Source organism: Megasphaera lornae (assembly GCF_000214495.1).
In the GTDB taxonomy this organism is placed as follows: Bacteria; Bacillota; Negativicutes; order Veillonellales; family Megasphaeraceae; genus Megasphaera; species Megasphaera lornae.
Window position 1 is genome coordinate 1 of the sequence record NZ_AFIJ01000045.1, and the last position, 57,671, is coordinate 57,671.

The following is a 57,671-nucleotide window of genomic DNA, read 5'->3' on the forward strand; positions in this document are numbered from 1 at the left end:
ATGTGATTTCCTCCATTACAAAAACCCAAAAGGCAATAAAACTCCAGTGATAAATTACTTTTATCACTGGGATTTTTTATGCATAACCATAGGTATACAAAGCATACAGATATTCTCCGGATACTTTAGAATCACATGATAAAGGTATTCTTAAACTGGGTACAAAAAACTAAGCCCTCCTAAAAAAGGACATCCAATTATTTGTTCCCACTATCAAATTGACAGTTTATTTAAGAATACCTTGCCGCATATTTATTAACTCCTTTTAAATAGATACTTAAATAATAGCACGTAAGAGCATATTTGTAAAGGAATCTCCAATTTTTTATCAAAGAGAGTTCTAAGAAACACAAACATTTGTGACACGAACCAGTGTCAATACAACTTGTGGGACAATTGGCTTGTACATAAAACAGTTTAACGCCTGGATTTGTCAAGGGCTTTAGAGCGAAGCGTCCCTTGACAAAGGAAGAAGGCGTTGAACTACAATACATTAAGCCGATTGTAACAAGTGCTGCTGTACTATTTGATTTGGTGATTTAAAATTTAATACACACCTAGCTACATTATTTCCTCTACTAATATATCTTTTATGAGCTTTCACTAAGCTATCTAAACTCTTAAAGACTCGATTATAAAATTTTCTTCCATCTTCTCTATGACTACGTTCTACTTTCCCATTTTGCCATGGTGAGTATGGTCTAGTTTTTATATATTTAATGCCTTTTTCTTCTAATTTTTGTTCGAAAATCGTTTTTTTTACTTGTCACTTCTGGATCATTGGTAAATTCACGTCCATTATCTGTTTGAACGGTTTTAATACTAAATCCAAACTCTTCTTCTACATTCTCTAAAAAGGCTGCTGTATGTGTAACGCTTTTCTCATCTACAATTTTACATACTCGTTTTCTACTAAATTCATCAATAGCAGTTATTTGATAATATTTAATCCCCTTACTGTCCCATCCTATACAGTACTGTGGAACATATTTAATGTCGATTTGTACTTTTTCTCCTGGATAAGTAGTTGGTATTGGAGTCCATTTACTTTTAGGATAAGTTCTTTTTTCTTTTTTCTCAGTTAATTGAAGTTTTTTTATCATTTTTTTCATCGCTCCGTATGAACGTTTGTATCCTCTTCTTTGACATTGCACATATATCTCTGCTAATCCGTCTCTGCTATAACGTTTATAGATTTTACGTATAAGTTCTAGTTCATGAGTTTTATGTTCATTAGGATGATGTAACGGTCTGCGACTTTTTGGAAGTAATGATTGTGCAGTGCCATCATATCGACTTCTCCATCGAGCAATTTGTTGTCTAGTTGTATGGTATTTTCTTGCTGCCTTAGCATTATTATCATTTTTTATCGCATATTCTACTGCACGCTGTCTTAATTTGATTTCTTCTGTTATAATAGATTTCATAAGAGAACCTCTTTCCTGATTTTTAAGCAACTTCAGTATAACATTGGTTCTCTTTTTTTTTATTCTTTTTTGTCACAAATGTATGATACCCTAACACATATATAATGCAGATTCAATTGACCCTTCAATGTTAATTTTTGATAAATCTTCTCCACAATTTTTTTCTATATTTTGAAAAGATTCCTCTTCAAACTTGTTATAAAAACCCAAAAGTTCTTTTGCCAATGGATCAACTAAACTGATAAATAAATCTTCTTTGTCATTAAAATGCCTGTAAAAAGCACCCGTTGTAACTCCAGCATCTTTACAAATTTTTCTTAAATTAGCTCGTTCATATCCATCCTTCAAAAAATTCGCTTTACCACTATCCATGATTTTTTTATGTGTAAGCTCATATCCATTCAAATCTGCCATTACTCTGCCTACTTTCTCTTTACTGATCAATTTCCCGCCTCATCTTGATAACTTAGTTATCATTTTAATATTGTCGATCATGTATGTCAAGTATTTTCTGGAACTCTAATAAAAAAAATGGTACAATAAATACAAATAGTTTTATACACGCTTAATGCTTGCTACTCTAATTATTCTTTTGTAGCTTTTGTAGCTTTTGTAGCAAGCACAGTAAGTGTACGGACACTTACGGAAAATTGACGAAGCAGCCCTTGGGGATCTGCTTCTTTTTTTATCAATTTTTAGATTGTTAGGGAGAACCCTAAGACCCCGAAATACATTCAAAGGAGGAACTAACTATGGCAAATAGATTAAGAAACGAAAGACTTGAAATTAAACTAACTGAAGAAGAAAAGGCTCTTTTTGAAGAGAAAAAAAGACTTGCGAAGTGTAGAAACATGAGCCATTTCATCCGCAAATGCGTTTTGGAAAAGGAAATTTATCAAGTGGATTTAGAGCCTTTCAGAGATTTACAAGGCTTACTTTCTAATGCAACAAACAACATCAATCAGATTGCAAAGCGAGTAAATTCGACAGGTGTAATCTACAAAGAGGACATAGGTGATATAAAAAAAGAGATTGAACATTTCTCAAAAGAGCTGTGGCAAATTCATTCACTACTTCTGAAAAGAACATCTGAAACGGAAGGTGAATAATAATGGCTATTACAAAAATACACCCAATAAAATCGACTCTTAATCTTGCTATCGACTACATTGTAAATGGAGATAAAACAGACGAGCAGCTTTTAGTAAGCACTCATAAATGCCACGAATCAACTGCTCACACTCAGTTTTTAAGGACACGAAATGACGCAGGAACAAAAGGAACCGTTCTTGCAAGACATCTCATTCAATCCTTTTTACCGGGAGAAACAAACCCTGAATTGGCTCACCAGATTGGTATGGAGCTGTGTAAAAAGATACTCAAAGAGGAGTACGAATTTGTCTTATCTACTCACGTAGATAAGGGGCATATCCACAATCACATCATCTTCAATAATGTAAATATGGTAACAGGTAGGTGCTACCAGTCTAACAAGAAAAGTTACCACCAAATCCGTTATCAGAGTGATAAACTCTGCAAAGAAAATAACCTATCCGTTATTGACGAGTTTTACGAAAGCTATAAGAAAAAATACAAGACTAACGGTAAATCTTGGTATGAAAATGAACAGGCAAAACATGGCACTTCTTGGAAAAGCAGGCTTCAATTTGACATTGACAGAATGATAAAACAGTCAAAGGACTGGGACGAATTTTTAAAGAAGATGGCTGATCTTGGCTATGAAATCAAATACGGTAAGCACATTGCTTTTAAGCCAAAAGATAAGGCGAGATTTACAAGGACTAAAACAATCGGAGAAGATTATACCGAAGAAAGATTAAAAGACCGCATTGCAGAAAGAGAGTTTATCAAGACTCCTGCCGTCAAAAAACGCATCAGCAATGTTATTGACATGAACACCAATGCAAAGGTAAAGGAAAGCAAAGGCTACGAATATTGGGCAACCAAACATAACCTTCATACAATGGCTGAGTCTGTTATTTATATCAGAGAACATGGCATTAAATCCGTTAAACAGCTTGACGAGTATATTCAAAAAGCAGCTGATGAAAGGCAAAATATACAAGAGAAAATCAAGTCTATTGATAAGGAAATGCAGAAGCTTTCCACCACTATGGAGCAAGTTCATACCGTTAAAAAATACAGAGCGTGCTACAAGGAATATACTGCTAATCCGTCTGACAAGGCATTTTTTGAAGAGTACAAAGCTCAGATTACCCTATATGAAAATGCTCTCTCAGAGCTTAAAAAATCCTATTCCAAACTCCCAAATTCAAAGGATATTTTAGCTGAACTTGATAAATTACAAGAAAAAAAGAACACCCTTATGCAAGAGTATTCTTCCTCAAAATCCACTATGGACGAGCTTTATAAGATACGAAAAAATTACGGAATCTACATGGGTAAGGAGATGGAGAGATAATCTTTATCTCCTTTTTTCGCAAATAAAAAAAGAGTCGGTGCAGTCCCAAGACCACACCGACCATAAATTTATCTCTCAGCTTCTTTTGATGTTTCTTTCTTTTCTTTAGGCTTTTCCTTATCTTCAGCCTGATATTTTTTGATAGCTCCAAGCACAGACTCTTTCTTTTCATCTCGACCTTTCATCTGTTCTTTTGCCTTTAAAAGCTTTGAAGAAAGTATCCTGATGTTAGTATGTTCCTTGCCGTTATCGTCAACGGAAGTTCTGATCTGTCCAAAGAGTTTTACAAAATCTCCCTGCTTAAAGTCTTTTGGAATATCACCCTTTTCTCCGTATGCGGAGCAATTATGATATACCTTATTGCCCTCATCATCTTTAGATGCCACAGAGAAGTTTACTACTTGAAAGGCTTCGCCGTTCTTATTTTCCCTTTCAACTACATCGATCTTTCCTACAATATTTCCAACGATATTGACAAGATTATCTTTCTCCTCTTGAACATAAGGAAGATTTTTAATCTGCCCCTGTTCTCTTAAATCTTCAATCATGTAATCAAATTCCTCATGCAGTAAATTAACGGTGTCATTGTCCATATAAGCCTCATAGAGCTTATCCAAAGCACTTTCATCGTTGATACCTTTTTCCATGCTGATAACCGCCTTAACAAAGTCCTTGTGATTATCACTTACCATATCTTCTATCTGATTTCTCATTGTTTTGTAATCCATGTTTTATCTCCTTTCATGGTAAAAGGGAGGTTTCCCTCCCTTATCGTACATATTCCGGTTCTTTTGCAGTTTGTTTTTCTTCTGTTTTACTTTCTTCCTGATAGGCTCTTATCTGTCCTAAGATAGATGGTTTATCACCCGTTTTCTGTGTGGCTTCCTCTTTGGTATGCAAATTATCTTCAACATCATAGGTTGACTCAAAATAATCGCTGTCCTTAAAGTCATTGTCGTATCTGTCAGCAATTCCATCATTATCAAGGTCTTTAGAAAGTGGATCATAGAAGTTACCTTCATCATCAATGTCCAGTCCCAGAGCTGCCTTTAAGTCCTCGGAATCCACATAGACTAAATCTTCAAAAGAGGATAGCTCTATTTCATTTTTCATATTCCTTAGAGCTTCATTTTCTCCTTTGTTTTCATAATCAAAACTCTCCGTTTTAATCGGTATATCTTCAATATACTGTGTCCATGTCTTATCCTCTAAGTTAAGCTCATATTGGATGCTGTGTCTTTCGTCAGGTGTATTGGTATAGGCGATGCCGATGTGCTTTAGATCAGGATATAGAGTATCAAACTCATCATAACTATGATTTTCTTCATACTCTCTGTTGCAGAAGTCAATGATGGCTCGTTTTACATCTTCTACAAGGGGATTATCATTTCTCTTTTCTTCCACTTCTCCCATATCAAGGAGCTTATTCAGTTCTGCCAAGCGAAGCACATTATCCTTTAGTTCATCAGCTTTTTCAAAAGGCTTTTGTAATTCCTCTTTGGCATTTTCAAGCTGTTCTTTTGTGCCGAGGAGCTTTTCTTCAAGCCTCTTTAATTTCTCAGGCATTTTCTCAAGAGCATTATCAAACCTTGTAATATTACCGTCCGCACTCGTTCCAAGCTCTCCTGAATGCTTTGCAGCACCGTTTAAGCTGAAGTTATGCTCATTGGTGAAGAAGTTGTAGCTTACCTCTAAGTCCATGTTTCTATACTTACCGATAACCTTGCTTTCATTGATTTTCACTTTAGAAATAGCTTCAAGCAACTTTTCTCCGGCTAACTTTTTATCTAATATCTTCTCACCACCGATAGTAATAGAAGTAAACTTTTCCTCTCCTTCAGCTTTTGCTTCTACATCTTTAATATCTTTCTTTACAGCCTCAATGAGTTTTTCTGTCCTTGCAATTTCTTCCGGATAGTTTTTAGCAACCTTATCCTCTAATCTGTAACGGTTGGACTTATAGTTTGCTTCAAGCATTTTAAGTTTTGTAACCTCATTATCCAAATCCATCTTTTCCTTAATCTTCGGATCACCTGTAGCAAGGGCTTTAATCTCTGCATAGTTTAAGCTGCTTTCGTCCACATCTTCCGCCACTCTGACAGGTGTTTTACTTGTCATAATCTGAGAAATGAACTTCTGTTTATTCTCGATGGTCTGCCAAAGGTACGCATCAAAGGTATTCTCCGTTACATATCTGTATATGCTGACTTCTTTGTTTTCATTTCCCTGTCTTACAATTCTGCCCGCACGCTGCTCAAGGTCGGCAGGACGCCATGGGACATCTAAATCATGAAGTGCAATCAGCTTGTTTTGCACATTCGTTCCGGCTCCCATTTTCTGTGTAGAACCCATCAAAATACGAATTTCGCCTTTTCTTACCTTTGCAAAGAGTTCATCCTTTTGCTTATCGGAATTTGCTTCATGGATAAAGGCTATTTCTTCTTTCGGTATTCCCATTGCCACAAGTTTTTCTCTAATATCATCGTAAATATTAAACGCTCCATCTCCTTTTGGAGTTGACATATCGGAGAAAAGAAGCTGTGTGGACTTATTTTCTTTTGTCTTATCCCAAATGGAAAAGACATTTTTCACGCACACATTGACCTTGCTGTCAGGATTATCCGGAAGCAGTGGATTGATTAAACGCTGATCTAAGGCGAGTTTCTTGCCGTCATTAGTAATCTTCAGCATATTATCTTCGTCAGGCTCTACTACCCTGTTTCTCACATCATCAGCTCTTTCCGATAAGCTCTTTAGGATTACCTTTTGCTCCTCACTTGGCAAAGTTTTAATAACTTCATAGTGTGCTTCAGGTGTTGGAAGATTTAGCATATCTGCTGTCTGAATATCCGCAACTTCTTTAAACATAGACATTAGTTCAGGAAGGTTATAGAACTTGGAAAATCTTGTCTTTACTCTATACCCTGTTCCCTCCGGAGACAATTCAAAAGCTGACTGCGTTTCACCAAAAGTAGAAGCCCAGCTATCAAAATGCTCCAAATTATTCTTTTTAAGGCTTTCATACTGAAGATAACGCTGCATAGTATAAAGCTCTGTCATCGAGTTACTGACAGGCGTTCCTGTGGCAAAGACAATTCCTTTTCCACCTGTCATTTCATCCATGTATCTGCACTTCATAAACATATCGGAGGACTTAAAGGCTTCAGACTGTCCAATACCTGCTACATTCCTCATTTTTGTGTAAAGGTATAGATTTTTGTAATTATGTGCCTCGTCAATAAAGAGCTTATCTACACCTAATTCTTCAAAGGTAATGACATCATCCTTCTTAAAATCATCGTTTAACTTTTCAAGCCTTGTTTCAAGTTTCTTCTTTGTCTTTTCAAGCTGTTTTACCGTAAAGTTTTGGTTTCTGTCATGCTTATATTCTTCTACATAGTTTATAATTTCATCAATCTGATCCTGAATATGCTTTTCCTGATATTCCTTACTCATCGGAATTTTTTCAAACTGCGTATGCCCGATTACAACGGCATCATACTCTCCTGTGGCAATTCTTCCGATAAATCTTTTTCTATTTTTCGGCTCAAAATCTTTCTTATCTGCAACCATAATGTTAGCTGACGGATATAGCTGCATAAACTCACGACCGATTTGACCTGTTAAGTGATTGGGGACAACAAACAAGGACTTACTGCACATTCCAAGCCTTTTACTTTCCATCGCAGACGCCACCATTTCAAAGGTCTTACCACTACCTACCACATGGGCAAGCAAGGTATTTCCTCCATAAAGGCTTCTTGCTATGGCATTTCTTTGATGAGATCTTAAATCAATTTCTGTGGTCATTCCCTCAAGGGAGAGCTTGCTGCCGTCATATTCTCTGTTACGGATAGAGTTAAAACGCTCGTTATATATCTTTACAAGACGGTTTCTTCTTTCCTGATCGTTAAATATCCAGTTCTTAAATTCTTCTTTTAGAAGCTCCTGTTTCTGCCCTGCAAGAAGCGTTTCCTTTTTATTTAATACAGAAGTTTTCGAGCCGTCCGGATTTACAATCTGATCAAATACCTTTGTTTCTTTTAAATTTAGAGCATCTTCAATCAGCTTATAGGCATTTACCCTTGAGGTGCCGTAAGTCATCTCTGCAAGGTCATTTCCTCTATCCCTGCTCTTTCCTTCTACATTCCATTCGCTTGTCAGATTTGAAAATTTAACCTTAATATCCCATTTGGCATATCCCGGAGTTTTAAGCGTTTCAAAGATGAATTTTTCAATATCCTTAATCGGTATCCAAGTAGCTCCGAGTCTTACATTGATTTCACTTGCTTCAAGCTCTTTTGGAAGAACTTTTATTAGCTCTGCCTTTTGGTATTCCAAACGGTTCATCTCATAGCTTATCAGCTCTTTTTCTTTGCCATCTTCCGCATAGCCAAGATGAGGCAACTCTCTTTCCGTTTGTCTTAGCTTTGCAAGATAGCTGTCTACAATAGCAATCTTATCTCTGATATTTCCGCTTAGGTACTCATTCTTTGTTACATAGCCGTACTTATATGAATTACTGCCGTTTGCACAGGCAAAAGGTAAATCTCCATCTTCAAGGTTAAAAGACAATGGTCTATAAAAGTTTTGTTCTTCTCTGATGTTTAGATAGATTTCCCCTCTAAGTTCTTCTATCAAAGTCGGTCTGTCTTTTCCTGTAAGGCTTCCCATATACTCAAAATCCACATATCCTTTTTCTGATACCGATAAAACAAGAGCTTCAAGGGAAGTGTCTACATGGTCGATAACCTTCGCCTTTGTGATTGTTCGCTTGGAGAAAATATCTCCCTTTGCTTTGAAGTTTTCTTCTTCATCAAGGATTTCAATGGAAGAAACAAGCGGGAAGTTGCTATCCTCTTTTAAGGCTCTGGTATTAGAAAGGTTGTTGACATATCCATGCTTCTTAGAAAAGCTGTCATAAATTTCATTTAGTTTTTCCTGAGCTTTCTTTACTTCATCATCTGAAAAATCTTCTTTCTGTTTGTAAATAACGTCCTTTAAGGCAGCATTTAACTCAAGATAGTCCTTAATCTTTTCCTTGTTTTTATCCGTTACTTCTTTCTTTACAAACAGGGAGTTTTCTCTGTAATAAACTTCATCATCAATAATGGTGTAGGAGAAATTCTTGACATCGTCCGTTGCGGGTATTGTGCTGATTTCATCATCAAGTAGCTCTATTTCTTCATAATTAGCATTTTTTAGCGATTTCTTCGCTTGCTTTTGTCAGTAGCTCCTTTAAGTCTGTGTTTTCTTTTGGCAGGCAAGCTATTGTATTCCCAAATCTTCCGGATATTTCTTCCATAGAACCAAGCACCTGTTCAGGATGATCAACAAAGTATTTGTTATATAAAAGCCCGTTTTCATCTTCAGCAAGGTGAATCCAATCCTCATCCCTTTCTCTGATACTGTCCCTTTTCTTTAGGAAGATAATATCTGAGGTTACTTCTGTTCCTGCTACGCCCTTAAAGGTATCGTTCGGAAGTCTTATCGCTCCTAAAAACTCTGCTCTTGCTGCAAGGTAGCGTCTTACACTTTCGTCCTTTTTATCCATCGTTCCGCTTGATGTAATAAAGGCAATAATACCTCCGTTTCTTACTTTATCAATGGACTTGGCAAAGAAATAATCATGGATAAGGAAGTTATTTTTGTTATACTCCCTGTCATTTACCTTATATTCTCCAAAGGGTACATTGCCGATAATCGCATCAAAGAAGTTATTTGAAAAGGAAGTTTCTTCAAGCCCCTTAATCTGTATATCACTTTCAGGGTATAAGAGTTTTCCAATTCGACCGCTTACTGAGTCAAGCTCTACACCATAAAACTTAGACTTGTTCATTTCATCAGGGATATTGCCTATAAAGTTCCCTATTCCCATACTTGGCTCTAAAATGTTTCCCTGTTTAAATCCCATATCCAAAAGTGTCTTATACACTCCGTCAATCACTGTTTTCGGTGTGTAAAAGCTCGTTAAAGTAGATTCTCTTGCAGCTTCATATTCTGCCTGCGATAAGTTCTCTTTTAGAAAGCTCCTTACTTCTTTCCACTGTCCGCCTTTTTCTTCATCGAATACATCAGCAAGTCCTCCCCAGCCAACATACCTTGCTAAAACTTTCTGAGCGGTAATATCTAAATCTCTCTCACCTCTTTCAATTCGATTTAACATCGAGATTGCTTCAAGGTTATTGTTTAATCTCTCACTTGGAGATAACTTGTCAGGTAGCGTTTCTTCTTTAATTTTGAAGTTATGAGCTTCTGCTTTCTTTATTTCTACTTCTTCAGTAGTCTGCTCTGGATGTTTATATGTTTGATTTTGAAATACCCTCTCAAGGTCGCCTTCCAGACGATAAGGAATCACATCGGAGCCTGTTATCATACCGCCAAGATATTCTGTACTGTCCTTAACCGTTACCGTCTTTAGGTTATTTCCCATATCATCAAAGCGTGTGATGGTATAGTCTTTATCCTTGTATTTGACTTCATCTCCGACAATAAAGTTCGGTCTTTCAAGGCTTATCTGCTTCATAAGATCCTCATTATCTGTAAAGGCTACAATCGGAATTTGATGATTGCCTTGCCTTACAGGATCAAGCCACAAGTCATTTTTTCCTGTGATTTCATTTTTAGAAATTTCTCTGACTTTGTATTCTTCATGATGAAAGTAGACGGTATCACCTGCTTTAACTGCAAAATCCTCTAAAGGGATTTCCTCTTTTTTATTCAGTTCTACTTCTTCTCTTTCTTTGAGGTAATCAAATAAGGTAGCTTGAACTGTGTCAGCCCTTCTAACTTCTTCTGTTTCTTCAGGTGCTTCAAGTTCTTCTTCTACAAAGCTAAGTTCTCCATTAAAGACAGACTGAAGCTCCTGCTCATCCATCTGCTTTTTAAGTTCTGTATCTTTCAGCTCTCTAAAGGTCTTTGGAAAATCTTCTAAAATAAGCCTTTGGGCATTTAATTCCTTTAGTTCTTCAAGATTAAAATATCCCCATTCAGGTTCAATCCCAAGTACCAGTCCAAAGGCATCGCCACTTTCCCTGTCATATTCCGTCATATACCAAGTCCAATTAGAACGGAAAGGAATGATATATGCAGCATGAACCTCTTTATCCGCTAATGCTACATCCTCCTGTGCGTAAAGCTCCGGCACTCTTTCAAGCATTTCATCGGTCATTAAGTTTTCAGGAGCATCTTTGGAATAATATTGTGGTTCTTCAATCTTTGACTTGTTTTCTGTTTCCTTTTCTTCAAGATAAAGATTTTTAGAAAACAGCTCGTCGATATGCTTTGCAACACTTGTCCAAGTAAGAAACACATCATTACAATCATTTTTCTGTAATTTAAGTCCCTTAGCATCGTGCCATTCATCACTTCCCATTGCTCCGGAAACAGCATGGGAATGTCCTCCAATTCCATATTCGTCTTTTAAGAAATTCGCTTTTTCCTGAAGCGTATGATTTTCTTTAAAAAACTTGGTGATTCGTTCTTTTCCTCTATCAACGCCACTTCCTCTTGAAAGACTTTCAAGGACTTCATCTTCTGTAATAAAGGACTTTACCTTCGGAAGTTCTGTCAAATTGGTGCTATATTCCTTTCGTGGCAGCTCAAGTTCCTGTAATTTCTGATAAAGGCTATCTACCTTGTGATAGTGAAACCTTAGTACATTCCTATTTTCTTTATATCCTGCTATAAATCTGTCATATTCTCTGATTGTTTCTTTCAGATACTCAGGATTTTTTAATGCTTCAGATAATCTTTTTGTTTCTTCCGAAAAGCCCCCACCTCTTTCAAAAAGTTCAAAATATCCTTGCTCTTTTCCTTCTTCACTTAAATCATGAGATAGATACCATAGAGATTCTGAAATCCGATCTCTTTCATAATCAAGAGCTTCAAAAAGCTCTACATTTGTAGCAAATTCCCCACTATTAAGAAGTTCATTTATCCTCTTTGCAGCATCATTCCAGTTTAAGACCTGCGTATCATCTTCTCTTGCAGAAGTTCCATAGGCTAAATGAATGCCTTTATCCGAATACCAGGAAGATACTTCTCTTTCATCAATGTAAAACCCGTTTCCGCCTTTAAAGGTATCTTTGAGGTATTCTCCCAATTCTTCTACTGTTTTTTCTTTGGAAAACTCAGCAATAACAGGAAGTCTGCCGCCATCGTGATTTCCTCCGTTAATAAGGACGGTATCTATATCATTCTCAGTTAGCGGAATCGTAAGGCGTGTCTGTCCATAGGAGTTTTCTGGTAAAGAAAAAGAAGCCTTTTCAGCTTCTCTTATCTCTACATCAATATTTTCTCTTAACCTTCTACTATTTCCTTGATCGTCATCTCTTTCAAAGCTGAAATCATTGCTTTGTACTGTGGATTGCTCTCTCCCTCTATCTTCCAAGCTGCCATCAGCTTCGGCTTCTCTCTTCTCATAAACTCTATCGCCTGTTTCTGAATGTCCATCAGGTGTCCTGTCAACTTCTTCTCCTTGTATAGATCTACTAACATCTCGAAGTTGCTCTGCTCCTCGCTCTGTGAAAGAAACTCCAGCCTCATCACTGCGTAGGTCGGATTTGGATACTTCCTTATGAAGTCCGTCTCTTCCTCCAAGCTGTTTAGCGTATTCTCCCTGATTTTCTCTATTATCTCGTCTGTACTCTCCATTTCGGAGAACTCGCCCGTTTTCATTTCTTCCCTGATCATCTCGTCGAAGTACATATTCTTCTACCTCCTCCAATTCTTCTTTAATCTTATTATATCCCGCTTCTTTTCCTCTTAAAACTTCTTTTTGCAGCTCAAGTTCTTTGCTTTTTTGAATGGTCGCATCAATAATCTTTCCGCTAATATCCGATACGCTTTCACCAAGACTCATTAGAGATATGCTGTCAAGTCTTTGAAAATTCTCTCTTAAAAGCTCATAATCTATCGAATAATCTAACTTAAATCTTGATGCTACCGCATAGCTTACCGAGTCCCTTACAAACTTTGTAAAGGATATTCTATCCTCATCCGCTATTCTAAGTTCATTCATTAAGGTATCTATTTTTTCATCACCGTAGAGTCTGCTTAAAGAAAAGATGTTTTCAAGTGTGCTTTTACTTTCCTCATAGCCCTCGCTTTTTATCATTTCCTTTAACACATCTTGATGATTTTCTTTGTCAAACTTCCAAAGATTTACTTCGTTGACATCTCTGTTTCTTGAAACTGTCTGACCTATATCAAAAATATAGTCCACTTTCTTGAATGTGCCATAGTCCTCTAAAATGGGGATACCTTTCTGTCCTCGCATTACTGTTCTATTAAAACGTTCCCTCCAGTAGTCAAACTTGGCACAAGCTATTGCTTCAGGATTTTTATCATAGATACTTAATTGACTTCTAAAGTCATATCTTTGATTGTTTCCGACAACCTTTAAGAGCTTCAGATACTCTGCTTCACTATGAAGCACATCTTGTTTTATAAGCTCCAAAATGTTATGAAAATCATTTATTCGCATTTTTACCTCCTTCGTTTTTCCAAACAAAAAAGGCGGTTAGATTTTACTCTAATCACCTTTTACGCATTATATTATTAAATTTTATTCGTTTGTTTCTTCCGCAATATCTACATATTCTTTTAATTTTCGTTGCAACAAATTCTTATCTATCAGTTTTAATGTATACTCCGATACCATTGTAGGCGAAAGACTTCTACTTAATGCAAATTCTACTACCTCATCATCTTTTGAAGCACAAAGGATTACTCCTACGCTTGGATTTTCAGTTTGTTTCTTTACTTCTCTATCCAGTGCTTCTAAATACAGGTTCATTTTTCCGATATATTCCGGCTTAAACTCTCCAATTTTTAATTCAAATGCAACTAAACAAGATAGTCCCCTATGATAGAACAACAAATCTACATAGTAATCATGATTGCCAACCTGTACCCTATACTCATTACCTATAAAGGAAAAATCTTTCCCAATCTCTAAAATAAAGTTCTTCAGATTCTGGAGAATTGACTTCTGAAATTCTCTTTCATTTCCAATCTTGGGAGCATCAAGAAATTCTAAAACATAACTGTCCATAAACAAATTATGCGTCTCTTGTTTTGCCCTTTGTATAGCAGGCAAATCGTTACTATTTGAAAGCATATAACGTTCATAATAGCCACTGTCCATCTGCCTTACCAACTCTCGGTGAGTTAGATTCTCCTTAATTGCTAAGTTAATGTAGAATTCTCTTTCTTCTTTACTTTTAGATCCTGACATTATTTTCAAATGATTAGACCAGCTCAATTGTGTCAACAACGTTGACACTTTTTCATCATCCTTATATAGCTCATAGAATTGCCTCATTCTATAAAGCCCCCTACGGGTAAATCCTTTTAAATCAGGATAATTTTCAGAGAAAAAATCGGCAACATTTTCCACAAAATTTGACCCATAACCTGCTTCTTTACTTTTCTCACTTATATACTTTCCCACTTCCTGATACATCAAAATCAATTCTTCATTGACTTTTCTATAAGCACGATCCTTTGCACTTTCGACAATCTTAACAATATCATCAAACTGATGATTATCTTTTCCAATATCTGTATTCTGCAATACCATCTTATCCTTATTCATTGTTTCACCTACCTCTAAAAACGTGCTGTTATTTTTTAATGTTTTCTTCAATAAAAGCCTTAGAATTTTGAATTTGCACTTTATCTTTATTAACTACAAAAGTAACATAATCTCCATTTTCTAAATTTAAAAGTTCCCTTATCCTTTTCGGAATAGTAACCTGTCCTTTTGCCATAACTTTTGCAGTATCCATAAATATATCTTCCATATTTACTTCCTTTCGCCCTACTTTTCCTACAAAATTATAGCACTTTTGGAGTATTTTTTCCACTCTGAATTAGTTATCTCTTACTTACTATATGTCAGAACAACCTCTTTTATTTCATTTTCAATTGCTTCTAAAAATTCTTCCTTTGAAGATTTCCCTTTGGCAATATCCGCTAATTCCATTTCCCACTTTGCAGTTGTTTCCGCTGACTTAAAGGTATCGGATACTATTGTTACAAGGCTGATCCCCTTATGCGTGGCAATCAAATTTTTCTTATCTCTTTCGACAAAACCCTTATAGATTAAGTTTTCAATAATTCCTGCCCTTGTTGCAGGTGTTCCAAGTCCCTTTCTTTCCACTTCTACACCTTTTTCTAAGGCTTCATTTCCTGCAATCTCCATAGACTTTAGAAGCGTATCTTCAGTGAAGTGTTTCGGTGGTTGAGTAAATTTTTCTTTAATCTCTTTATTTTCAATACTTAAAACATCACCGATACTTACATCAGGAAGCTCTATGAACTCATTCTTCTTGGACTTGTATTCTTTAAGGTATTTGCTAAAGCCCTCGTCTCTAATTACCCTTCCTGAACTTGTAAATTCAAATCCGTCAAATTCAGCTACAATCTTTGTTGTGTTTTCGACTAATGGATAGCCTACACTTGCGTGAAGCTTATTAGAAATAAGCCTATATACCTTCGCTTCACTATCAGGGATACTCGATAAATCTTCACTTAACGAGCTTACTGTCGGAATAATAGCGTGATGATCCGTAACATTTTTTGAGTTAAATACCGTCTTGATACGCTCTGTATCAAAATCATTTTTTCCTAAAATGTTATTGACCGTACTTACAATCATATCTTCCGTTAAGCATCTGCTGTCTGTTCTTGGATAGGTAATTAGTTTCTTTTCATACAGGCTTTGAGCATAATCAAGCGTCTGCTTTGCTGAATATCCAAAATATTTATTACACTCTCTTTGAAGTGTTGTTAGATCAAAGGGTAAATCCGGCTTTGTAATCTTTTCTTTTTGAATGACATCAGTTATTTCAATATTATCGCCTATTAAATTAATAAGCTGCTCTGCGGTTATTTCATCACCAATTTTGTCTGTCGATAATGTAAAGCCGTTCATAGAAAGCTCTACGGTGTAGTATTTTTCTTTCTTAAAATTATTTATTTCTTCATCTCTTTTTACAATCATGTAAAGCGTTGGGGTTTGCACTCTCCCGACACTGTAATTTTGCTTATACAGGCAAGAATATAGCCTACTGATATTCATTCCGACAAGCCAGTCTGCAATAGCTCTTGCCTGTGCCGATTCAAAGAGCTTATCGTAATCTTTGCCATTCTTTAGATTGGAAAATCCCTCTTTGATAGCACTATCTTCCATTGACGAAATCCAAAGACGCTGCATTTTCTTTTTGCATTTAGCTTCGTTATATACCAGTCGAAAAATACTTTCTCCTTCTCTTCCCGCATCGCACGCATTGATAACTGTATCAATCTCCTTATCATTCATCAGTTTTTTAAGGATATTAAACTGCTTTTTTGTAGCCTTTGCCACTTCAAATTTGTACTGCTTCGGAATAATCGGCAAATCCGATATATTCCACTTAGCGTATTTTTCATCATAAGCGTCCGGATTTGCCATCTGAATTAGATGGCCTACGCACCAAGATACCTTATATCCATTTCCCTCATAGTATCCATCTTTCTTTTTTGTAGCTCCTATTACCTTTGCAATTGATATAGCTACACTCGGTTTTTCTGCTATCACAAGTATATGTTCCATGTATATTTTTCCTCCTGCTTTCATTGTAAAAGGGCGAAAGATTTTACTCTCCCGCCCTGCGTTTGCACCCATAACAATATATTTTAAGATGCATTTATTCTTCATCATAAGCTTCTGTTTCTTCTGCTTCTCCTATTTCTTGCTCACTTTCTGCTTCCGAAAAGAAATCATCATCTTCTTCCTCTAATGATTCAAGCTCCTTATCCTCTTTCTTTTTTACGACCTTAAAGTAATAACCTGCTCCTAATGCTCCGCCTATAACAAGAAGCAGAATAATATATGTTCCTAAATTACTCTTTTCTTCTTTTTTCTCAGGCTTTACTTCTTCCTTAGTTGGCTCCTCTTTGCTAATCTCCTGCTTCGGAGCTTCTTTCTTTTCAACCATATTTAGAAGATCATCTTCAGATACTTCCGTTAAAAGCATTACATTTTCTTGTGTCTCATCGTGGTTGATGATGAGATGGAAGGTCTTACCGTTTTCGTTTGAAAGGTAATAAACTGTCTTGCATCAGCAGAATACAGATCTGTTTCTTTGTTATCACCGCTATCCCCGTGATGAATTGGATAGTCCTTATTCGCATTGTCCTTATTTTCCGTAACGGTTCCTCTTGCCTTTGACGGAGCAGAAGCTACTCCCTTATTGGTATTTACAGTCTTACTTGTCCCGTCCATAGATGAATCCTGATTGTTATTGGCAGGAGCTTTCGGTGTCAGCTTATTAGGATAGCGAATATCTTTCTCTTTCGTTTCAGAATTACTTGTATCTTTTACAGTATTTTCTGAACTCGCCTGTGTAGTTGTGCTTTTTCCTGTATTGTTTACAGGTGTTTGATTTGAAATGCCTGAGTTTTTCTTAATTCCGGAAATAGGACTGTTCAGTGCAGGCGGATTAGATATTACGGGAGCCTTGTTTGCTTCATTTGCCTTTTCCTCAAGCTCTTTAATCTTTTTATTCAGCTTATCCATTTCCTTCTTCATTTCTTCTGATAAGTCCCTATTTTCCTTATCTTTTTTCATTTTTTCTTTCAAGCTTTCAATCTGGGCTTCAAGTTCTTTGATTTTTTCTTTCTGATTATCGCTTAATTTGTCTTTATCCTTCATTTCGCTATTTAACTTATCAAGTTTTTCCTGAAGCTCCTTAGCATCTTTTTCCATTTTGAAAATATCATTTTTAGAAAGCTCTGTCTGCGTTGATTTATCTTCCGTCTTTGGAGTTTTCGTCTGCGAGCTTTCATCCTGTTTCGGCTTTTCTTCTTCTGTCTGAGTCTCTTTATCTTTAGCCTCAGTCTTTGCTACCTTTCGGATAATTTCATCATTTCCATCGCCTTTTACTTCATAAAATAGAAACTCATCAATAAATTTCATATTATCAGGGAGCATCGGCAGATCACCGCTGTCAAGAAGCTGTCCTTTCTCAGCCTTTATCTTTTCTTCCTTATAAACTTTTTCATCTTCAAAGATATACTTTACATTTACTTCCACTTGTGTTTGGACAGCTTTATCGCTTGTAGGTGCTTCCGTTAAGCTTTGCTCATGAGCATAAACAACTGTCCAAAGACCCAAAAGGCAGCTTATACTTACAACGACTGCAAGTGCTGCTGTCCAAAACTTCTTATTCTTTTTCCAACTGGTTTTCATTTGACTTCTCCTTTTTCATTTCTACTCTTTGTCTGTTTACCTTTGCCATCAAATCACTGATTGTAATGTTGTTCTTTCTGCAAATGGCAATGATTTCTTCGTTTTCAAGTTCTTCTTCACGAATAAATAAAGGCTCCAATTCTTCATCAATCAAAGCCTTTTTATCCTTCAACTTCTTTATTTTGTTTTTCACTACCGTTAATTCTCGTTTCACATTGTTACCTCCTATTTCTTTACGTTTGGTGGGAATCCAAATCCTACGGGATGATGCTTGCAGAAAGACGCAATCCAATTGTCTAAAGTGGTTACTCTTATTCGTCCAATATTATCCATAACTTTACCATCTCCAATATAAATTCCTACATGACCATAGGTAAGTCCTGCTGTGCTTCCACTACTACTGCTTTCCACCGCTACAAGCATTCCCACCTTGAGTTTTGACCTGTCTGATGTAAAAGTATAGTTTCTGTACATATCGCAGGCATTTCCGCCAATATATCCAAGACCTGCATTTTGATAGACCTGTGAAACCCACATGGCACACCAGCCTGCACCCGGAGATGGCGTGATGTATGCAGCATTAACAATCTTCTTTTGAACTTCACTTGATGCTTCATACTCAACTCCACCACCTACGCCACCATTTGCACTGATAAGGTCAGAATTTCCAAAGGCTTCTCCCATATTTCCTTGTGCAAGGAATAAGGCTTCATAGTGCTTTAAGTTATCGGGATAATCAGCAAAGACCTTTCGGATAATGCTGTCCATCTCTTTTTTATGCAGCGTTACAATGAGCTTTTTATACTCATAAGGTTCTTCATGACTTTCGGTATATTCGTTGCCATCTTCATCGGTATAGGTGTCTGTAACTGTCCTGTATCTGATTTCAACTTCTTCCCTATATTCAAGGTCATACATGGACTCAAACAATTCTTTTAATATGGATTCTACTTCCGATACACTCTTTACCTCTCCACATCTTGATGTAATATAGGATAAAAGCTCATGGACATTATGACCAATATACTCTGTATTATTTAAGATGTACTCGTCATAGCCGGGATAGTTATTTTTGACATGATCAACCTCATTTTGAAGCTCACTCTCCATAGCAGAAAAGCTCTGATTGATTTCATTTAGGACATTTGGCTTTGACAAATAGCTTGTTGTAAGAATAGAACTTGTGGAGTTCATAAAGCCTGTCATTCCCGTTCCTGCAAAGTTGATAAAGAAAGTTCCCAAAATAATAAGACCTATGAAAATAATCATAAGTCCCTTTGCTTTTCTTAATATAAATCTCTTTGAGCCTTTCAACGAGCCAATGAGGTTTTCTTTAATCCGATCTCTGAGCCTTGACTTATTCTCACGACGAATGGCTGCCTTTACCTGATTTTTCTTTTGAAATCTTTTATAGGCATTTGCTCTTTTATATTCATTCGTCTTTTTCAGGTTCTCTTTGGCATCACGAAATTCAAGCTTCGATTTTCGCTTCCTGATTTTATAATCCTTATTTGTAAGATCGTATCCTTTCTTCGCCTTTTTCTTATCAGAATATTTCTTTATGCCATGAATGAGTTTCGAGCTTGCGTCCGCTGTCTTTTCTCCTGCCTCTACCCCTTTATTTTCATCACTTCCATGAGAAAGATAATCCCTTACGGTTTCACTTCCTTTGGCAAGTCCTGAAAGGGCAGATACCTTTACCATATCTTTCTTTAGCTTTTTCCTCTGCTCTTTAGAAAGGCTACTATAAACTTTTTCGCTTGCAGCATCTTTTCCAGTCTTTTTACCTTCAGATTTATTTCCCTTTGACACATCTTCTTTTTTTCTTGTATAAAGGCTTTCGGTGTAGTTTTTCCTCTTATACTTTCTCTTTTTAGCCTCATGAGTTATAGAGGAACTTCCAAAAAACTCATCTTTTTTATGGAGATTATCATCCACATCATAGGTCGATTCAAAGTAGTCGCTGTCCCTAAAGTCATTATCGTATCTGTCTATAATCCCGTCATTATCAAGGTCTTTTCCTAAAGGATCATAGATTTTTCCATCCTTTACCTCCGTAATATAATCCGATCTTCCTGTTTCACTTACAGCAGCTATACTATCCTTATCAGAAGCTCTATATCTTGCATTTCTCTTGGATGTTCCATAAGCCTTTTCATTATCAGAACTTACCTTGTTTATTTTCTTATGAACCTTGTCCTGAAATCTGTCTTTGTCATGGACGATTTTTCCTCTGTAATCATCGTTGTGCTTTAGCTTACTTTCTTCAGATGTAGTGAATGTTTCACTATGGATCATTTCTCTTTCAAGACTTGCCTTATGCCTTTCCCTAAAATCCTTTTTCAGCTTTTTCCCCATAGGCTACCTCACTTCTTCAGGCTTGGTAGTCATCTTCTGATAGAGAATTGTATCTTTCGGGAACTTATCAAGGAAAGGAACAATGGTATTTCCAAAGAACAGTAATCCCTCGCCCTCATTTGAGTTGGTAACATATCTAAGCTGAGGAAGTGAGATTTTAAGTTTTCTTGCTAAAATTTCTCTGTCTCCTGACGCTTGATTTAGCATTAAGACAAAGTCGGTATTATCAAAGATATTTTCAATTTCCTTACTCATAAGTAGGTCTTTGACATTTTGCGTAATACCCGTAGGGATACCTCCCCACTTACGAAATCTTTTCCAAATCTCTACCGAATACGATGCTGTCTGTTCATCTTTTAGCAGCAAGTGGAACTCGTCGATATAGTACCTTGTAGCCTTGCTTCCTCTATTTTGAGATACTTTATTCCACACCTGATCCTGTATAACAAGCATTCCTATTTTCTTTAGCTGACTTCCAAGCTCTTTAATATCAAAGCACAGGAGTTTCTTATTTAAGTCCACATTTGACCTGTGATTAAAAACATTAAGGGAACCTGATACATAGATTTCCATCTCCGTTGCCAGCTTTTTACCGACCTTTTCTTCCTGTCCTTTTAACATATCGTATAGGTCTTGCAGTATTGGCATATTGTCAGGAGTTGGATTATCAAAATACTTTTCGTAAATCTTAGGTAAGCACCTGTCTATAACGGACTTTTCTTCTGCCGTAAGACCACTGCCGCCTACTACAAGCTCCAGCATACTCATAATGAAGTTTGCTTTGTCTTTCAGTGGCGCATCCCCATCGCCATAGTTCATATTTATATCAAGGGGATTCAGGTAATCTTTGGACTTACTGCTGACTTTAATGACTTCTCCATTAAATTGTCTTACAAGGTTTCCATACTCTCCTTCTGGATCGCAGATAATCACATCATCGTCCGTTACTAAAATTGCATTTGCCATTTCTCTTTTAGCACTAAAGGATTTACCACTTCCAGGAGTTCCGAGGATTAGACCGTTTGGATTTTTGAGTTTTTTCCTATCTGCCATAATCAGGTTATGGCTTAAGGCATTTAGTCCGTAATAAAGACTGTTACTTGAATTGATAAAAAGCTCCTCTGTGGTAAAGGGCATAAAAACTGCCGTAGATGATGAGGTTAGTCCTCTATCTATCTCAATCTTGTTTACGCCAAGAGGTAGCACGCTGATAAGTCCTTGTTCTTGCGTATGGTCAAGTCTTTTCAGCTTGCAGTTATGCTTATTTGCAATGGAACTTATCTGAGAGATTGTGTTATCAAGCTTTTGCACCGTTTTTGCAAAGTTCATAAAGACGATACTTACCACAAACATTCGTTCATCTCTTGTCTGCAAATCTTTTAAGAGACTCTTTACATCTTCTCCATAGGTGATTAAGTCCGATGGAAGAATGTCCATATCATAACCGCTTCTTACCGCTTTCTTATTTTCCTCAATTTTCATCTTGTCAATATCGGTATTTTTTCTCTTTACCATTTTAATAGCTTCCGATTGGTCGATTGCCTTAATATGAAAGGAAATATTGATGTTATCATCAATATCCAAAAACTCGGCAAGCATACGGTCTGAAAGCTCGCTGGCAAGAATTTGAAAATGGCTGACTGCCCCGATAAATTTTCCAAACTTAAAGTACCTTGAAGGCGTGAAGTTAAATTCATCAGGTACAATGTATGTTTTAGTGCTTTCCCTTTTCCTCAAATTTTTGTATGAAAACTCAAAGGTCTTATTGGGATTTAATATATCGTGAAGAATCTTGAGTCTTTCTTCCCCACTTAAACTTTCCGCACGAACTCCCATACTCTTTAGATTAGATAATATATCTATCTCCAGTCTTTCAAGTTTTGATGTTGCCTGCTCTAAATTATCCGCTTCTACTGTAAAGGTTACATACTTTGATTTTTTCAGTCCATTATTTCCCTTTACAATCTGACTTTTAAGCATCTCTCTAAACTCAAGACGTATATCGTCAAAACCGTCCTTTTTATCTGGTATCTGAATTGCCGACTTCATTTCTTCGTTTCGTCCAAGTTGATTGATATATGAAAACTCAATACTGATACTTGGATCAAAGGAGTTTAGAAAATTTGCAAACTGATTAAAAATAAGATCCCTATCTTCATCTAAAGCAAGTTGGTAGTTAATATCCTGAAAGGCTATGCTTTTACTAAAGTGCTTTTCGTCAAGCTGACATATACCACTTTTTAAGAGTCTATGATAGGGAATGGTATCTTCGACAGTATATCTTTTTGGTTCTTTTCTAAAAATAAGGTCAAGTAGCCCGCCTTTATCTTTTTTAGATTTTCCCTTATTTTGCTTTAAGTCCTGTCTTTGACTTCTTAACATCTTTTTGTTTTGTTCTAACTTTACCTGCTGAATCTTTCTTTTGTCTTTCAAGGTAAACCTCCTTTCTCACTCTTTTTTGTGGTTGATAAAACTTATGAAGGTAAATATATTTAAAATATTTCTCAAATGTCAGTCCGTCCTTTTCAAAAAGAGTGATGAAAAATATAGGGAGTGTGGACACAATGAGAAATATGACGGCTATATCATTTGGAACAACCTTTCGCATAAATAAATAGACTGGTAGTCCTACCAGTCCTGCGAGTGTGAAACCTATCATCTGCCTTTTGGTTAAGTTAAAAGCTACCTTTGTTTTTACCTTCTTTAGGACTTTTGGGATTGGTACATACGCCATAACTTACCTCCCATCTTCTTTTTCTTTTGAAAGCTCCGCCATGTGTTCATATACAGAGCCGATTTCTTCCTGAATGCTTTCTATCTGTTTATCTGTATTTTTGTTATATCTTTCCTGCAAAATACAAAAGTCATTATGGCAGCGACCGATGTCTTTTGTTCTTTCTTCCAAGTCATTAATCTTGCTAAAAAGTTTGATTCTATCAATCACCGCTATAACACCTGCTCCGATTACTACTGATGTAAATACTGTTTTTCTTTTGATCATCCTATCCTTCCTTTCTGTTAGTGTGCATTTAATACGCTTTTGGCCAGAGTTCCGCTCTTTAGCATCATTAACCCCAGCAAAACCGCATATCCAAGTATCGTCATGGTACTTGTGTGTATATCTGTTATCTGTATTGTCTTAACTAATACTGCGTATATTCCAAGACAAACCATTAAAAAGAGTCCTTGTAGCCCAAGTGCAAATAGTCCTTTGATATAGTTTGTTCCAATTTGTCCCCACTCTTTGTTTCCCATTGTGGCAAATGGAATGGCTGAAACCGATGAGTAAACATAAATCTCAAACATTCTTCCGTAAACCACAAGCATGATTACAATGGAAATTACCTCTATGGCAACCTTTATGAGTGAGGTTTCAAAGAGAATCATGACAAGCTCTCCAAGCCCCTTTTCTTTTAAGGTATCCATCATTGCCACTATCTGATCTCCGGAAACGGTGGCAGAGGTATTTATCACCCCTGCCGCCTTATTTACCATATGTTGTGCCACATCAAAGACTGCCATTGAAAACTCAAAAGCATGAGATACTAACCATACAGCAATCCACATCTTGATGATGTACTTAAAAAATTCAAAGGTATCTGTATCGTGCATATTGTTCTTTTGCATTACCATATTGATAAGCTCAATACAAAGGACTGCTGTGATGATTAGTCCCGCTATGGGAATAATGACGGAATCGTTAATGCTTTTGATAAAGGCAAATACATCTCCGTTCCACCCCATGGGAGTTTTTCCTACATCTGTTGCAACTGCACCAACTTTATCGTTGATGTCAAGAAACATGGACTCTAAGTTTGCTTGGATACCGCCCAGTAGAAGTTCCTTAAAAAATTCTTCTATCTTGTCGAATATTCCAAACATCTAAGCTCTCCTTTTCTTCTTACTTGAGTACATTGGCAAGTAGCGGAATCAGCTTAAGTCCGATAAGGACAATACCGCCTCCTGCCATAAGCTGCTTAATACCTTGAGATTTTGCACCCGGATTGTCATTCCCATAACCTTCCATCAGGTTGATAACACCCCATGCTCCAAGTCCTGCACCTACTGCCATAACTAAAATCTTTAATACATTTACCGCCTGTGTAAAAAATTCCATGATTTATTCCTCCTCGTTTTCTTCTTTCTTTTCAATTTTGTTGTATGACTTCACAACAAAGTTTTTGTAAGTCTTTCCATCTTTTTCACGCTTCTTAAAGTATCCAAAGATATGGATCAAATCACCTTTTTCAAAGGCTTTTGCTGTTTCTGACTTTTCACCATAGGCTGCACAGTTGATATATTCCTTGCCTTTCCCATACTTTTTTACAAGCGTAAAGTTTGCAACTTCAACAGCTTCTCCCTCTTTGTCAAAACTCGAAAAAGTTGGTTCTGCCAATAAGTTGGCATTGATGTTAATCATTTCTTGCTTCATTAAAAATTTCTCCTTTTCTTTTCAATAAAAAAAGCGACTGGAGTTTTTTCTTTTCCAATCGCTGATACTCTTGCTATTTAGTTTTCCTTAGTGGGACTTCTTATCCTTACCATCTTTCCTCCTGATTTTGAGTAATAAAAAAGCAGCAAATCTATGTTCTTTAGACTTACTGCACTCTTGTAATAAGAGTTTCTCTATTTAATTTTGCTTTCCCTTTTCGCTTCATATAGCTCTCAATATCAAACACATTCTTCTTATCATAGTCCTCCAAGAGCTTGTAGTTCTTATGCTTTGTAATATCAAATTTGTCTGATAAAAACGGTCTGACACCTCTAAGCTGAAAGATACATTTACTGCCATCCATAACCGTTATCTCATCTTGACTCATCAGCTCTTTTCCTGTCTTTTGGTAATTCAGTCCATAGCTATTGGCATTGGATCGTGTTTCCGATGTGTTATACAGATCTATGGTTTCTTTACCAAGTGTTTCAGATAGCTCCTTTAGTGTGGTCTTTTCCTTTCCACCAAGAAACAAAGTGCTATCGCAGTTGCCTACAATGGTATCTGCATTATCCTTGTAGATTGCCTTTAGCTGAGATTGTGCCTGCAAGATAATACTTGCTGAAATCTCTCTACTTCGGATTGTTGCAATCAATTTCTCGAATTTAGGAATTAAGCCGATGTTGGCAAACTCGTCAAGCAAGCACCTTACATGAACAGGCAATCTTCCCCCGTATTCGTCATCAGCCTTATCACAAAGTAAGTTAAATAGCTGTGAGTACATGATAGATACCACAAAGTTAAAAGTATCATCCGTATCAGAGATAATAACAAAGAGTGCTGTCTTTCTATCTCCCAGTGTATCAAGCTCAAGCTCATCTTCTTTCATCAAGTCCCTAAGCTCCTGAATATCAAAAGGAGCAAGTCTTGCACCACATGAAATAAGAATAGACTTCGCCGTTTTTCCAGCAGCAAGTTTGTATTTCTTATATTGCTTTACCGCAAAGTGCGTAGGCTCTTTCTTTTCCAATGCTTCAAATAGTCTATCAATGGGATTCATATATGTTTCATCATCTTCCCTGACTTCTGAAGCATCTATCATATCCAGTAGTGTTGCAAAGTTCTTTTCTTCTCTTGGAGCTTCATAAAAAATATAACCTATCAAAGCCGTATAGTAGAGTTTCTCGGCTTTCACCCAAAAATCCTCACCTGCCTTTTCCCCTTCACCCTTAGTGTTTGCAATGATTGTCTGCACTAATTTGAGGATGTCTTTTTCACTTCTGAGATAGGCAAAGGGATTGTACTTCATACTCTTTTTGAAGTTGATGGTATTTAAGATTTTTATCTCATAGCCATTATCTTCAAGCATCTTGCCACACTCAATGACTATCGTTCCTTTAGGATCTGTAACACAATATGACGAGTGCATTTGCATTAGGTTTGGCTTTACATAAAATCTCGTCTTTCCGGAGCCAGAACCACCAATAACAAGTACATTCTTATTTCTTGCATACTTTGGATTTGCCGGTCTGCCATTCATGGTTAATCGCTCTGTTTGAGTAAGCAAGATATTGTTTTGGAACTTTTCATCCACATACGGCTCTATATCTTTTCTCGTTCCCCATCTTGCTGAACCATACTCTTTCCCCTGCCTAAACTTTTTTGCATTTTTCCCTTTGGTATAGACAATAAATTTAATTAGAGCTGCCACTCCCACGCCCATTAAAATGTCAGAAGGATGAATACTTGGAATAAAGCTCATGGTATTAAGTTCTAATATTCCTTGAAAGATTTTGTCTATCACATCTCCACCAGTATAGGCTCTTACATGATGAGAAAAGATATTGCCAACATAGAAAAATGCAAGATAGGGAATATTCTGCTTTAGCAACTTTGCCTTATCTTGCACCTTAAATAAGCCTTTGATGTCTTTTAGTATCTTATCTATCATAGGCTCTGCTCCTTTTGTTTATTCTTAACTTTATCTTTAGAAACAGTGTTCTTTGCCATCTCCTTGAACTTCTCAATATTCTTGTGGATAGATTCTTTTCTTTCCGTTTTCTTTTCTGATTCTGCAAGAGCGTGTTTGAAGGCTTTATCCATGACTTTCATGTCTTTTGCCTGAAAGAATACGGAGTATTTACCGCTTTCTTTATCTTTCATCACCGAAAACTTTACCCCATACCGATTAAGTTCCTTTTTCAGTTCCTTCAGCTCTGCTTCTTCTACCGGAATTTCTTCAAGCTGTCCCTTTTTAACCATATCTTTGAGCTTTACTTCATTTCCGTTAGCATTAACCAGCTTTTCCAGTCCTCCAAGTTTTTCAGCCTCTTTCATCAGTTTCTTTAATAAGTTCAGAATTAGCTTTCCTGTTACTTTAGCAGCTTTCACTTCCATGTTAAGCGTTTTTCTTGCGATTTCTTCATTGATCAAGTTCTCTCACCTCCAGTCAGTAATCTTTCTTTATTCCTCTTTAATTTTTCTTCCTGAATAACTTTTCTGTAATCTTCTCCAAGTACCATCACAGGAATACACATCTCGATAATTCTTGAGTAAATTCTTTGGTATTCCACACTCTCCGTACAGTTTTCAATTTGGCTGTATGAAAGATTTGTGGTAAAGATTGTTGGCTTGTGCTTTAGGTATCTGTTATTCACAATGTTATATACCTGCTCTTTGGCATAGCTTGTATCTCTTTCAATTCCTAAATCATCTAAGATGAGAACGGAAGTGTTTACAAGGGATTCTATATATGCGTTTTTATCAAGGTCAAATCCGCCTTTTTGCAGTTCGTTGATTATCTGTGAAAAGTTTCTAATCTTAACGCTTATCTGATACTGTTCAATCAGTGCATTGGCAATAGAGCAGGCAAGATAGGTCTTTCCGCTACCCACCGAACCATAAAACAAGAGTCCGATGTTTTCTTTTTTCATCAGTTCGTAATCTTTTACAAAATTCTTTGCGATGATAAGACTCTGATTTTCTTTTCCCTGATAGTTTTCAAATGTATATGCCCATTGAATCATGGATGTGAAGCAGATACTTTTTAATCTCTCGATTTCAAGCTGCTTTTGTCTTTCTTTTTCTTTTGCTTCTCTATCTCTATCGCATTTACAAGCTGTCTTAAATATCATCTGCTTTCCGAAAAAGTCTAATGCTTTTCCATCTTTTCTTTCATGGCACACTTTACAGTAGGCGTGTCCGTCTTTGATGTATTCTTTTTCAGGATTGAAGCTGTATTCCACATCTTCTATCATCACTTTCTCTAATTCTTTAATCATAAATGTACTCCCTTGTTATATTCCTCCCATGTAGGGATATTGGTTTTTTTCTTACTTCCCTGATCTTTATAAAACCAAGAAAGAATTGTTGCTTTATGGTCTTTATATGTCTTTCCAGTACTTTGAAGATAGGTTGATAATCTCTCAATGTAGTTATCAAGCTCTCCTGCCATTTTTATTTGTAATTCGCCTATATCCTCATTCTTTAAAAAAACATTTTGAAATGTTCCAAGTCCGTTTTCCCCAAAACTATATTCTCTCTTACTATACTTACTCTTATTATTCTCTATATAGTTAGAGTCAACATTTTGAACTTCCTGAAGTTCATTTTCTTTACTTCTGAGGTTAAAATCTTTTACTTCTGAAGTTAAGTTTTTTGACTTCTGAAAGTCATTTTCTTTTACCGCTATTATGCTCATAAAATCTTTAACATAAATGACATTCGGCTTACCAAGTCCAAGCCTTACTCTTTCAATCAGTCCTATTCCTTTTTTGCTGTCTAACTCGTCCAATGTTTTTATGGCAGTAGGCTTTGAGATATTTCTTCTTCTCATAATTTCTTCAACAGTAAAATAGATAAATACTCTGCCTTCCTTGTCCACCCAGTTATTCTTAAAGGACATTCCTGTGCGTTTCAAAAGCATGGAGTATAGGATAATGGCTTCAGCAGACAGTCCCTTAAATTCTTCTCCGTCTACTAATATTTCAGGCACTTTCAGAAAGTTAAATCGCTCTGCTTCTCTGTTATAGAAATAGTCAAAGTCCATGCAAGATCACCTCCCTCCTTAAAAATTTGCAAAGAAAAAGACGATAGTTTTTTCATCTATCGCCTTTGGTAACCATTTTTATGAAATTTTTTAGATTGATTTTATTGCCTCATTGATACCTTGTAAAAAAGCTATAACAGTTGCACCAACCATCGGTATTCCGTATGGACTAACTAAGAATCCAATAATCAATGCTTCTATTCCGATGGTAACTTCTTTTTGCAGAAAAGATGCAATTGCTCCAAATATACAAAACATCATCAGCAAATATAGTAGGGCTGTTCCGATACCAAGTAGAAATGTCAGAAATGCTGTGAGGATACTTAACACCAAGCTAATTGGGAATAAGATTATTTTTATTATCCATCTCATAATTTCTTATTCCTCACTTTCAAAAACATTCTTTGTATCTCCACACACCATATCAATGCAAACATTCACATCCATATAATTTTTTAAGACTTTTTTTCGTCCTCCCTCTCCGTCTTCTACAAATACATAATGTTTGTAAAACTGCTTAAAATGCAGGATTTTCACGATTTCACTCTTTGTATCAACGCTATGCACTCCACATGATGCGTACGACTAAACATATCTACCGGTTGCACGCGTTCGGTTTTATAACCGTAGGTTTGTAAACAGGCCAAATCTCGTGCTAAGGTTGCGGGATTACAAGAAACGTACACGACCCGTTCCGGTTGACTGCGACCAATCGCGCGTAATACCGGTTCGCCGCACCCTGCACGCGGCGGGTCTAAAACAATAACTTGCGGTCGCACGCCGTTTTTAATAAGTTCCGGCAATTTGTATACGGCATCGCCTAAAATAAATTCCGCATTTTTAACATGGTTATCCCGTGCATTCCGGATAGCATCTTTTATGGCGGAAGGAACAATTTCAATACCATACACTTGTTTTGCTTTTTGTGCTAAAAATAAGGTTATCGTCCCCGTGCCGCAATAAACATCGGCAACAATTTCATTTCCTTTTAAATCGGCAAATTCCATCGCCTTTTCGTACAGCCGTTGTGCTTGTTCGCTGTTAACTTGAAAAAACGATTGTGCCGAAATATGAAACCGCAAATTTCCTATGGCATCGTGTATCGTATCCTGTCCATATAGTGTTCGCGTTTTTCTTCCTAAAATGACATTAGTATGTCCGGTGTTAATATTTTGTATGACGGCGGTTAGACCGGGAATCTCCTGTCGCAAGCGGCGAATCAAATCTTTTATATGAGGGATACACTCGCAAGCGGTCACAATACAGACCATAATTTCTCCGGTTTTCACCCCCACCCGTCCCATAATATGACGAATCATACCGGTACATTTATCTTCATCATAGGCGGGAATTTTAAAATCCTTCATCCATTGCCGTACAATACGCACAATTTGGTTATTTTCTTCTTTTTGAATAACACAATTTTCCACATTAATGACATTATGTGTAGCCGCCGCAAAACAACCGATAGACAGTGTATTTTTTTTATCTTCGCCTACGGGAAATTGCATTTTATTGCGATAGTTCCACGGGGTTGCCGCACCTAACGTAGGCAGTACGGGTACATTCGTTATGTGTCCGATACGCGTTAACGCATCTTGTACTTGTCGTTGTTTTTCTTGTAATTCACCGTCATATGAAAAGTGTTGCAATTGACAGGCCCCGCACCGATAATATACTGCACAGGTAGGGGCTACTCGTGCCGGCGAAGCACATAATACTTGCCGCAGTTTTCCCACAGCATATGTTTTTTTTACCGTCGTAATGACGGCCACAATCCGCTCTCCCGGCAGTGCATAGGGGATAAATACGGTAAAATCCTGATATTTTCCCACGCCTTCCCCGTTCGTTCCCAGTCGTATAATCTCTATTTCATATGTCTTTCCCTTGGTTACAGGAATCGTACGTTGTTCTTTCATGTATGGTTTCTGTTCCTTCCTTATGTATCGCTTATTTTATATGGTTGCTTCTATACTGCCGCCTATAACGGAGGCGGGGTTATTCGGTAATTGTGCGTCAACGGTAATGGCCGCCGCCGCTTGTAACGCCAGTTGCGGCAGGTTGTCTTCCGTCATGCTGTACAACGTGAATAACGGTTCCCCCGGTCGTACGGGATCATATAGTTCTTTAAACAAACGAATCCCCACCATCGGTTGTACGACATCTTCTTTTTGAGCTCGACCGGCACCCATACGCATGGCAATTTCTCCCAATGTTTTAGCTTTAATAGCAGTAATATAACCGCCTTCCGTGGAAACCGCCGTATACACAAAAGGAGCTTGCGTTAAGGCGTGTTTTCCTATCCAACCGGTTTCCCCACCTTGCGCGCGAATAAGTTCTTTGAATTTTTTTAACCCTGCACCGCTTTTCCAAACGGCTTGCAATTTTTCTCTTCCGGCCGCCACAGTAGCCGTACAATGCGCCATATACAACATGCGGCTGCCAATTTCTTCTACCACTGCCGTCAATCGTGAATTCCCTTTTCCCGACAACGTTTCCACGGCTTCATCAATTTCCAAGCTGTTCCCGATAGCCGTTCCCAACGGGGCTTCCATGGACGTGAGCACGGCACAAGTAGGCAATCCGGCCAACGCGCCGATGTCCACCATTTGTTGCGCTAATTGCCGGGCCTGTGCCGGCGTTTTCATAAACGCTCCATCACCGTACTTTACATCCAATACTACCGCATCCGCGCCGGCGGCAATTTTTTTACTCATAATCGAAGCGGCAATCAACGGCAAACTTTCTACCGTTCCGGTAGCATCCCGCAATGCATATAATAGTTTATCGGCAGGTGCCAAGTCGGTTGTCTGTCCCATAACAGCCGCACCATGTTGTCGAATCTGTTGCAAAAATCGGTTCGTCGTCAATTGCGTGGAAAAACCGGGAATAGCTTCCAATTTATCTAAGGTGCCCCCGGTAAACCCCAGGCCGCGCCCGCTCATTTTAGCAACCGGTACACCGGCCGCCGCTACTAAAGGCACTACAATAAGCGTCGTCGTATCGGCAATGCCCCCGGTACTATGTTTATCCACTTTGATTCCCGGCACAGTTGACAAATCGGCAATCCGGCCGGAATGTGCCATGGCCAATGCCAAGTCTGTCGTTTCCCGAGGCGTCATACCTTGTAAATATACCGCCATAAGCCAGGCCGCCGCTTGATAATCCGGAATATTGCCGCTCGTATAATCGGTAATAAACCGATAAATTTCCTTGCGGGACAGTTCCCCTCCATCTCGTTTATGTATGATGCAATCTTGAGGCCACATTGTCTTTTCTCCTATTTCAATTGCGTAAGGAAACTTGTTCCCTTTTCCAAGCCTGTAAGACCGAAGTTCTCCATAATGGTTTGTCCCAAGTCGGCATAGGTAGAACGCACTCCTAACGATACCGATTCTTGCAAAGCCGGACTGTATACTAATAAAGGAACTTGTTCTCTTGTATGATCGGTTCCCGGCCAGGTCGGATCGTTCCCGTGATCCGCCGTAATCATAAGCAATTCATCTTCTTGCAATTGCGCCATAAAAGGGCCCAAATCCCGATCAAAATCTTCCAACGCCTGTCCATATCCCGGCGTATTCCGACGATGACCGAATTGACTGTCAAAGTCGACAAAATTGGCCATCAACAAGCCCTGTTGCGCCCGATGAGCCTGCAGCTGTGTCGTCAAAACTTGCATATCTTCCCGATTATCAGCCGTATGATACGATTCCGTCAGATCCAAATTGGCATATATATCTCCGATTTTACCGACACCTACTACCATATATCCGGCTTCTTTCAAATACGAAAATACCATTTTTCGTTTCGGCATACGACTATAGTCCCGTCTGTCGCCGGTGCGTATAAAAGCCCCTTGCCGACCGATAAAAGGACGCGCAATAATCCGGCCCACCTCATACGGACCTACGCACACTTCATGCCGTGTAATTTCACAAATACGATATAATTCTTGCAACGGAATCACATCATTATGAGCGGCAATTTGAAACACACTGTCCGCCGAAGTATAAATAATCGGCTTTCCCGTGCGAAAATGTTCCGGACCTAACCGTTCGATAATTTCCGTACCGGAAGCCACTTCATTTCCTAAATACCCATACCCTGTTTTTTCTTCAAAGGCCCGAGTCAACGTTTCGGGAAAGGCCTGCGGAAAAGTCGGAAATGGCGTAGCGACAGGATTTCCCATAAATTCCCAATGCCCGCTGGTCGTATCTTTTCCGGCTGCCGTTTCCTGCATGCGCCCATAGGATCCGACTACGTGAATCGAATGATCGGCATGTATATCGGCAATGTTCCCCATTCCCATACGACGCATATTCGGAATTTTTAAGCCGCCTTCCATCGCGGCATCAATATGCCCCAACGTATTCGCCCCTGTATCTCCGAAAGCAGCCGCATCGGAAGAATTTCCCGCACCGACACTATCCATAACAATGACTATTATTCTCTTGAATCGCATACCTTTCCCCTCCCTTTTTTTAGACACCTTGTAAATAAGAACCGGCCTTGGCAAAAATAGCTATCGTTTTGGCGTCAACAATTTCTCCCGTCGCAATAAGCTGTGCCACTTCCGGCGGCGTATACTGCTCAATATTTAAAAATTCATCTGCATCTAAATGTTGTGATGTAGGTGTCAACTTTCTGCCTAAAAACAAATACAATATTTCATTACAAAATCCCGGAGAAGTATAAATATATCCCAAATCAATTAATTCTCCCGCTTTTACACCTCCTTCTTCCGCCAATTCCCGAAATGCGCACTCTGCAGGCAATTCTCCGGGATGATCCAATTTACCGGCAGGAAATTCCAATAGCGCTTTACCGGCGGCATAACGAAATTGACGTACCATAATCAGCTTGCCGTCAGCCGTTACGGGCAACACACACGCCGCCCCTCCGTGCCAAACCGCTTCACGTACGGCGGGCTGTGTAACACCTTCCATATGTACCGTATCTACCGTAACATGTAAGATCTTTCCTTGAAAAATTTCTTGCCTTTTGATACATGATTCCTTTGCAATGCTCATACGTCCCCCTCCCTAAAAAAAAGGCGCTCAAGAAGAATCGCTTCTTCTCGGCGCCTTATTTTATAACTTACCTGTACTGCCGATACCGCCGCTACGAATGGCAGTCGCCGCATCTCCGTCTACAGTCAAATACTTCATAAAAAGACCTTGACCGACTCGTTCTCCTTTTTCAATCGTATAGGGCGTCGCTTGCGTATTATAGTAGGCAATCATAATATGCCCTTCATTACTGCTGTTATTGTAATAATCACTGTCAATAATTCCTGTGCCGTTGGCCAACATTAATCCGTACTTAAAAGCCAACCCGGAACGAATAAAAATAGCTAAATATTCATTTTGTTCCATATATGCCTTCAAGCCGGTCGGCACTACCGTAATCGTTTTAGGCTGCACCGTAACTGTCGCCGCCGCCGCCAAATCATATCCCGCACTGCCTGCCGTTTTGCGCACAGGCAGTATAATTCCCTGATTTTGATAGGCTGTAACCACTTCAAATCCGCGCGACATAGGCACCTACTTTCTGAAACCGTTATGGCGATTTCCGCCCCGATTCATAGTCTGCGTCCCGTGTGCCGCATGTGTATTGCCGCCGAGCAGCACTTTACGCGACAAATTAATACGCCCTTGACTGTCGATTTCAATACATTTTACCATGATTTCATCACCTACATGGACGACATCTTCCACTTTTTCCACGCGTTCATTCGCCAGTTGCGAAATATGTACCAACCCTTCTTTTCCCGGTAACACTTCCACAAAGGCGCCGAAATTCATCAAGCGTGTAACCTTACCTTCATACGTTTCTCCGACTTCCACATCTTTGGTCAGCCGTTCAATCCAAGCTTTGGCCTGATCACCGCCGGTGGCATCCACCGATGCAATATACACCAAGCCCGTATCGTCAATATCTATTTTAGCCCCGGTTTCTTCCGTAATTTGTTTAATTATTTTACCGCCCGGCCCGATAACATCACGAATTTTATCCGGATGAATTTGCATCGTAATAATTCGCGGTGCAAATGGCGACAACGTTTTTCTGGGAGCACTGATTGCCGTCAACATTTTTCCCATAATATGGAGACGACCTTCATGAGCTTGCTGCAATGCCTGTTCCAAAATTTCCCGTCGCAGCCCTTTGATTTTAATATCCATTTGAATTGCCGTAACCCCCTTCGTCGTTCCGGCAACTTTAAAATCCATATCCCCTAAGGCATCTTCCATGCCCTGAATATCCGTTAAAATAGTAAAATCTTCCCCTTTGGTCACCAAACCCATCGCAACGCCGGCTACCGGTGCCTGCAACGGTACACCGGCATCCATTAATGCCAACGTACTGCCGCATACACTTCCCATAGAACTGGAACCGTTTGATTCCAACACTTCCGACACCACGCGAATAGCATAGGGAAATTCTTCTTCACTCGGCAATACTTGTACCAGCGCCCGTTCCGCCAACTTCCCATGACCGATTTCCCGCCGTCCCGGTCCGCGAGAAGACCGTGTTTCGCCGACACTGAAGGAAGGAAAATTATAATGATGCATATAACGCCGATCCGTTTCCAAGCCGACACCGTCAATATGTTGCGCTTCCGATAACGGGGCCAGCGTGGCAAAACTGAGAATCTGTGTTTGTCCGCGAGTGAACAATCCCGTACCGTGCGTACGGGCAAATAACCCCACTTCACAGCTGACCGGACGTACTTCATCCACCTTTCGGCCGTCCGGACGGATTTTATCCACAGCAATCATGTGTCGTACAATTTCTTTAATCATTTTTTGTGTAATAGCGGCCACCACGGCGGCATCTTCCGGATAAATATCGGAAAAATGCTCGTAAATGTCCGTTTCTACGGCATTCATCTTTTCTTCCCGCGCCATCTTGTCCGCTGTAAAAACAGCTTCCTTCATCGCCGCTTCCCCATACGCATGGACCGCTTCGACCATATCGGCAGGCGGTTCCGCCTCAACAAATTCCTGTTTCGGTACACTGACAGCATCTAAAAAGCTTTCTTGAAAAGCTACCGCTTTTTTTATTTCTTCATGCGCAACCATAATCGCATCTAAAATATCCGCTTCCGGAACCTGTTCGGCACCGCCTTCTACCATAAGAATAGCGTCTTTCGTACCGGCTACGACAATATCCATGTCGCTCTTTTCGCTTTGCACTACCGTCGGATTGATAACAAACTGCCCGTCCACTCGTCCTACACGCACGCCGGCAATCGGCCCGGCAAAAGGAATATGCGACATGCAGAGAGATACGGAAGCGCCGATCATAGCGGCAATTTCCGGAGCGTTATCATGGTCCACACAAAAATCATAAGCCACCACATGGACTTCATGCCGATATGTTTTGGGAAATAAAGGTCGAATAGGCCGATCGATTAACCGTGCAAACAACGTGGCCGATTCCGGCGGTTTCCCTTCCCGTTTAATAAACCCGCCGGGAATTTTGCCGACAGAATACATTTTTTCTTCATAATCCACCGTAAGCGGAAAAAAATCCGCATCTTCCCGTGCTTCCTTCGCACCTGTAGCCGTAACAAATACAGCCGTATCGCCATACCGCACCAAGGCGGCACCGCTGGCCTGTTTGGCAAGTTTACCGACTTCTACCGTTAACGTACGACCGGCAAACTCCATTTGGAATTTCTGTTCTTCCATAGTATCCTCCTTCATTAGCTTGCACAGGTGTCAGGCACTGCCATAACGATGATTTGTTTCTTTCCATCATCATGATACTACCTGCCCCCTGTGCCGTACCTCTTTAAAAAAGAGGCCGATGCATCCACATCAGCCTCTCCGTGTGCAAATTATTTACGCAAGTTCAATTTTTCGAGTATTGCACGATACCGTTCCAAATTATGTTTCTGTAAATACGCAAGCAAATTACGACGTTGCCCAACCAACTTTAACAAACCGCGACGCGATGCATGATCCTTTTTATGCATCCGCAGGTGTTCCGTCAAATACAAAATACGATTCGTAAGAAGTGCGATCTGTACTTCCGGAGAACCCGTATCGGCTTCATTGGCACCGAACTTGGCAATAATATTTTTCTTTTCTTCTACACTTAACATACGTTCTTCCTCCTAAAAATCAGGTATTCGCAAAGTACTAAGTCTCCGTCGGAGTATGCGCGACACCGAGTACCCGTACGACACTGTTTATTATACTATAGGAAATACGTACTGTAAAGGTAGCATTCTCTTACTCATGGGAAAATTTCTTAGGTATCAACACATAGATTACACGTTGAGAAGTATTCCGATCCACGGAAAACCGGTATTATCGCGTTTCTTGTCTCCCCGGCTTTTATTGCCGCCGCTTAAAATTCAACATGAGCGCGTAAATTTCCGACATAGGCACGTCCGACCGGAATTTCCATACCTTTTTTGCCTTTTAAAATTAATAAATACCGTTGTTTGAACCAAGTCGTAATTTGCTTAATTTCATCTACATTGACAATGTAATTGCGATGACATCGGAAAAAAGCGGTTTCCGACAATCGTTCTTCAAATTCCTGTAAAGTAATTTTTACCTTACAAACTTCGTCCTTCTTCGTTAAGATAAATACTTGCCGATTTTTTCCGTAAATCAGGCGAATATCCTGACAATCAATAATTTCCAAGCGATCTCCGCGATTTACCGTTAATTTGCGCAACGTAACCGTGTGTTCCGAAAACGCCGCCTTGGCCAACGGTGCCTGCAATTCTTTCATTCTCTTTTTTACTTTCAGCAACACACGGGCCAAACTCTTTTTGTCCACCGGTTTTAATATATAATCCAGCGCATTCACGGCAAATGCCTGTACGGCAAAATCCATATATGCCGTGACAAAAATAATCAGTGGCGCCCGTTCCATTTCCATTAACGCCTGTGCCACTTCTATGCCCCGCATTCCCGGCAATTCCACGTCCAACAGTACCACGTCCGGATGCAAACGCTGAATTTCTTTTACAGCGGTTTCTCCGTCATAACAAACACTGCAAACTTCCGTATCGGTGCAAAGTTCTTGTACCATGCCTTGCAACTCTGCCGCCGTTGCCTTTTCATCTTCTACAATCATCAATTGAATCATAGATTTCACCTTCATCCCCCGACATCCTGCCTATCAGCTATACTATATCGGTAAAAAATTTAAAGGCCCCGCTCCTGTCCCCACGGTATGGAAATAAAAATCATCGTCCCCCTTTCCATCGTACTTTGTACAGAAAAAATCCCCCGTTTTCCATATAAAGTCTGAATCCGGTCATAAATATTTCTTAAACCGATACCCGTGCTTTCTGTCAAATCACTCATCTCCTGTTGCTGTGAGAAAGCACGAATTCTCGCCAAGACGGCGGGAGAAATTCCTTCGCCGTCATCATGTACGGTAAGATACAGACAATCTTCCCGTCGTTTGGCGGATATGCTGACCGTACCGCCGTTTTTTTTCTTAAAAATGCCGTGTTTAATGGCGTTTTCCACTAAAATTTGTAAAATAAAATAAGGCACCTGTTGCGTAAGTGTTTCCGGTTCCACCGTTTTTACAACACGCAGCCGCTCGCCGTATCGCATTTTTTCCAACCGAATATACGTATCTACCGCTTCTAATTCCGCCGCTAAAGAAACGGTATCTTCCATGCGATGCAATCGTCCTCGCAAAAAAGACGATAAATCACAAATAAGTTCTTTCGCTTTTTCCGGTTCCGTAGTAATAACAGCCTTAATATTACTCAACATATTAAAAATAAAATGCGGCCGTATTTGTGATTTCAGTACATTCAATTCCGCTTGCGATAATAAAACAGTCTGTCGATCCAAGGCCATTTGATATAATTCCAAACTCAGCAATTCCGCCAGACTAAGCAACCACTTTTCTTCATAGGGATGGAACTTCCGTAATCCCGGGCGAGAAATATAGATAACGGCAATTTCTCTATGCGACACACGTAACGGCAATTGCAGCGTATTTTTACAATCTTTTTTATTCGCCCCCTGTGTATATTCCACCCAAATTCCTTCCGGTGATGAAACGGCGACATAGTCTACGGTCAACGTATTATAAATGATTTTACCTATCTGTTGCGCCGCCTCCCTGGTAAAGCCGTTTTTACGAAAAATTCCGCGTGTATTAAAAATAATATCAATAACTTTTTTGGCCGCATTCGCTTTATTATTATCTTCATCCGCATATACCCCGCGAATAATATAAATAGACAATATAACGCCTAAACAAGTCGAAATCGCTGCCGGCAACGCAATATATTTTTCCAACTCAAACACTTGTTGCGGCCCCGCCTGCCATAGTACGGCACTTTTCAAAACGGCTTCCGACACTAAAGCAATTCCGCCTCCCAACCAAAGAGAAATATTTCGCGCGCCATAGCGTTGATTTATATAACCGCTTAACGCGCCGATAAGAACATTGGCCACTAACGCCGCCGTAATTACGGGGAAACTGCTGACCGGTATAAAAAAACGCGGAATCATCCCGATAACAGCCGCTCCTATACCGACTAAAGGGCCGCCGAACAAACCGCCGATAATCGTTCCGATCAGACGGGCATGTACCATGGCCGTTTGTTGAAACGGTACATTTAAGTAATTACCCACCGCCGACAACATACCGAAGACCACGACCAATGCATATTTATCCCGACGGGAGTAGTGCGATTGATTCATCGATCGACGAAACGGCTTGCATTGCGTAATAATATAAATCACTACGGCAATGACCGCTATATTTCGTATTACTTCAAAAAATAACGCCAGCATTTCCGCCACCTGCCCGGGCTATTCGCCTTATTTGCTCCGGCTTCAAAGAACATGTTTCTTCCGCTCCGGAAACTCATGGTAAGGACCTCGACACGGCTTCCTTTCCTTACCTATACCTATATTATATTTTAACATGTTTTTTATTGTAAGCAAGACAAAAAAATTATTTATTCATTATTTTGGATTTTAATGATTTTCTTTATCAAAAAGCATAACACGGTGCCATGGATAAATTGCCTATGACACCGTGTTTCCGCTCAAACCATTATACGTATAGCCTCTTTTTAATACAAGCTTTTATAGATGCTGTATACTTTATCATAATCAAGTTCCACAAAATTATGCGCCATTAAACGCCCTTGATTCTTCATAACCGAATCGGCAAACTCCGCCAATTCTTCTTGTTTCACACCGTATTCATGCAATGCCTTTTTCGGTAAAATCGTATTTAACAAATTTTCCAATTCCGTATATACATCGGCTGGCCTGCATCCCAATATATTCGCAATAAATTGGTTCAAACGAGCGATTTCGCCGTCCGACTTAATCGACATATAGCAATTCATAACGCCGGTGAATATGGCATAATTGGATTCGCCGTGCGGCACATGATATTTGGCGCCTAACGGATAACTCATAGCATGCACGGCGGCACAACCGGGAATACTGAACGCAATACCGGCCCAATTGCTGGCCAATAAGAAATCTTTCATAATCGGTATCCGCGCTTCCGGTCCTTCTTCCCGCATCTTCATATACCCGCGCAAAATTAAGTCAATCGCATGGTAACTGAATAGGCGGAAACTCGGGCCGGAATGTGGCGACAATGCGGATTCTACCGCATGTACCAGGGCGTCGATAGAACTGGTGGCAAATACCTTAAACGGCAACGTTTTCAACAACTGGGTAATTAATACGGCCTTATCCGCATACAGTACATCATCGGCAATCCCTTTTTTCGTATTACGACTGATTAACGCCATGACAGAAACATTGGTAACTTCACTGCCCGTACCGCAAGTTGTGGGGATTAAAATTAATTCTTTCCCTTTTTCCAACGGCGTAATGCCGTCAAATAAATCTAAAATCGGACTTACTTTGCGCAAAGAAAACAATTTGCACAAATCCATAATCGTACCGCCGCCAATGCCGATAATCCGTTTTACATCTTTCGGCATATCGCGATACATGGCTTCCGCCATGTCATCCGACGGTTCGCCGGCACCGTATTTTTCCTGGAAAATAACTGCACAATCAAGATCCATGTTGCCGAAATTTGGTTCATAAATGTACTCATTCGTAACAATAAGATCGCCTTTTCCCAAGTGCAGATCGTCTACAAATTCTCGGCAAGATTCATACGTGTACAAGGTCGGCTTTAATTGTAATTCAATCATTTCCACTCATCCCTTTCGTATCCTGTCGTATAGTGCGGCAATGCCGCACTATACCTGAAAAAGTATGGAAGCTTAACTCCACAGTTCTTCGGTTGTCGGAATCTTGGCATCTTTAATGACATAAGCCACACGGGAAATATTAATAAAATGTTTATACGTAATATTTTCCGACATGCTGTTGCCGCCCCAGCTGCCGCATCCCAACGTGGTAGTCGGATTCAAGCCGTTTGTATAGCTGCCTCCGGCAGTAGAAGAACACGGTTGATTGACCGTTACACGGCTGACCGGTAATTTGGTTCCTGCCGCTTCAATATGTTTATCATTAAAGGAATGTACCGAAGCCGTGTGTCCGGCGCCTTTATAAAGATAATTGTCTTTTGCCATGTCAATAGCTTCATCAAACGTATGGTATTTTAAGCAAACCAATACGGGGCAAAGTTTTTCATCACATAAAACTTCTTCTTTGCCGTGCTTTTCCAATTCGATTAAAAATACTTTCGTATCTTCCGGAATGGTTAACCCTGCCGCTTTTGCAATAACCGCCGGCGATTTGCCCACTAAATCTTTGTTCATTTTACCGCCGGGGAAAATAACGTCTCTCATTTTATCACGAGTAGCCGCATCGCTGATCACATAAGCGCCGTCCAACTTAAATTCATTAATAACGGCATCATATTTGTCATTCGGAATGAAGACACATTGTTCGCCGGAGCAAATAATCCCGTTATCAAATTTACGTCCGTTAATAATCATGGGTACCGCTTCTGTAATATCCACGTCGCGGTCAATAATTACCTGCGTATTTCCGGCACCTACCCCCAGCGAAGGTTTACCGCTGCTGTACGCGGCCTTTACCATGCCCGGACCGCCTGTAGCCACCACTACATCACAAGCTTTCATCAAATCATTGGAAGCTTCAATGCTTGCTTCGGGAATAATTTGCACCAAATATTTCGGGGCGCCGATTTTGTCCAATTCTTCATTGATCATTTCCACCGTTTTAACACTGCATTTTACCGAAGCCGGATGGGGAGAAATAATAACGGCATTACGTCCCTTCAGGGCCGACATGCTGTTCATCATCGGCGTAACCACCGGATTCGTACAAGGCTGAATCGCCCCGACAACGCCGACCGGTTTAGCCACATACAACAAGCCGCGTTCCGGATCCCGATCAATAATATCTACACTCTTTTTATCTTTCAAATAGTTCCAAATCATGCCGGATTTCCCACGGCATTTGGCAATCTTATCGGCAGCTACCCCCATACCGGTTTCTTCCGCCGCCATAGGTCCTAATAATTCCGCATTTTCATATACTACGCGGCCGATGACACGAACCACTGCGTCAACCTGTTCCTGTGTATACGTTGCGAACTCTTTTTGTGCCGCCCGTGCTCTTGCCATGTACTCATCCATATTTACTGCCATAATTCAACACCCTTTCTTTTCACAAGTATAAATTTTAGGCATTTCAGCTATCACATTCCTGCCTTATGCCTGTATTGTAAGATGTCGTGCAGTTTTTCACAATAAAACTTCTACCAATGACCGTAAATAATGAATGAGTAACAAAAAACGGCTACTGAAATTTTTTCACACGTTTTATCCGTTCATGGCGGTACGAATTTTTTCATTTTTCCGCTCTTTCCTTCCCTCGAATAAGGCGTAAAAAAATAGTGATAAAATGAACAATCATTTTATCACTATTCGTCTATGCGATTACTTTTTTTCTGTCGTTGCCGGCGGTTTATATTGTTTGGACATGGGATTGGTTTGCGGCGTCACATGTTTCATCGGTCCCAATAATTCGGATTGATCCTCATACGTAGTATGCAAAAATTCTTCCGAACGTTCCGACAGCGGATTCCCCAGAAAATCATCATATAATTCTTTAATTTCCGGATTTTCCCAGCTGGCTTTAACATTCGTATTGCTGTCCGACTGATATAACGAATCAATACGCGCCTGTTGCACCTTTTTAACCTGCGGCATTTTTACCAACGGCTGTCCGCCGCCGCCGATACAGCCGCCGGGACATGCCATTACCTCAATAAAAGAATACCGGGTCAACGTATTATCGGCAAAATGCGTATCTAAAAATTTACGAGCATTACCCAGTCCGCTGATTGCGGCAATTTTCAACGTATGTTCGCCAATCGTGACATCCGCTTCTTTCACTCCGTTCAACCCGCGTACCGGCTCAAAGGGAATAAATTCCGCCGGTGCTTTTTCGCCGGTATGAAAATAATACGCCGAACGCAGGGCCGATTCCATAACGCCGCCGGAGTTTCCGAATATTTTACCGCCCCCGGAAGATTCTCCGAAAACTTTATCAAACGTACTGTCCTCCAACGCGTCAAAATCAATATTTTCTTCTTTAATCCAAGCCGCCAATTCTCGCGTCGTAATGCAAATATCCGTATCTTGCATACCGTCGGTTTTCCAATACGCCCCGGAACTGCTTAATTGCGGTCGCATAATTTCCGATTTTTTAGCGGTACAGGGCGTAACGCAAACATTGACAATCTGTTTCGCATCTATTTTATGGGTTTCGGCAAACCACGTTTTTATAACGGGACTCAAAATACTGATAGGACTTTTCGTGGTGGACAGATTCGGAATTAACTGCGGAAAATAAATTTCCACAAATTCCACCCACCCGGGACAGCAACTCGTAAGTTGCGGTTTCGGACTCGTCGTCGATTGTACACGGTGCATCAATTCCGACGCTTCTTCCATAATCGTCAAATCGGCACCGAAATCCGTATCAAATACATAATTCGCTCCCAGCGCCCGTAAAGAAGCTACCATTTTGCCTTCCACAAACGTTCCCGGATCCATACCGAACGCTTCTCCCAAACCTACGCGTACAGCCGGCGCCGTTTGAAAAATGACAATTTTATCCGGATCCTGTAAGGCCGCTTTTACTCTCCCGACGTCATTTACTTCCGTAATGGCGCCGAATGGACAGGCTGCCGCACATTGCCCGCAATGAATACAAATCGGCATATCTCCGGTACTGGGCAAATAATAATAATCCATAATCGTCTGCGTATTACAGCAAGCCCGCAAACACATCGTACAATTTTTACATTTCGTCACGTCAAATTGAACGGAACAGTTATGTTCATCAATAGGAACTCGTCGCTGAAGTTGTTGGAATCGAGATTGAAATTCAGTCATGATTTTTTCCTTTCATAAAAAATGTATCGACAATGTATATCATAAAGTATAATGTATACGTTTGACAATCTGCAAAGAGATGGCACCATGAATAGAATAATACAAAATCATACTAATTACTATGTTTTTTTTGAAATTCATGTTCGTAATTGCACAAGTTATATATTCATGAAACACATACATCACAGTTTATTATGTATTTTCCTTAAGTTCTTCCAACCGATACCACTGTTCCGTCAGTGCATCCAATTGCTGCTGTGCCCGCTGTCTTTCCTGCAACAGTTCGTTTACTTTCTCATACGCGTCGCCGGCTTGTAGTATAGCCGCATCCAGCCCTTTTACCAAGGCTTCGTAGCGGGGAATTTCCTGCAAAACTTCCTCGTATACCGCGAGTTCTCGTATCGAAAGTCCCTTCTTCTCCCGCCGGGACGCCGCGGCAGGTTTATCCGGAGGCACCGTCACCCGCTGCCCTGCAGAGGCTCCTTCCCGCTGCTGTCGCGCCGACATAATATACGCACTGTAATCCCCTTTATACGGCAACCATTGTCCTTGTTGTAACACAAACAAGGTATCCGCCACCCGATCCAAAAAATATCGATCATGGGAAACCGTAACGACCACCCCTTGATACGAGTCCAAATATTCTTCCAGAACGGCCAACGTCGGAATATCCAGGTCATTGGTCGGTTCGTCCAACAATAAAACATTCGGTCTGCGCATGAGCAGCCGCAATAAATACAGTCGCCGTTTTTCCCCGCCGCTGAGCTTTTCTATGCGAGTGTACTGCATATCTTCAGGAAATAAAAATTGTTCCGCTAAACGCGACGCGGAAATTTTTTTCCCAAAACGATTTTCTACATAGGCGGCTTCTTCACACACATACTCGATCACTCGTTGTGTCCCGTCTATAGGCGGCATGTGTTGTGTAAAAAAGCCGATTCGTACCGTTTGCCCCCGCAATACCGTACCGCAAGTAGGCGTTACGGTCCCTGCCAGAACCTGTAAAAACGTCGATTTTCCCGCACCGTTTCTACCGACAATCCCGATACGATCATGCCGTCCGAAACGATACGTAACATGAGAAAACAAAGGCGCCTGTCCCGCATAAGCAAACCCTACCTCCGACAGTTCGATAACAGTCTTTCCCAAGCGTGCCGACGTATCCCACATTTCTATTTCCGAAGGCGGCCGGCCGGCTTCTACCGCACATAACCGCTCATATCGCTCTTGCCGTGCTTTTTGCTTCGTCGCACGGGCTTGCACGCCGCGCTGAATCCAGGCTTGTTCCCGTCGCAACACATTGCGCCGCTTGGCTTCATTGGCCGCTTCCGCTTCCAGCCGGGCCTCATGCGCCGCTACATACGCCGCATAATTTCCCGTATAAGAATATACCTTACCCCGATCTATTTCCACCATCGTCTGCGCTATGCTGTCTAAAAAATACCGATCATGCGTACTCACCAATACGGCCGATTTCAGCTGCGCAATATACTCTTCCAACCACGCAATCGTCATTTCATCTAAATGATTGGTCGGTTCATCCATAATTAACAGATCGCAAGGCATAAGTAACGCCCGCGCCAATGCCAACCGTTTCCGCTGTCCGCCGGACAAGGTTTCTACGCGCCGATTGCCTTGCGGCAGCCCCAATTTTTGCAGAACAATTTTCGCCCGTTTTTCTATGTCCCAAGCATCCCAAGCATCCATCTCGGCCGCACGCGCAATAATGTCTTCCTCTTTTCCCGACTGCACGGCCTCTTCGTACTGCCGCAACACCTGCATAATCGGCAACGTTCCGTCCAATACGGCAGACACTGCCGTCCGCCCCGCTATATAGGCAGACGTTTGCGGAACATAGTGAATACGTGCTTTAGGATTGCGCCAAACCGTCCCCGCATCCGGTGTTTCCGCACCTGCGGCCAACTGTAACAAAGTAGTTTTACCGGCGCCGTTTAACCCGATGACGCCCACCTTTTGTCGCTTCCCTATCGCCAAATGAACATCTTCAAACAATACCTTGGTACCATACGATTTTGTTACGTCTTCCATTGTTAAAATATTCATTTTACCTACCTCGAATTGCGGCTTTTACTACTTGTATCCTAACACATCCACTGCCGATTCGCCACCCGATAAAACAATATGCGGTACGTACGTATCACCGGAGACCGCTTTTTTCTTTTTACTACTTGCGAAAACAGATTCCCGCTCTTCCCGATGCACGAACACTACGTTTATCATCGATGCGTATATTTCGTTAGAATTATTTTTTTATTTCTTATAATACTATTATAAATAATTAAATCCCCTGTTTTTCTTAAAATAAAACCAAAGACAGGCCGTATCTTCTCCGGTATTCCTGCACCTATACTGCAACTTATTCATACTTTTTATGTATCCGGGTTTGCAAAAAAAGTATATCTCCGTAACGTATACCCCTCAAAAAGCCTCTTATTTATTCGTAATCGCACCGATATGTTTTAACTCAATAGATAAGGAACCGTCTTCCTGTGTAGAAAAATGAATAAATTCAGAATGCTCTATATACGCGGAGGGAAAGGTAATTTCAATACCCGTATCCGTTTTTATGGTATGTACATTACCGACTTTCTGCGCCCATGTGGAAGACACGGGGACAGAATCGGGCAATTGCCTTTCCCCGCATTGCCGTGAAAATTCTTCCTGCAAAGCGGGGGTATCTGCAAAGACCGCCGCTCCCGCCTCCCGAGGCGCAAACGAATCGCATTGGGCGGCATTTTCCGCAATATACTGCTTGGTCTTGGCCGAAACTTCTACCGAATCCGCTCCGTGTTCGGCGGCTACGGCAGCGATCAACTTGGTAACCGTCCGGACCGTTTCTTTAGAAGAAAGCTGCACGGTACACTGTAAAACCCGTTCCGGCAATATCCGGATCTCCCGCCCTTCACAGCTTCTTTTTTTATCCGCCAGAGACAGCTGCAAATTATCCTCCCGAATCAACGCATACGAACGAATTTTTTGCAGCTTGTTCGGCAATATTGCCCGATGACGAATCAATTGTGTACACATCTCGCCGTCAACCCGGGAAATCTGATGGGTATACGCAATTTGAGCCTCTAATAAAAGAATAGCCAAATACCGCGTCTGCCGTTCATCGCGAAAATCCGCCACGACCACATCCGCCGTTGCCGTTTCTTCACAAGACGCCAACGCGTCGTATACGGCATGCGCAATTTGCCCGCTTATTTCCGCAAAAGAAAGAGCGCCCTGAAAATATCGTGCCGCCGCGGCGCCTAAGCGGGAATCTTTATAAAAACAGCCTTGTCTGCCTGTCGGATCCGCCGGTAACTTCTGCAATCGTTGTTCCAAATAGGCATACACCTCCTGCTGTGCAAGATCCAATTCTTGTTCGGATACAACACATAGCCCTGTATGAAAATCCAATACATGCAAAATTGCTTTATCGATCATTCCGGCCTCCCTCAATTCAAAAAACAGAGAGGACTTTCGCCCTCTCCCGAATTTTCTTTTCGCTTGTATTATACGCAGTCCGGTCCGTACTGTCAATCGACCGTGCGCCCCGTTCGTTCAACGTCCTGCCCGTTTCATTTCCCGCTGAACATAGTAATAACACCCGCCGGTAAACGCACAGGCCAGCAGCCAACACAACGGACTGGACAAACAAATCCCGAAATAGCCCCAAACGGCGGCCAAGCCGAACGCCGCCCCGCCGCGGCCCACCAATTCCAACAAACTGCTGATGAGCGGCACGCTGGAAATGCCCATCCCTTGCAACGCATTGCGAAATACAAAAATTTGTCCCAAAAATATATAGCAAGGTACGGACGTATGAATATATAACATGGCATCCGCCAATAATTCGGGATCTTGTTTCGTCGTAAATAAAGAAACGAGATCCTTCCCCAAAGCAAACATGGCGCCGGCGGCTATAGCACAAAATACCAACGACAACAGTGAACACTGCCGCACGCCTTGTCGAATGCGGTCGTACTTACCGGCGCCATAATTTTGCGCCGTATATACGGCCATGGCAATACCGAAAGAAATCATCGGCTGTAAGGCCAGTTGTTCCATACGGGTAGCCGATACAAATCCCGCAATCGTTTCCGGTCCGAACGTGTTGCAAACCGATTGAATGGCTAAAATTCCTAAACTGATAATAATAAATTGCACCGCCATCGGTAAGCCTAAACGCAAATGTTGCCATGCAAACGCCGTATTCCAACGCCAATCCTGACGCCGTAACCGCAACATGGGAAATTGCCGACGCATATACAGCCAACAAGTAATCGCCGCCACAGACTGGGCAATAATGAGAGCAATCGCGGATCCCGGCACGCCCCACCCGAAGACGGTAATGAACACCAGCGCCAAAATAATATTTAAAATAGACGCCAAAATCAAAAAATATAAAGGGGTTTTACTGTCCCCCAAAGCCCGACAAATATACGATAATAAATTATAAACCATCATGGCACCGAGGCCATATACAATAATCAAAATATAGTGATACGCATTGTCATACAACGTAGCGGAAATGTTCATCAGTCGCATAATTTGCGGCATACATCCGGCCGTAACCACCGAAAAGACAATATTAAACGCCACGGACAACAGCAGCGACATGGCAAAACTGCGCCGCACACCGTCCCAATCACCGGCCCCGAACCGTTGCCCCGTGACTACGGTAAACCCTGCAGATAAACCGATCGTCGCTCCCAAGAGAGCCATAAAAAGAGGAGCAGTGGCACCTACTGCCGCCAACGCCTCCACGCCGATGGTACGACCGACAATAATCACATCGGCAATATTATAAAATTGTTGAAATAAATTACCTATTAACAAGGGAATCATAAACGTCAGCATTAAGCGAATCGGATTCCCCGATGTCATACTTCGAACCATGTACGCTCCTTTCTGTCACCTATATTACAGAATAATAGTATTATTATATCATAAATAAGGTTGTTATATTGTGACATTTTTTTAACAATATACGAAACGTAAAAAGTCGTTTCTCACGAAACGACTTTTTACGTTATTTATTCTTGTTTAGCCCCAACTTCGTGCCGCTCAATCGCTGCACCGATAGAAACAACATGGGAATCAGAAATACGCCGAATAACGTCGCAACGGTCGTGCCGAATACTACCGTAATCCCCATGGTAATGCGCGAAGAAGCACCGGCGCCGGACGAGGCGATTAAAGGAAGAGAGCCGAATACAAAGGCCGAAGAAGTCATGATAATGGGTCGAATACGAATCTTTGCCGCTTCAATTACTGCGGAAACCGAATCCATCCCTCGTGTTTCCACTCTCACTTTCGCATATTCAATAATTAACACCGCATTTTTAGCCGCCAACCCGATGACTGCCAAAATGCCGATTTGAAAATAGATGTTGTTCTGCAAATGCAATACATAGGCAAAAAAGGAGGCCCCGAATAACCCGGTAGGAACACTCAGCAACACGGCAAACGGGACTTTCCAGCTCTCGTACAGCGCCGCCAAAATTAAGAATACAAACAAGAAGGCCAACGCGAAAATATACAACGTTTGATGTCCCGCCGCCACTTCTTCCCGACTCATACCGCTCCATTCATACGCGTATCCTTCCCCTAAGGTTTCTTTCGCCACTGCCGCCAACGCTTTCAACGCATCGCCGGAGCTGTATCCTTTCGCCGGTATGCCTTGTACTTTGATAGCCGGATAATTATTAAAACGCGTGACTACGGAAGCCGCTCCCACCGGTTTAGGCTTTAAAAAATTGTTCACAGGCACTATTTCCCCCTTATTGTTCCGTACACCGATATGCGCATTGTCCGCAATGCTGCTGCGATACGCCGGCGCCGCCTGCAATACAACCTTAAAATTTCTGCCGAACATCGAAAAATCATTCACTTGATACGAGCCGTAAAAAGCCTGTAACGTACTGTACAGTTCTTTTAAATTAACGCCTTCCCGCGCGGCTCTCTCGCGGTCCACGGTCAGCTCATACCCCGGCGTATCGCCGGCAAACGCCGTAAAGACCATCCGTATTTCCGGACGTTTTTTAGCCGCTTTAATAAAATTTTGCGCCGTTTGCCACAATTCTTCCGTCGTATGCCCGCCGCGATTTTCCAATTGTACGGTAAAGCCGGACGAAGTTCCCATACCGTCAATCGGCGGGGGATTCATGCCGATCGTCATAGCTTCCGGAACCTCCATACCGTGCTTCATAATCTTTCCCGCCAGCATATAGGAAGATAAATCCAACGTCGGTCGCTTACTCCAATCGTCCATGCCGATAAAAGCCGTCGCACTGTTCGGTTTGGGACCGCCCGCCAACACACTGAAGCCGATAACATTCAACATTTGCGATACGCCCGGTTGTTGCCGTACCCACTGACTGAAACGCCGACTCACTTTTTCCGTCTCCTTTTGGGACATCCCTTCCGGCAAGGTCAAATTCATAATGACGAAACCGTTATCTTCCGGCGGTACAAATCCGGTCGGTAAAGACCGAAAAAACACCCCCGTCAGGCCTATCAAGAGCACCGGCACGAAGAAACATAAAGCAAGATGTTTTTTTAAATGTACCAATTTGCCGCCATACCAATCGACCAACCGTTCAAAGCCGTAATTAAAGCGTGCAAATAACCCCCGAATACCCTTGCCGGTACTGTCGGGAGGCGCTTCCCGCAACAACAGCGTACATAACGCCGGGGTTAACGTCAGGGCGACAAAAGCGGAAATCCCGACAGAAACGGCAATCGTCAGGGCAAACTGCCGATACAATACGCCGCTCATTCCGCCGATAAACGCCACCGGCACAAAAACGGCCGCCAATACGCAAGCGACGCCGATAACCGGATTTTGCACATTTTTCATGGCCACCAGCGTTGCTTCTTTCGGCGGCCGATTGTTATATTTAATTTCATACTCCACCGCTTCAATGACCACAATCGCATCATCCACCAACAACCCGATCGCCAATACCATGGCAAATAAGGTCAGCGTATTAATAGAAAATCCCATAATTTTAAAGCACGCAAAGGTTCCCAATAAGGATACTGGAACAGCCATTAAAGGAATCAATGTGGAACGGGGACTTTGCAAAAACAGAAACACAATAAAAGCGACTAACAGCAATGCTTCTATCAAGGTTTTCAACACTTCCTCAATAGACGCCTTCACAAATTTGGTGCTGTCATATACCACCTTATACGTCAAATCATCCGGAAATTTTTCTTGCGCTTTTTCCATTACTTCCCGCACTTTACCTACGGTTTGCATCGCATTGGCATCGGCAGTCAGCGCCACCATAAAACCGACCGCCGGATGGCCGTTAAGATTGCTGTATACCGTATAATCACGCGCTCCCAGTTGAACGTCCGCCACATCGCCGAGACGCACCGCCGTTCCCTCCGGATTCGCCCGTATAATCAGTTGTCGAAATTGGTCCGCCGTCTGCAGGCGCCCGTTCGCCCGTAACGTATATTGATAGGTTTGATCCGCCGGTGCCGGCATAGCCCCTACCGTGCCGACCGGAGCCTGTATATTTTGAGACCGCAAGGCGGCCGCCACATCCATCGGCGTAACCTTGCAAATCGCCATTTTCATCGGATTTAACCAAATACGCATGGCATAATCGGCACCAAATTCCTGTACATTCCCTACTCCGGGAACGCCTTTTACGGCATCTAAAAAATACTGTGCCGCATAACTTTTCATAAAGGTCTGATCATACGTACCGTGCGGCGATTCCAGCGCAAAAACCATCGCCATAGACGTCGTGGATTTTTGCACGGACACCCCGGCTTGCGCCACTTCCTGCGGCAACAGAGGGATAACCTGATTAATACGATTTTGCATATTTACAGCATCCATATCCGCATTGCTGCCGGAGTCAAACAGGGCTTGTAACGTATATATCCCGCTGTCATTGCTGCTGCTTTCAATACTTACCAAATGATCAATGCCGCTTAATTGTCGTTCAATCGTATTCGCCACGGTAGCACTGATACCTTCCGCATCCGCCCCCACATAAGAGGCCGTCACATGTACCTGCGGCGGCGTAACATTGGGATATTTAGCCACCGGCAGGGTAATTAACGCCAATACGCCCATAATCGTAATAAACAAAGAAATTACAATAGCTAACACCGGGCGTTTAATAAAAAATGCAGCAATCATGCTCTCTCCTCCTACGACACCGTATCCCGTTCAATATCGGCCTTGGTCAGGACATGCGGTGACAACACCGCTCCCTCGGCTTTTTCATAACCGTCTACAATAACCACGTCGCCGGCTTTCACGCCGGACGTAATTACCCAAAATTTACCCGTTTTAGGGCCGACCTGTACTTCCTTCTTTTGCACCTGTCCCTGCCGATTTAAAACCGATAAGAAATATTTTCCCAGCATTTGCTGTACCGCCCGCTGCGGCACAAGCAACACCGGTTGCGCCGTTTGTCCCGTCAGCAAAATCGTTCCGTATAACCCGGGAATCAACAACTGCTGCGGATTGTCAAACACGGCCTTAACGACAATCGCGCCGCCGGCTTCATTCAACCGCGGATCCATTTGTGCTATATGGCCGGTATACGGATATATGCTCCCGTCACTGAGGCGCAATTGTACCGCAGCGCCCCAAGTACCGGTACGATTTTTTTCTTTCATCCATTGTAAATAATCCTGTTCCGACAAAGAAAATTCCACAAATACAGGATTCGTCGAAGAAATCGTGACCAATGCTGTCGAACCGGCGGTCACATACGTACCTACCGGCACATCATCGACACTCAACTTACCGCTGAAAGGCGCATAAATAATCGTATCTTTCACATTATCGCGTGCCCGTTGCACCTGTGCCGCATTCGCTTGTACGACCGCTTCCTGTTGCCGCACGGCCGCTTCCCGATCCGTCACGGCTTGTGCCGCTGCGGCATCCTGTGCGGCCAAGGCCCGATACCGATGGTAGTTCAGTTTTTGATTCGCCAACCCGGCAGACGCCTGTGCCTGCTCGGCCAACGCCGCCGCCAAAGCGGCATCATACTCCCGACTGTCCAAGCGAAATAACGGCTGTCCGGCTCGCACCGTCTGCCCGCCCTGCACAAATTTGACCAGCACCCGACCGGAAATACGGGAACGAATGGGCACCTGTGCCGCCGCCGCTACCGTACCGCTATACTCCGCCCGCAACGGCACCGTTTCCGCCGTCACCGTATACGTATTCACCCGAATCGGACCTTTCGGCAATCCCGGCGGTGCGCCGCATCCTGCCAACACTGCCGCCAACACAAAAACCAAACTCATCATTGCCGCCTTATACGTTCGTTTCATGAATCCCGTTCCTCCCGTCCGCTTTCATGCCATACAGCAATACTTGTAAACATTGCGTCATATACTCAAAAAAAGAACACCGGTGCGCCGCGTTTTCCATGTACGCCAAACTTTCCGCGGCCGCCGCTTTAATCATATGCATACACAACGTGCAATCCACATCGCGCAAACTCCCTTCCCGCTGTGCCGCATGCAACAACTGTTCCAGCAAGTCCCAATTTCGTGCTTCCAACTCATGCAATTTCTCCCGCACTAAAGGCGCCCGCATCAACGCATCTTGAATACGACGCAGCGAAAACAGCTGTTCTTGTTGCGGCGATACCCGAAAAAACGAGAGAATCTTTTCTTCCGTCGTCAACGTCGAATCGGCCGCTAATTGCTTATGCGCCTCATACATTTCTCGGGCAAAGAAAAAGACAGCTTCCCAAATTAATTCCTGTTTGGAAGAAAACTGTTCATATACCGTACGTTTACTGATATGTAACCGTGCCGCCAACATGTCCATCCGAAACGCAGGGCCCTGCTCGCTTACTAACCGCAACGTTGCTTCTAAGAGCCGCCGCCGCAATACATCTTTCATACTATCGCCTTCTACCTTCCCGTCTTTCGCAATAAAACTATTTTCGTAAACTACAGTACCAATTTCAGTTTAATATATTTTTTTTCAAAGTCAAACCCTACGACAAAAAAGCACTTCGTCCGTTCTCTATGCTACTGTCGAATTACACAAAAACCTAGAGAAAACAAAGTGCTTTTTCTTCTTTATAGCCGCCTGCGCCGCTATGTTCCCCTGCCGGGCGGTTATACTAACTCTATTGCTTCGTACAAAAAGGGCACGACAATTCTTCCGCGGCTGTCTACAACGCCCCATTTGCCTTCTTTTTTAACGGCACTGAGCCCGCGACGAAACGGCTTTACTGCCTGTAAGGTTTGCGGCGCGGCGGTATACACCGTTCTGCCGGTCCGCTCAATAATCCGATACGCGTGCTCCGTACCGTATACCCAGGTATAATCTTCTTCTCCCGACGGCAGGATCCCGATCGTATCCGGCAACACTGCCTGCGGCGTTCCCGTACTTGCCTGTATCAACACCAACGACCGCCCTTCTTTAGCCGCCCACAGGGAGGGGCTTAAAAAGAAAACCGCCTCATATGTATCCGCCGACAGACGTTTTCCGGTTGCCAAAGACCACACCGTAATGCGTCCCGTTTTTTTATCTTCCAACGCCGCCCGGCCGGAAACCAAATCCAACTGTTGCGGCACCAATCGGTATGCCCCGGGAGGAATAAGAATCTTCCCCTGTCGGTCCACAAACCGCAATTTCCCTTGATGCGAAATAAAGGTTCCCCATTCCGTCATAGGATACACGGCGTCGTAATTCGTATCAATCACAATCTTGCCGCTGCGATCCATATACCCCCGTTTTTCGCTTTGATACGTCACCGGAGTCGCCGCCGTAATCGTCATGCCTGCTGCAGAAAAACTATTTTGCAGGACCATCCCCGCCAAACGTCCCCGATTCACCCGGTGTTGTGTACGACGAAACTCCGCCAGTCCGTGCACAAAAGGTTTCACGCGGGAAGAAGGCGCAACAAATACGGGCTTTCCGGTTGCATCTACCGCCACCACCTTGCCCTTTCCGGTTTTAACAAATCCCAATCCTTCCTGAAATGGCGTGAGCACTTCGGAAAAGATGGGCGGCGTAATCGGCTGCCCGGAAGGAGCCATCAACCCGTAACCTTTTTTGGCATGATAAAAATGAACATTTTCTTTCATTCTTCGTATTTCCGGGGCCGTGACCACTTTGCCATACGTCGTAATATGCCAAGTTTTTCCTTCCCAACCGGCGACAAACACGCCGTCCTCTTGATATTGCAACCGGTCATACCGCGGCGCGGTCGTAAACCGTCCGTGTTTTCCCAAGATACCCCATTTTCCGTCTTCTTTCACCAAGGCCAACGCTCCGGCTTCATAGGCCCGATCATCGGCCGGCTTGACCGGCGCCTGCATCGGTAACAGCGGCAGCCCTTGCTTTGGTTGCCGCCCCGCATACACCCCGGCGCCCAATTCCGACGCCCATGTCGCCCCCGCCTGTACGTGTCGCCCGCGCCGCACCGTTTCCGTTCGTGCCGTCGTCGACGTACGGCTTTCCGTCACGGTAACCTTCGCCGTTTCCCGATGGCGATGAGTATATATCGTCGCCGGTTCGGTCGCCCCGCTTCCCGCCAAGGCGGCACCGCCGTACAATAAAAGCATCAATAAAAAAATCTTCTTATAGTTTCGTATCATCCTATTCTCCTTTATGCCGTACCCAAACCTCTCATAACTGTACTATATCGCTGTACTTCCCATAGTATATCATGCAGAACAAAGACGAAAGAAGTATTTATTCTATGCCATATCGGTATACGTTATACATAAATAAGAAACCTGCCGCTCGGATTACCGGTTACGTTGCTGCTCATACACATAATCGAGCAGCCATTTTTCAGGCGCCAACGAAGCATACGGAATCGCATATTCCAACCACTTCGGATGTACACAAAACACATTCCTTTTTCCTTTTCGCATCCCTTCATAACCGGCAATCGCCGCTTCCATCGGCGCGGCTCCGCCATGGGCAAATAATGCCGTACGCTCCAAATGCCCGCGAACCGTAAAGCCGGTCGCCAAAATTCCCGGCATCAAGCACGTCACGCCCACTCCGGTATGCGCGGTTTCTCTCCATAAGGCATTGGAAAAACTGGTCATATACGCTTTCGTCGCAAAATATACCGCTTGTAACGGTCCCGGCAACCGGGACGCAATGGAACTGACATTCAAAATATTGCCCTTGCCTCGTTGTATCATGCCCGGCAAGAACAGCTTGCACAACCGGGTGGGCGTTTCCATATTCACCGTCATCATCTGCGTATCCTCTATATCGGCACGCGCGGCAAACTCTCCCTGTCCCCCGAAGCCGGCATTATTAATAAGGTACAAAATATCGCCGTACCGGGTACTGCACTGTGAAAAAATATAATCCGCCGCCTCGTGCCGTGCCAAATCCTGTACCAGGTACACTGCCCGTATGTGATACTCTTTTTGCAAGGCCGCACACTGCGAAGCCAACAACGCTTCTTTTCTGCCCACTAACACCAGATCGCCGCCGTATCGTGCATGTATCGCGGCAAAACAACGCCCCAGCCCGCCGTAGGCGCCGGTAATAAGTGCAATATGTCGCATACTATCCCTCTTTTCTACTATTCAGTATAGCACAAAACCCCGGCTTCTTGCGGTCTTTCCCGCCTCTTGCGCCGGCAAAATTCCCGCCGGAAAGAAAATATAAAAGGTGCCGCATTTAACTTGACGAACCGCTTAAATATAGGTATATTAATTAAAGTGTCATAATGATTATGCTATAAAAGGGGGGAGTGTCGAATGTTACAAGTATACAAACATATTAACGGACACTTAGAAAACAATATCTCCCTCGTAGCTGCCGAAAAAGGCTCGTGGATTCATGTCGTAAATCCCGATTCGGAAGATTTACAACTGGTTTCCATGGTCACCGAAATTCCTACAGATGTGCTGAAAACCGCCCTGGATACGGAAGAACGTTCGCACGTGGAATTGGAAGACGACTATATTTTCGTCGTCATAAACATTCCCATTCTGTTGGAAAAAGACAGCTATGATACCTTGCCGTTAGGCATTTTCATTACAGAAGATTTTATTATTACCCTCTGTATTGAAGAAACCGATGTAATGCGTGCGTTTACGGAAAACAAGTACCCCTTGTTTTATACCTTCAAAAAAACACGCTTTTTATTTCAAATTTTATATCGATCCGCCACGCTGTTTTTACGCTATTTATTACAAATCAATCGGCGTACGGATGACACGGAAAGCATGTTGCGTCATTCTATGCGCAACAAAGATTTTTTTCTGCTCTTGGAACTGCAAAAATCATTAACCTACTTCACTTCCGCCCTTCGCAGTAACGGCATTGTAATGGAGCGGCTGATGCGCCTGCGACGCAATGCCGGGC

The 57,671-nt window shown here is 41.6% G+C and carries 47 protein-coding genes and 2 pseudogenes (1 of these 49 running past the window's edge); 3 read left to right on the top strand and 46 right to left on the bottom strand.

Annotated features, from left to right (window positions below; translation table 11 throughout):
- Window positions 1-493 precede the first annotated feature (493 nt).
- The 3 genes from HMPREF1039_RS08450 to HMPREF1039_RS07150 form a co-directional block, all read right to left on the bottom strand.
- Window positions 494-751, bottom strand: coding sequence for an integrase core domain-containing protein (locus HMPREF1039_RS08450; RefSeq protein WP_328284374.1), 258 nt, complete (start codon window positions 749-751; stop codon window positions 494-496).
- A complete protein-coding gene (locus tag HMPREF1039_RS07145) occupies window positions 717-1,427 on the bottom strand; it encodes a DDE-type integrase/transposase/recombinase (RefSeq protein ID WP_007391807.1) in 711 nt (236 codons plus the stop codon). The genes HMPREF1039_RS08450 and HMPREF1039_RS07145 overlap by 35 nt, the downstream gene beginning before the upstream one ends.
- Before the next feature lie 90 nt (window positions 1,428-1,517).
- Window positions 1,518-1,871: a TetR/AcrR family transcriptional regulator gene (locus tag HMPREF1039_RS07150; RefSeq protein WP_235720046.1), complete on the bottom strand. Its 354-nt coding sequence runs from the start codon at window positions 1,869-1,871 to the stop codon at window positions 1,518-1,520.
- Between the two features lie 308 nt (window positions 1,872-2,179).
- On the opposite strand from HMPREF1039_RS07150, the gene HMPREF1039_RS07155 reads away from it, so the two are divergent.
- Together HMPREF1039_RS07155 and HMPREF1039_RS07160 are read left to right on the top strand one after the other, a co-directional pair.
- The gene (locus tag HMPREF1039_RS07155) at window positions 2,180-2,536 is read left to right on the top strand and encodes a plasmid mobilization protein (RefSeq protein WP_000013547.1); all 357 of its coding nucleotides are present in this window, start codon (window positions 2,180-2,182) and stop codon (window positions 2,534-2,536) included.
- Between the two features lie 2 nt (window positions 2,537-2,538).
- A complete protein-coding gene (locus HMPREF1039_RS07160; RefSeq protein WP_007391778.1) occupies window positions 2,539-3,870 on the top strand; it encodes a relaxase/mobilization nuclease domain-containing protein in 1,332 nt (443 codons plus the stop codon).
- Window positions 3,871-3,938: 68 nt separating this feature from the next.
- Here the strand turns inward: HMPREF1039_RS07160 and HMPREF1039_RS07165 are convergent, their stop codons facing one another.
- The 43 genes and pseudogenes from HMPREF1039_RS07165 to HMPREF1039_RS07355 form a co-directional block, all read right to left on the bottom strand.
- Entirely contained in the window at window positions 3,939-4,598 is a 660-nt protein-coding gene (locus tag HMPREF1039_RS07165) for a single-stranded DNA-binding protein (RefSeq protein ID WP_000384996.1), read from the bottom strand.
- 154 nt (window positions 4,599-4,752) lie between these two features.
- Window positions 4,753-4,887 (bottom strand): annotated as a pseudogene (locus tag HMPREF1039_RS08640) (helicase); the annotation flags it as partial.
- A 1,266-nt stretch (window positions 4,888-6,153) separates the two neighbouring features.
- Window positions 6,154-8,544: pseudogene (locus HMPREF1039_RS08645) on the bottom strand (DEAD/DEAH box helicase family protein); the annotation flags it as partial.
- A 517-nt stretch (window positions 8,545-9,061) separates the two neighbouring features.
- Window positions 9,062-13,357: an Eco57I restriction-modification methylase domain-containing protein gene (locus HMPREF1039_RS08460; RefSeq protein ID WP_007391776.1), complete on the bottom strand. Its 4,296-nt coding sequence runs from the start codon at window positions 13,355-13,357 to the stop codon at window positions 9,062-9,064.
- Between the two features lie 81 nt (window positions 13,358-13,438).
- Window positions 13,439-14,470: a PDDEXK nuclease domain-containing protein gene (locus HMPREF1039_RS07175; protein ID WP_001030694.1), complete on the bottom strand. Its 1,032-nt coding sequence runs from the start codon at window positions 14,468-14,470 to the stop codon at window positions 13,439-13,441.
- Window positions 14,471-14,498: 28 nt separating this feature from the next.
- Window positions 14,499-14,678, bottom strand: coding sequence for an AbrB/MazE/SpoVT family DNA-binding domain-containing protein (locus HMPREF1039_RS07180; protein WP_000389423.1), 180 nt, complete (start codon window positions 14,676-14,678; stop codon window positions 14,499-14,501).
- A gap of 80 nt (window positions 14,679-14,758) precedes the next feature.
- The gene (locus HMPREF1039_RS07185) at window positions 14,759-16,579 is read right to left on the bottom strand and encodes a DNA topoisomerase 3 (protein ID WP_000977260.1); all 1,821 of its coding nucleotides are present in this window, start codon (window positions 16,577-16,579) and stop codon (window positions 14,759-14,761) included.
- A complete protein-coding gene (locus tag HMPREF1039_RS08650; protein WP_456152267.1) occupies window positions 16,566-16,928 on the bottom strand; it encodes a CD1107 family mobile element protein in 363 nt (120 codons plus the stop codon). Before HMPREF1039_RS08650 ends, HMPREF1039_RS07185 begins: the two co-directional genes overlap by 14 nt.
- Window positions 16,895-18,109, bottom strand: a complete 1,215-nt coding sequence (locus tag HMPREF1039_RS07190; RefSeq protein ID WP_456152266.1) for a hypothetical protein — start codon at window positions 18,107-18,109, stop codon at window positions 16,895-16,897. Before HMPREF1039_RS07190 ends, HMPREF1039_RS08650 begins: the two co-directional genes overlap by 34 nt.
- The gene (locus tag HMPREF1039_RS07195) at window positions 18,084-18,323 is read right to left on the bottom strand and encodes a hypothetical protein (RefSeq protein WP_000817944.1); all 240 of its coding nucleotides are present in this window, start codon (window positions 18,321-18,323) and stop codon (window positions 18,084-18,086) included. Before HMPREF1039_RS07195 ends, HMPREF1039_RS07190 begins: the two co-directional genes overlap by 26 nt.
- A gap of 11 nt (window positions 18,324-18,334) precedes the next feature.
- Complete coding sequence (locus HMPREF1039_RS07200) at window positions 18,335-20,467, bottom strand: CHAP domain-containing protein (RefSeq protein WP_000516790.1); 2,133 nt, start codon at window positions 20,465-20,467, stop codon at window positions 18,335-18,337.
- Window positions 20,468-20,470: 3 nt separating this feature from the next.
- Window positions 20,471-22,900, bottom strand: a complete 2,430-nt coding sequence (locus tag HMPREF1039_RS07205) for a VirB4-like conjugal transfer ATPase, CD1110 family (protein ID WP_000653488.1) — start codon at window positions 22,898-22,900, stop codon at window positions 20,471-20,473.
- The gene (locus HMPREF1039_RS07210; protein WP_039891938.1) at window positions 22,812-23,201 is read right to left on the bottom strand and encodes a PrgI family protein; all 390 of its coding nucleotides are present in this window, start codon (window positions 23,199-23,201) and stop codon (window positions 22,812-22,814) included. The genes HMPREF1039_RS07205 and HMPREF1039_RS07210 overlap by 89 nt, the downstream gene beginning before the upstream one ends.
- 3 nt (window positions 23,202-23,204) lie before the next feature.
- Window positions 23,205-23,468, bottom strand: a complete 264-nt coding sequence (locus HMPREF1039_RS07215) for a hypothetical protein (protein WP_000595841.1) — start codon at window positions 23,466-23,468, stop codon at window positions 23,205-23,207.
- Between the two features lie 17 nt (window positions 23,469-23,485).
- Complete coding sequence (locus HMPREF1039_RS07220) at window positions 23,486-24,349, bottom strand: VirB6/TrbL-like conjugal transfer protein, CD1112 family (RefSeq protein WP_000466907.1); 864 nt, start codon at window positions 24,347-24,349, stop codon at window positions 23,486-23,488.
- A gap of 19 nt (window positions 24,350-24,368) precedes the next feature.
- Entirely contained in the window at window positions 24,369-24,584 is a 216-nt protein-coding gene (locus HMPREF1039_RS07225) for a Maff2 family mobile element protein (protein WP_000394208.1), read from the bottom strand.
- A gap of 3 nt (window positions 24,585-24,587) precedes the next feature.
- Window positions 24,588-24,899, bottom strand: coding sequence for a single-stranded DNA-binding protein (locus HMPREF1039_RS07230; protein WP_000807039.1), 312 nt, complete (start codon window positions 24,897-24,899; stop codon window positions 24,588-24,590).
- A gap of 166 nt (window positions 24,900-25,065) precedes the next feature.
- The gene (locus HMPREF1039_RS07235) at window positions 25,066-26,850 is read right to left on the bottom strand and encodes a VirD4-like conjugal transfer protein, CD1115 family (RefSeq protein ID WP_007391804.1); all 1,785 of its coding nucleotides are present in this window, start codon (window positions 26,848-26,850) and stop codon (window positions 25,066-25,068) included.
- Complete coding sequence (locus HMPREF1039_RS07240; RefSeq protein ID WP_000606558.1) at window positions 26,847-27,332, bottom strand: PcfB family protein; 486 nt, start codon at window positions 27,330-27,332, stop codon at window positions 26,847-26,849. The genes HMPREF1039_RS07235 and HMPREF1039_RS07240 overlap by 4 nt, the downstream gene beginning before the upstream one ends.
- Complete coding sequence (locus HMPREF1039_RS07245) at window positions 27,329-28,180, bottom strand: ATP-binding protein (protein ID WP_000588833.1); 852 nt, start codon at window positions 28,178-28,180, stop codon at window positions 27,329-27,331. The genes HMPREF1039_RS07240 and HMPREF1039_RS07245 overlap by 4 nt, the downstream gene beginning before the upstream one ends.
- Window positions 28,177-28,947, bottom strand: a complete 771-nt coding sequence (locus HMPREF1039_RS07250) for a replication initiator protein A (protein ID WP_000344984.1) — start codon at window positions 28,945-28,947, stop codon at window positions 28,177-28,179. Before HMPREF1039_RS07250 ends, HMPREF1039_RS07245 begins: the two co-directional genes overlap by 4 nt.
- Window positions 28,948-29,037: 90 nt before the next feature.
- Window positions 29,038-29,319: a CD1845 family protein gene (locus HMPREF1039_RS07255; protein ID WP_001267198.1), complete on the bottom strand. Its 282-nt coding sequence runs from the start codon at window positions 29,317-29,319 to the stop codon at window positions 29,038-29,040.
- A 161-nt stretch (window positions 29,320-29,480) separates the two neighbouring features.
- The gene (gene rlmD / locus HMPREF1039_RS07260; protein ID WP_007391836.1) at window positions 29,481-30,866 is read right to left on the bottom strand and encodes a 23S rRNA (uracil(1939)-C(5))-methyltransferase RlmD; all 1,386 of its coding nucleotides are present in this window, start codon (window positions 30,864-30,866) and stop codon (window positions 29,481-29,483) included.
- A gap of 36 nt (window positions 30,867-30,902) precedes the next feature.
- The gene (locus tag HMPREF1039_RS07265; RefSeq protein ID WP_007391784.1) at window positions 30,903-32,216 is read right to left on the bottom strand and encodes a thymidine phosphorylase; all 1,314 of its coding nucleotides are present in this window, start codon (window positions 32,214-32,216) and stop codon (window positions 30,903-30,905) included.
- Between the two features lie 11 nt (window positions 32,217-32,227).
- On the bottom strand, window positions 32,228-33,409 hold the full coding sequence (locus HMPREF1039_RS07270) for a phosphopentomutase (protein ID WP_007391772.1): 1,182 nt from the start codon (window positions 33,407-33,409) through the stop codon (window positions 32,228-32,230).
- 19 nt (window positions 33,410-33,428) lie between these two features.
- Window positions 33,429-33,977, bottom strand: a complete 549-nt coding sequence (locus tag HMPREF1039_RS07275) for an NUDIX hydrolase (protein ID WP_007391856.1) — start codon at window positions 33,975-33,977, stop codon at window positions 33,429-33,431.
- A gap of 60 nt (window positions 33,978-34,037) precedes the next feature.
- Window positions 34,038-34,484 carry a dUTP diphosphatase gene (gene dut / locus HMPREF1039_RS07280; RefSeq protein WP_007391838.1) on the bottom strand — a complete coding sequence of 149 codons (447 nt, stop codon included), beginning with the start codon at window positions 34,482-34,484 and terminating at the stop codon, window positions 34,038-34,040.
- A 6-nt stretch (window positions 34,485-34,490) separates the two neighbouring features.
- Window positions 34,491-36,641 carry a polyribonucleotide nucleotidyltransferase gene (locus HMPREF1039_RS07285; RefSeq protein ID WP_007391847.1) on the bottom strand — a complete coding sequence of 717 codons (2,151 nt, stop codon included), beginning with the start codon at window positions 36,639-36,641 and terminating at the stop codon, window positions 34,491-34,493.
- Between the two features lie 149 nt (window positions 36,642-36,790).
- Window positions 36,791-37,057, bottom strand: coding sequence for a 30S ribosomal protein S15 (rpsO, locus tag HMPREF1039_RS07290; RefSeq protein WP_007391851.1), 267 nt, complete (start codon window positions 37,055-37,057; stop codon window positions 36,791-36,793).
- Between the two features lie 248 nt (window positions 37,058-37,305).
- The gene (locus HMPREF1039_RS07295; protein WP_007391825.1) at window positions 37,306-38,073 is read right to left on the bottom strand and encodes a LytR/AlgR family response regulator transcription factor; all 768 of its coding nucleotides are present in this window, start codon (window positions 38,071-38,073) and stop codon (window positions 37,306-37,308) included.
- Between the two features lie 44 nt (window positions 38,074-38,117).
- Window positions 38,118-39,737: a LytS/YhcK type 5TM receptor domain-containing protein gene (locus HMPREF1039_RS07300; protein ID WP_235720047.1), complete on the bottom strand. Its 1,620-nt coding sequence runs from the start codon at window positions 39,735-39,737 to the stop codon at window positions 38,118-38,120.
- Window positions 39,738-40,021: 284 nt separating this feature from the next.
- Complete coding sequence (locus HMPREF1039_RS07305; RefSeq protein WP_007391805.1) at window positions 40,022-41,134, bottom strand: 4-hydroxybutyrate dehydrogenase; 1,113 nt, start codon at window positions 41,132-41,134, stop codon at window positions 40,022-40,024.
- 72 nt (window positions 41,135-41,206) lie between these two features.
- Window positions 41,207-42,565: an aldehyde dehydrogenase family protein gene (locus HMPREF1039_RS07310; protein WP_007391819.1), complete on the bottom strand. Its 1,359-nt coding sequence runs from the start codon at window positions 42,563-42,565 to the stop codon at window positions 41,207-41,209.
- A 291-nt stretch (window positions 42,566-42,856) separates the two neighbouring features.
- Window positions 42,857-44,320 (bottom strand): [FeFe] hydrogenase, group A, encoded by a 1,464-nt coding sequence (locus HMPREF1039_RS07315; protein ID WP_007391801.1) that lies wholly within the window; start codon window positions 44,318-44,320, stop codon window positions 42,857-42,859.
- A gap of 192 nt (window positions 44,321-44,512) precedes the next feature.
- Window positions 44,513-46,384, bottom strand: coding sequence for an ABC-F family ATP-binding cassette domain-containing protein (locus HMPREF1039_RS07320; protein WP_007391790.1), 1,872 nt, complete (start codon window positions 46,382-46,384; stop codon window positions 44,513-44,515).
- A gap of 27 nt (window positions 46,385-46,411) precedes the next feature.
- Window positions 46,412-46,561 carry a hypothetical protein gene (locus tag HMPREF1039_RS08205; protein WP_176603355.1) on the bottom strand — a complete coding sequence of 50 codons (150 nt, stop codon included), beginning with the start codon at window positions 46,559-46,561 and terminating at the stop codon, window positions 46,412-46,414.
- A gap of 210 nt (window positions 46,562-46,771) precedes the next feature.
- Window positions 46,772-47,770, bottom strand: coding sequence for a nucleoid-associated protein (locus HMPREF1039_RS07325; RefSeq protein ID WP_007391821.1), 999 nt, complete (start codon window positions 47,768-47,770; stop codon window positions 46,772-46,774).
- Between the two features lie 117 nt (window positions 47,771-47,887).
- The gene (locus tag HMPREF1039_RS07330; protein WP_007391830.1) at window positions 47,888-49,225 is read right to left on the bottom strand and encodes an MATE family efflux transporter; all 1,338 of its coding nucleotides are present in this window, start codon (window positions 49,223-49,225) and stop codon (window positions 47,888-47,890) included.
- Between the two features lie 133 nt (window positions 49,226-49,358).
- Window positions 49,359-52,493, bottom strand: a complete 3,135-nt coding sequence (locus HMPREF1039_RS07335) for an efflux RND transporter permease subunit (protein ID WP_007391840.1) — start codon at window positions 52,491-52,493, stop codon at window positions 49,359-49,361.
- 11 nt (window positions 52,494-52,504) lie between these two features.
- On the bottom strand, window positions 52,505-53,641 hold the full coding sequence (locus HMPREF1039_RS07340; RefSeq protein ID WP_007391828.1) for an efflux RND transporter periplasmic adaptor subunit: 1,137 nt from the start codon (window positions 53,639-53,641) through the stop codon (window positions 52,505-52,507).
- Complete coding sequence (locus HMPREF1039_RS07345; RefSeq protein WP_007391811.1) at window positions 53,625-54,221, bottom strand: TetR/AcrR family transcriptional regulator; 597 nt, start codon at window positions 54,219-54,221, stop codon at window positions 53,625-53,627. The genes HMPREF1039_RS07340 and HMPREF1039_RS07345 overlap by 17 nt, the downstream gene beginning before the upstream one ends.
- A gap of 221 nt (window positions 54,222-54,442) precedes the next feature.
- On the bottom strand, window positions 54,443-55,930 hold the full coding sequence (locus HMPREF1039_RS07350) for a WG repeat-containing protein (protein ID WP_007391795.1): 1,488 nt from the start codon (window positions 55,928-55,930) through the stop codon (window positions 54,443-54,445).
- A gap of 153 nt (window positions 55,931-56,083) precedes the next feature.
- Entirely contained in the window at window positions 56,084-56,866 is a 783-nt protein-coding gene (locus HMPREF1039_RS07355; RefSeq protein WP_007391829.1) for an SDR family NAD(P)-dependent oxidoreductase, read from the bottom strand.
- Between the two features lie 195 nt (window positions 56,867-57,061).
- Between HMPREF1039_RS07355 and HMPREF1039_RS07360 the strand changes: the two genes are divergently transcribed.
- Window positions 57,062-57,671 carry the 5' portion of a magnesium transporter CorA family protein gene (locus HMPREF1039_RS07360; protein WP_007391841.1) on the top strand. It continues 344 nt past the right edge of the window, so the window shows 610 of its 954 coding nt (coding positions 1-610); the start codon lies at window positions 57,062-57,064; its stop codon lies off the right edge, out of view.

What these genes read in the sequence shown, in the direction of transcription:
- HMPREF1039_RS07315 (WP_007391801.1), bottom strand. Translation starts at nt 44,320, where the DNA reads ATGACTGAATTTCAATCTCGATTCCAACAACTTCAGCGACGAGTTCCT.
- HMPREF1039_RS07210 (WP_039891938.1), bottom strand. Translation starts at nt 23,201, where the DNA reads ATGGCGTATGTACCAATCCCAAAAGTCCTAAAGAAGGTAAAAACAAAG.
- HMPREF1039_RS07215 (WP_000595841.1), bottom strand. Translation starts at nt 23,468, where the DNA reads ATGATCAAAAGAAAAACAGTATTTACATCAGTAGTAATCGGAGCAGGT.
- HMPREF1039_RS07305 (WP_007391805.1), bottom strand. Translation starts at nt 41,134, where the DNA reads ATGATTGAATTACAATTAAAGCCGACCTTGTACACGTATGAATCTTGC.
- HMPREF1039_RS07350 (WP_007391795.1), bottom strand. Translation starts at nt 55,930, where the DNA reads ATGATACGAAACTATAAGAAGATTTTTTTATTGATGCTTTTATTGTAC.
- HMPREF1039_RS07300 (WP_235720047.1), bottom strand. Translation starts at nt 39,737, where the DNA reads ATGCTGGCGTTATTTTTTGAAGTAATACGAAATATAGCGGTCATTGCC.
- HMPREF1039_RS07355 (WP_007391829.1), bottom strand. Translation starts at nt 56,866, where the DNA reads ATGCGACATATTGCACTTATTACCGGCGCCTACGGCGGGCTGGGGCGT.
- HMPREF1039_RS07185 (WP_000977260.1), bottom strand. Translation starts at nt 16,579, where the DNA reads ATGATGAAGAATAAATGCATCTTAAAATATATTGTTATGGGTGCAAAC.
- rpsO (WP_007391851.1), bottom strand. Translation starts at nt 37,057, where the DNA reads ATGTTAAGTGTAGAAGAAAAGAAAAATATTATTGCCAAGTTCGGTGCC.
- HMPREF1039_RS07225 (WP_000394208.1), bottom strand. Translation starts at nt 24,584, where the DNA reads ATGGAATTTTTTACACAGGCGGTAAATGTATTAAAGATTTTAGTTATG.
- HMPREF1039_RS07160 (WP_007391778.1), top strand. Translation starts at nt 2,539, where the DNA reads ATGGCTATTACAAAAATACACCCAATAAAATCGACTCTTAATCTTGCT.
- HMPREF1039_RS07310 (WP_007391819.1), bottom strand. Translation starts at nt 42,565, where the DNA reads ATGGCAGTAAATATGGATGAGTACATGGCAAGAGCACGGGCGGCACAA.
- HMPREF1039_RS07250 (WP_000344984.1), bottom strand. Translation starts at nt 28,947, where the DNA reads ATGGACTTTGACTATTTCTATAACAGAGAAGCAGAGCGATTTAACTTT.
- HMPREF1039_RS07345 (WP_007391811.1), bottom strand. Translation starts at nt 54,221, where the DNA reads ATGAAAGATGTATTGCGGCGGCGGCTCTTAGAAGCAACGTTGCGGTTA.
- HMPREF1039_RS08205 (WP_176603355.1), bottom strand. Translation starts at nt 46,561, where the DNA reads ATGATAAACGTAGTGTTCGTGCATCGGGAAGAGCGGGAATCTGTTTTC.
- HMPREF1039_RS08460 (WP_007391776.1), bottom strand. Translation starts at nt 13,357, where the DNA reads ATGCGAATAAATGATTTTCATAACATTTTGGAGCTTATAAAACAAGAT.
- HMPREF1039_RS07230 (WP_000807039.1), bottom strand. Translation starts at nt 24,899, where the DNA reads ATGAAGCAAGAAATGATTAACATCAATGCCAACTTATTGGCAGAACCA.
- HMPREF1039_RS07155 (WP_000013547.1), top strand. Translation starts at nt 2,180, where the DNA reads ATGGCAAATAGATTAAGAAACGAAAGACTTGAAATTAAACTAACTGAA.
- HMPREF1039_RS07175 (WP_001030694.1), bottom strand. Translation starts at nt 14,470, where the DNA reads ATGAATAAGGATAAGATGGTATTGCAGAATACAGATATTGGAAAAGAT.
- dut (WP_007391838.1), bottom strand. Translation starts at nt 34,484, where the DNA reads ATGTCGCGCGGATTTGAAGTGGTTACAGCCTATCAAAATCAGGGAATT.
- HMPREF1039_RS07320 (WP_007391790.1), bottom strand. Translation starts at nt 46,384, where the DNA reads ATGAATATTTTAACAATGGAAGACGTAACAAAATCGTATGGTACCAAG.
- HMPREF1039_RS07270 (WP_007391772.1), bottom strand. Translation starts at nt 33,409, where the DNA reads ATGCGATTCAAGAGAATAATAGTCATTGTTATGGATAGTGTCGGTGCG.
- HMPREF1039_RS07180 (WP_000389423.1), bottom strand. Translation starts at nt 14,678, where the DNA reads ATGGAAGATATATTTATGGATACTGCAAAAGTTATGGCAAAAGGACAG.
- HMPREF1039_RS07145 (WP_007391807.1), bottom strand. Translation starts at nt 1,427, where the DNA reads ATGAAATCTATTATAACAGAAGAAATCAAATTAAGACAGCGTGCAGTA.
- HMPREF1039_RS07285 (WP_007391847.1), bottom strand. Translation starts at nt 36,641, where the DNA reads ATGGAAGAACAGAAATTCCAAATGGAGTTTGCCGGTCGTACGTTAACG.
- HMPREF1039_RS07190 (WP_456152266.1), bottom strand. Translation starts at nt 18,109, where the DNA reads ATGAAAACCAGTTGGAAAAAGAATAAGAAGTTTTGGACAGCAGCACTT.
- rlmD (WP_007391836.1), bottom strand. Translation starts at nt 30,866, where the DNA reads ATGAAAGAACAACGTACGATTCCTGTAACCAAGGGAAAGACATATGAA.
- HMPREF1039_RS07220 (WP_000466907.1), bottom strand. Translation starts at nt 24,349, where the DNA reads ATGTTTGGAATATTCGACAAGATAGAAGAATTTTTTAAGGAACTTCTA.
- HMPREF1039_RS07245 (WP_000588833.1), bottom strand. Translation starts at nt 28,180, where the DNA reads ATGATTAAAGAATTAGAGAAAGTGATGATAGAAGATGTGGAATACAGC.
- HMPREF1039_RS07325 (WP_007391821.1), bottom strand. Translation starts at nt 47,770, where the DNA reads ATGATCGATAAAGCAATTTTGCATGTATTGGATTTTCATACAGGGCTA.
- HMPREF1039_RS07330 (WP_007391830.1), bottom strand. Translation starts at nt 49,225, where the DNA reads ATGGTTCGAAGTATGACATCGGGGAATCCGATTCGCTTAATGCTGACG.
- HMPREF1039_RS07275 (WP_007391856.1), bottom strand. Translation starts at nt 33,977, where the DNA reads ATGAGCATTGCAAAGGAATCATGTATCAAAAGGCAAGAAATTTTTCAA.
- HMPREF1039_RS07265 (WP_007391784.1), bottom strand. Translation starts at nt 32,216, where the DNA reads ATGTGGCCTCAAGATTGCATCATACATAAACGAGATGGAGGGGAACTG.
- HMPREF1039_RS07200 (WP_000516790.1), bottom strand. Translation starts at nt 20,467, where the DNA reads ATGGGGAAAAAGCTGAAAAAGGATTTTAGGGAAAGGCATAAGGCAAGT.
- HMPREF1039_RS07235 (WP_007391804.1), bottom strand. Translation starts at nt 26,850, where the DNA reads ATGATAGATAAGATACTAAAAGACATCAAAGGCTTATTTAAGGTGCAA.
- HMPREF1039_RS07165 (WP_000384996.1), bottom strand. Translation starts at nt 4,598, where the DNA reads ATGGATTACAAAACAATGAGAAATCAGATAGAAGATATGGTAAGTGAT.
- HMPREF1039_RS07335 (WP_007391840.1), bottom strand. Translation starts at nt 52,493, where the DNA reads ATGATTGCTGCATTTTTTATTAAACGCCCGGTGTTAGCTATTGTAATT.
- HMPREF1039_RS07255 (WP_001267198.1), bottom strand. Translation starts at nt 29,319, where the DNA reads ATGAGATGGATAATAAAAATAATCTTATTCCCAATTAGCTTGGTGTTA.
- HMPREF1039_RS07295 (WP_007391825.1), bottom strand. Translation starts at nt 38,073, where the DNA reads ATGAAGGTGAAATCTATGATTCAATTGATGATTGTAGAAGATGAAAAG.
- HMPREF1039_RS07340 (WP_007391828.1), bottom strand. Translation starts at nt 53,641, where the DNA reads ATGAAACGAACGTATAAGGCGGCAATGATGAGTTTGGTTTTTGTGTTG.